Consider the following 57,069-nt stretch of genomic DNA (forward strand, 5'->3'; position numbering starts at 1 on the left):
GAGGCGTCTCAGTCGGCGCGGCCCGCAACGCCCCCTGGTATCGCACCCGGGGGATTACCCCGGGCAGGCCTAGGAGTTGACCTGCGCCGTCACCAGGCTCGAGAAGGTGGTCAGCCGGGTGTAGACACCCGGGTAACCGGCCTGGGCGCAACCCTCACCCCAGGAAGTGATCCCTGCCAGGACGCCCCCGATGAGCAGGGGACCGCCGCTGTCGCCCTGGCAGGTGTCCACGCCGCCGGAGGAGTATCCGGCGCACACCATCTCGCTCCGCACGTAGTCGGAGCCGTACGAGCTGCCGCAGCTGGAGTCGGACACGATCGGCACGGTCGCGGTGCGCAGCTGGTTGGAGGAGCTGCCACCGGAGGAGGTGGTGCCCCAGCCGAGGATCCGGGCGGAGGTGCCGGCCGCGTACACGCCGGTGTCGGAGGACGACACGTACTTCGCCGTGGTGTACGGCATCGCCGTCGACAGCGTCAGCACGGCCACGTCCTCGCCGTTGGTGGCGTCGGTGTAGCTCGGGTGGATCCATATCTTGCTGACTCTGCTGACCGTGCCGTCGGTGCCGTTGCGGTAGGTGCGCCCGCCGACGACCATCGTGTTGCTCGTGGTCCGGCCCACCATGCAGTGCGCGGCGGTGACGACCTTCCGGGGCGCGACCAGCGTGCCGCCGCAGAACTGGGACTGCGAGGCGTTGGTGATCTGCATGACGAACGGGTACGCGGACGCGGTGGTCGTCGTGCCGCCGACGATGGGCTGGGGAGCGGCGGTCGCGGCCGGGGCGCTGAACAGGGCGGTCGCGGCGGCGGCAGCGGTCGCCGCGGCGACGGCGGCGGCCTTCTTGGCACGGGTGAGCCCGAACATGAGTCTCCTCGGATGGCCGGTGGGGGGTCGCGCGGGTGGGGGGTGACGCACCGGGGGGCTCCGTCGACCCCCGGGTGCCCGGGCGAGCGGCACGCCCTCAAGCTAGAACCCGGCACACAGCCCTCCCAATGAGGGACTCCCCTAAGGGAGTTGGGCAGGGAAAACCCTCGATGGGCCGTCATAAACGCGCGTGCGGGAGGATGGCCGGAACACCGGCAGGGGCGAGTCGCGGGCAAAGGCCCGCGGCTCGTACGGCGGTTACTTCGGGTCCCGGCGGAACGTCGAGGTCGACCAGAGCCAGCCGAGCCCCGCGAGCCCCAGGCACCACAGGATGGCGAGCCACCCGTTGTGGCCGATCTCGCTGCCGAGCAGCAACCCGCGCAGCGTCTCGATGGCGGGCGTGAACGGCTGGTACTCGGCGATCGGCCGGAACCAGCCGGGCATGGCGTCGACCGGGGTGAACGCGCTGGACAGCAGCGGCAGCAGGATCAGCGGCATCGCGTTGTTGCTGGCGGCCTCGGCGTTCGGGCTGACCAGACCCATCCCCACCGCGATCCAGGTCAGCGCCAGGGCGAAGAGGACGAGCAGCCCGAACGCCGCCAGCCACTCAAGGGCGGTGGCGTCCGTGGACCGGAAGCCGATGGCCACGGCGACGGCGCCCACCAGGACCACGCTCACCACCGACTGGAGCACACTGCCGACGACGTGCCCGACGAGCACGGAGGGGCGGTGGATCGCCATCGTGCGGAAGCGGGCGATGATGCCCTCGTTCATGTCGTTGGACACGGACACCGCGGTGCCGATCACGGTGCTGCCGACGGTCATCAGCAGCAGGCCCGGGACGACGTACGCGATGTACGCGGAGCGGTCCGGCCGGCCGCCGCCGATACCCGCGCTCATCGCGTCGCCGAAGATGTAGACGAACAGCAACAGCAGCATGATCGGGGTGAGCAGCAGGTTCAGGGTGAGGGACGGATAGCGGCGCGCGTGCAGCAGGTTGCGGCGCAGCATCGTGACCGAGTCGCGCACGGCGAGGGAGAGCGGGGCCGGGCGGGCGGACGCCTGGGGGGTACTCATCGGACAGCCTCCTCGGGCTGGTTCGGCCGGCCGGTGGCGCCGGTCAGGGCGAAGAACACGTCGTCGAGGTCGGGGGTGTGCACGGTCAGTTCGTCCGCCTCGATGCCGGCCGAGGCCAACCGGTCGAGGAGGGCGCGCAGTTCACGCTGGCTGCCGCCGGACGGGATGCGCAGCGCCAGCGCCTCGTCGTCCCGGGCGACCTCGTTCAGGGCGGCGGCGGCCGTCCGGTAGGCCGCGGGGTCGGTGAAGCGGAGCCGGACGTGCCCGCCGGGGACGAGCCGCTTCAGCTCCTCCGCGCTGCCCTCGGCGGCGATCCTGCCGTCGTGGAGGACGGCGATACGGTCGGCGAGCTCGTCGGCCTCCTCCAGGTACTGGGTGGTGAGGAAGACGGTGACGCCGCCCGTGACCAGCTCACGGATGATCTGCCACATGGTGTGACGTGCCCGTGGGTCCAGACCCGTGGTCGGCTCGTCGAGGAAGATGACGCGCGGGCCGCCGACCAGGGTCATGGCGATGTCCAGACGGCGCTTCATGCCGCCGGAGTAGGTGGAGGCGGGCTTCTTCGCCGCCTCCACCAGGTCGAAACGCTCCAGCAGTTCGGCGGCCACCCGCCGCCCCTCGCGGCGCGAGAGGTGGTGCAGGTCGGCCATGAGGAGCATGTTCTCCTCGCCGGTGATCAGTCCGTCGACGGCCGAGAACTGGCCGGTGACGCCGATTGCGGCACGCACCGCCTGGGGGTCGGCGGCCAGGTCGTGGCCGCCGACGCGGATCTCGCCGGAGCCGGGTCCGGGGGAGATCAGGGTGGAGAGGATCTTCACGGTGGTGGTCTTCCCGGCGCCGTTCGGGCCGAGCAGGGAGAAGACCGTCCCCTCGGGGATCGCCAGGTCGACGCCGTCGAGCACGACCTTGTCGCCGTACGACTTGCGCAGCCCGTGTGCCGCGATGGCCAGGTTCGTCATGGTGGGTGCTCCTCGGGTGCCGCGGGGGTCAGATGCTGCGGGCGGTGATGTCGCCGTGGCCGGTCGTGGCGTGGATGGCCAGGCCGGCGGCGGCGCCGTCGGTGTTCTGCAGGGCGTTGTGGATCCGCCCGTAGCCGGTGCCGGCGTCCAGGGAGGCGGAGACTCCGGGGGCGGCGCCGACCGCGATGTCGCCGGACCCGGTGCGCAGTTCGACCGTGCCGCGCACGGCCTCGGTGATGTGGATGTCGCCCTGCTGGGTGCTGATCCGCGCGGGCCCGCCCAGGCGGCCGACCATGACGTCACCGGCGAGGACGCTGAGCCGGGCGCCGGCGGTCTCGTCGAGCTTGACCGGGCCCTGCGCGCCCTCCAGGGCGACGTCGCCGAGCCGTCCGACACCGCGGAACTCGGCGCAGGAGGAGGTGGCCTCGACGTGGGAGCCGGCGGGCAGCTGGACGGTGACCTCGACGGCGCCGGAGGGACCGAAGTACTGGTTCTTCGCCGGTGCGGCCTCGATGCGCAGCACACCGTCGGCGTACGCGACCGTGGTCTGCTCGGCCGCCTTCACGTCCCGGCTCCGGGTGGTGTCGGCGGGCAGCACCTGGACGGTGGTGTCGGCCCGGTCGGCGGCGATGAACAGCACGCGTCCGGCGGGGATGTCCACGACGGCGGCGATCGGGGCGGGGGTGGCGAACGTCTGCATGGGGATCTCCTGGCTGCTCTGACTGCTCGGTGTTTCCGACGATGGAAACGCTACGTTGCATTCATGAAGTCATCAATGCAGTTGTTGCGCCGGCTCAGTAACTTAGCAGCTCAGAGGCGATAAATCATTGCAATGGCTGTGCAGCGTAATGCAATGACCCTGCGCGCTTCGTTGCAATGACATGAGGGTGAACGCTAGGGTGCAGGCACCGGATCAGTGCGAAGGGAGACCGGGATGCCCGGAGGCAGGCTCACTCAGCAGGAACGCCAGCAGATCGCGCTCGGGCTGGCCGACGGGCTCGCCTACGCGGAGATCGCCCGGCGTCTGGACCGCCCCACCTCGACGGTCACCCGGGAGGTGATGCGCAACGGCGGCCCCACCGCCTACCGCGCCGACCTGGCCCACCGCGCCACCGAACGCCGCGCCCACCGGCGCAGGAAGGCCGCGGCCAGGGAGCAGCAGGTGCCCGCGCAGGCCCACGGACGCGACGCCGCGGCGGTGCGCGAGTACGAGGAGACGCTCACCACCGTCATGATGCAGTCCGGCATGCCCAAGATGATGGCCCGGGTCCTGGCCTGCCTCACCCTCACCGACGCGGGCTGCCTCACCGCCTCCGAACTCGCCCAGCGCCTCCAGGTCAGCCCGGCGTCCGTGTCCAAGGCGATCGCGTTCCTCGAGAGCCAGGGCCTGGTCCGCCGGGAACGCGACGAACGCCGCCGCGAGCGCTACCTCGTCGACGACGACGTCTGGTACCAGTCCATGATGGCCAGCGCACGGGCCCTGGTTCAGCTCGTCGGGATCACACGGCAGGGGGTCGGCATCCTCGGCCCCGGCACCCCCGCCGCCACCCGCCTGGAGAACGTCGCCCGCTTCCTCGACTTCGTCGCCGAGAGCACGGCCCGCGCCGCGGAACAGGCCCGCGACATCCTCCACACCAGACCCGCGACGGCCTCGGACGGCCACCCCGCGGCCGCGACGCCCTCAGACGGTACTGGCGCGTCCGGCCGGTCCGCTCACGGGGCGTGACGGCCCGCCGCCAGTCTGACGATGTCGACCCGGGAGCGGATGCCGAGCTTGCGGTAGACCCGGGTGAGTGTCGCCTCGACCGTCTTGACGCTGATGAACAGGCGTGCGGCGATCTCGCGGTTGGTGGCGCCCTCCATCACCAGCGCCGCCACCTGACGCTCCATCGAGGCCAGGCCCTCCAGGGCGTCCAGCGTGGGGGCGGGGGCGACGGCCGGCTCGGCCGGTCCGGCCGCGGCGGCCTCGTCGACCTGGCGCAGCCACGGCAGCGCCCGGCACCGCCGGAACAGCCGGGCCGCCTCGTCGTACGACGCCGGCCCCGGGCGCCGGGTGCGCAGCCGGGCCAGCGCGAAGGCGGCCCGGGCCTCCTCCAGGCCGTAGCCGAGCCCGGCCAGCCGGTCCTGAGCCGACGTCAGCTGGGCGAGGGCGGCCTCCTGCTGGCCGCGGGCCGCGCGCACCAGGGCCTCCGCGCGGTCCAGGACGGCCAGCACGCTCTCCCGGCCCAGCCGCAGCGCGTGCACCCGGGTGACGTCGATGACGTCCTGCGCCTCGCCCGGCTCGCCGATCCGCACCAGGGCCTCGGCGAGGTCGCCCTGCCAGCGGCCGCGCGCCGGGTCGGTGATGCCCAGGCCGAACTCCAGTTCCCGCACCCGGCGCAGGGAACGCACCGCGCCCGCCGCGTCGCCGGCCACCAGCTGGGCGTAGCCGAGCGCGGCCAGCGCCCGCGACAGGTACATCTGGTCGCCGTCCACCTCGGCGTGGTCCGCCGCCTCCCGGGCCAGGGCCAGGGCCCGGTCCACGTCCCCGGCCGAGGCCTCCGCGAGGGAGGTCAGCATCGCCGAGGCGCCCTCGCCGATCCCCGAGTCCCGTGCCAGCCGCAGGCTCTCGTGGGCCAGGTCCAGGGCCCGGCCGCAGTGCCCGAAGCGCAGCTCGGTGTCGGCGAGGCAGCGCAGGAAGTGCACCTCGCTCTCGACCATGCCGCGCCGCCGCGCCTCCCGCAGCAGCGTGGTGATGGTGGCCCGGGCCTCGGGCAGCCGGTCGCTCATCAGCAGCCACCGGAACCGGGCCGAGCCGGCGCCGTTGTGGTGGCAGGCCACGTACGGGTCCTGGGGTTCCTTCAGCGCCCGCTTGATGGTGGCGGGGGCGTCCGGGTGCCCCATCAGGGTCTCCACGGACGCCTGGAAGGACAGCGCCATCAGCTCCGTGCGCCGGTCCTCGCCCCGCGCGGCCAGCTCCGCGGCGTGCGCCGCCTCCTGCCGCGCCTCGGCGAAGTCGCCCTCCACCACCAGACCGCGCCAGGCCAGCTGGTAGTGGACGAGGGAGAGCAGCCGCGGGTCGTCGCCCGCGTCGGCCAGCGCCTGCGGGAAGACCGCGTCGACGTCGGCGAGGGCCTGCCCGGCCGCCTCGATGACCACCATCCAGGCCCGCACCCGCTCCGCGGGCACCGTGACCCGGGTCAGCACGTCCCGGGCGATGTCCCGCGCCAGGTCCACCTCACCGGCGGTGATGGCGTCCTCGGCGGCCGTCAGCCGCCGCTCGTCGGCGTCCGGGCTGTGGCCGGCCGGGGTGTGCCGGGCGGCGAGCAGCCCCAGGGAGGCGGCCACCGAGGGCGCCCCGCGGTCCCGGGCCAGCGCCGCCGCCTCCGCCAGCCGGTCCGCCACGTCCGGGTCGGTGCCGGTGGTCGCCAGGGCCAGGTGCCGGGCCCGCTCGATCGGGTCGGAGGCGGCCGTGGACAGCGCGGCGTGCGCGGCCCTGCGCTCCTGCGCCGGGGCCTCCGCGTACAGCGCGGCCGAGATCAGCGGATGCGCGAACCGTACGGCCGGCCCCTCCGGCTCGGTCGCCAGCAGCCCCAGGCCGGCGGCCTGGGCGGTCTCGGCCTCGGCGTTGTCCCGCCCGGCCGCGTGCAGCAGGGCCAGAGTGGGACGGGCACCCGCGCTGGCCACCAGCAGGGTGCGCCGGGCCTCGTCGGACAGCATCTCCAGGCGGCTGAGCACCAGGGCACGCAGCGAGGTCGGCACCGGCAACGGGTCGCCGGGCCGGGGCCGGGCGGGACTCTCGGCCAGGGCCCGGCCCAGTTCCAGGGCGAACAAGGGGTTGCCGCCGCTGGTGCGGTGGATGTCACGGACGGTGGAGCGGGACAGGCCGGCGTAGCCGCGGTGGTCGAGCAGGGCGGAGACCTGGGTGCGGGAGAGCGGGCCCAGCCGGACCGCGAGGGTGTCCGGCGGGCAGGCCCCCAGGTGGCGGTCGTACTCCTCGCCCTCGGTGCGCACCGCGTACAGCAGCTGCACCGGGATGTCGCCCAGCCGGCGGGCGGCGAAGCCGAGGAGTTCGGCGCTGGCCGAGTCCAGCCACTGCAGGTCGTCGGCGACGAGCAGGACCGGCCCGTCGGCGGCGAGCACGCGCAGCGCGGACAGCACCGCCAGGCGCAGCGCGAGCCCGTCGCGCTGCAGGGTGGACTCGCCGCGGCCGGTGAGCGCCGACTCCAGGGCGGTGCGCTGGGCGGGGGGCAGCTTGCCGGACACCTCGTCCAGGACCAGCCCGAACAGGTCGGCCAGCGCCAGGAACGGCAGATGCGATTCGGACTCGGTCGCCGAGCAGCGCAGCACGGTGCGTGCCGTACCGGCGTAATCCGCGGCCAGTGCCCGCAGCACAGTCGACTTTCCAATTCCGGCCGGACCGTGCAGGAGCACACTGCCGCCCCGGCCGAGCTGCTCACGGGCCGCCGTGAACAGTTCCTCGCGGCCGATGACCAGGTCGGAGCGGTTTCTGGCAGGCTCCTGGAAGTCCCGTCGCACGGTCACCGCTCCCTCCGTGTGTCGTGTCCTGGCCAATATTAGGCAACGACACATTGAAATTCGGACGGACGCTGTGGTGAGGGAAACAACAGCGAGGCGAAGAAGGGAGAATTACAAACCCCGCCTGAGTGAATGGAAGCACCTCACACCGACGCAGGCCACCCCACAATCGGGCGGAACCCCGCCCGGCGTCGACGCCACTCACCCGACGACACCGTTGTCAGCCACCCCGTGCCACGACGGCGCCCCCACGCAGCCCCTGGCAGCCGCCCACGCCGACGTCGCCCACCCCGCGCCGCGACGCAAGCCCCCGCGTGGCCGAGGACAGTCGTGCACGCCGCAGGGCGGTATCCGTCCCACGTCGCGGCGGCAGCCGCTCCGCGTGGCCGATGGCAGCCGCTCCGCGTCGCCGGCGGCGGCCGTCCCGCGTGGCCGATGGGCGGGCCGTCCCGCGCCGTGACGGCAGCCGCCCCGCGTCGCCGATGGCAGCACCCCAGGTCGCCAAGGGCTGATACCTCACGTCGCCGGGACAGCCACTCCGCGTCGTCGACGGCGGCCGTCCCGCGTGGCCGATGGCGAGCCGTTCCACGTCGCGGCGGCAGCCACCCCGAACCGATGGCAGCCACCCCACCTCGCCGGCGGCAGCCGCCAGCGATGTCTACGGCGGCCGCCCAGCGATGTCTACGGCAGCCACCCCGCCCGGCGTGCGGCGACCACGGCCTCCCCGCGGGTGCGGGCGCCCAGCTTGCGCATCGCCGAGCGCAGGTACGCCTTGACGGTCTCGGCCGTCACTCCCAGCCGCTCGGCGACGGCCGCGTTGGTGGCGCCCGTCGCCACGCACGCCAGGACGTCCACCTCCCGGGGCGCCAGCCGGGCCCCCGCCGCCGGCCGCGCGGTCAGCAGCGCGCAGGCTTCGAGCAGCTCGGCCCGCAGCGCCGGGTCGCCGATCCGCGGCGCCAGCGCCCGCAGCGCCGCGTGCGCCTGGCGCACCTGCTCGGCCGGGGCCGCGGCGCCGAGCGGCTCCGGCACCTGCCCCGCCCGTGCGGCGTCGAGCGTCTGGCGGGCCTCCTCCCGTAGCACCAGCGCCCGCTCCACCTCCCGGGCCGCCTCCACGGCGGCGTCCAGCGTGCGCCCGCCCAGCGGCTGGGCCGTGCGCAGGGCGCCGTACAGCACCCCCCGCACCCGGTGCCGTACCACCACCGGCACGGCCAGCACCGAGCGCAGCCCCTCCGCGGCCACCGGGGCGTCGTACTCGTGGCTGATCTGCCGCGACGCCGAGTAGTCCGTCACCACGCACGGCCGGGCCAGCGCCACCGCCTTGCCGCCCAGCCCGTTGCCGGAGGTCACCGCGAGCGAGCGCAGCGCGTGCGTGAGGGTGCCGTCCAGTTCACTGATCCGGATCTGCTGCCGCCCGGGCTCCAGCAGGCCGCCGAAGGCGACCGGGAGCCCCGTGGTACGCCTCAGCCGCGCCAGCGCGTTCCGTATCTCCACCGTGTCGGCCGTCACCTGATCGCCCTCTCCCGCGGCTCGCTGTGCGGCGACCACCCCCGTTCGGGGGTAGTGAGACCCGCATCACGGATTACACGATGTCCGGGAGCCGCCCGGCAATGGTCCGGTACCGAGGAGGACGCATGAGCACGGCCACGGAGCTGTTCCGCGGGGCACGGGACTTCCTGCTGGCGCACCGCGAGGACTACGCCACCGCCTACGCCGGCTTCACCTGGCCGCGGCCCGACCGCTTCAACTGGGCCCTCGACTGGTTCGACGCCATCGCCGAGGGCAACGCCCGGACCGCGCTGCACATCGTCGAGGAGGACGGCCGCGAGACCCGGCTGTCCTTCGCGGAGCTGTCCACCCGCTCCGACCAGTGCGCCACCTGGCTCAGGCGGCAGGGCGTGCGCGCCGAGGACCGGGTCCTGGTGATGCTCGGCAACCAGGAGGAGCTGTGGATCACGGCCCTGGCCGCGATGAAGCTGCGGGCCGTGGTCATCCCGGCGACCCCCCTGCTGAGCCCCGCCGACCTCCGCGACCGCGTCGAGCGCGGCCGGGTCCGGCACGTGATCGTGCGCGACGCCGACACCGGCAAGTTCGCCGAGGTCCCCGGCGACTACACCCGCGTCGCCGTCGGCGCCCCGGTCGAGGGCTGGCTGCCGTTCGCGGACATGTACGCGGGCGAAGCCCGCTTCACCCCCGACGGCCCCACCGGCGCCGACGACCCGCTGATGCTGTACTTCACCTCCGGCACCACCGCCCGCCCCAAGCTGGTCGAGCACACCCACACCTCGTACCCGATCGGGCATCTGGCCACCATGTACTGGATCGGCCTGAAGCCGGGCGACGTGCACCTGAACATCTCCTCGCCGGGCTGGGCCAAACACGCCTGGTCCAACCTGTTCGCCCCCTGGAACGCCGAGGCGACCGTCTTCATCCACAACTACACACGCTTCGACCCGGCCCGCCTGATGTCCGAGATGGAACGCGCCGGCGTCACCACCTTCTGCGCCCCGCCCACCGTGTGGCGCATGCTCATCCAGGCCGACCTGACCCAGCTGCGCACCCCGCCCCGCGAGGTCGTCGCCGCCGGGGAGCCGCTGAACCCCGAGGTGATCGAGCAGGTCCGCCGGGCCTGGGGCGTGACCATCCGGGACGGCTTCGGGCAGACCGAGACCGCCGTCCAGATCGCCAACAGCCCCGGCCAGCCGCTCAAGCCCGGCTCCATGGGCCGCCCCAGCCCCGGCTACCGCGTCGAACTCCTCGACCCCGTCTCGGGCGCGCCCGGCGCGGCGGAGGGCGAGATCGCGCTCGACCTCTCCGGGAACCGCCCGGTGGGCCTGATGACCGGCTACCACGGCGACCCGGACCGTACGGCGGAGGCGATGGCGGGCGGCTACTACCGCACCGGCGACATCGGCCGCCGGGACGAGGACGGATACGTCTTCTACGTCGGACGGGCCGACGACGTCTTCAAGGCCTCCGACTACAAGATCAGCCCGTTCGAGCTGGAGAGCGCCCTGCTGGAGCACGAGGCGGTGGCCGAGGCGGCCGTCGTCCCCGCCCCGGACGAGCTGCGCCTGGCCGTCCCGAAGGCGTACGTCGTGCTCGCCGAGGGCTGGGAGCCGGGTCCGGACACCGCGAAGGTGCTGTTCGAGCACTCCCGCCAGGTCCTCGCGCCCTACAAGCGCATCCGCCGCCTGGAGTTCTCCGCCCTGCCCAAGACCGTCTCCGGCAAGATCCGCCGCGTCGAGCTGCGCGAGGCCACGGCCGCCGGCTCGGACGCCGAGTACCGCGAGGAGGACTTCCGGTGAACGACCTGTCCTACACCCACGGCACCAGCGCGACGCCCCTGCTCGGCGACACGATCGGCGCCAACCTGGAGCGGGCGGTGGCCGCCTGGCCGGACCGCGAGGTGCTCGTGGACGTGCCGTCCGGGCGGCGCTGGACCTACGCCGCCTTCGCCGCCGACGTCGAGAAGCTGGCGCTGGCGCTGCTCGCCGCCGGGGTCGCCAAGGGCGACCGGGTGGGCATCTGGGCGGTCAACTGCCCCGAGTGGGTGCTGGTCCAGTACGCCACCGCCCGCATCGGCGCGATCATGGTCAACATCAACCCGGCCTACCGCACCCACGAGGTCGAGTACGTCCTCAACCAGGCCGGTGTCTCCCTGCTCTTCGCCTCCCTCGGCCACAAGAGCAGCGACTACCGGGCGATGGTCGGGGAAGTGCGGCCCAGGTGCCCGCAGTTGCGCGAGACGGTGTACTTCGGCGACCCCAGCTGGGACGCGCTGCTCGCCCGCGCGACCCCGGCCCGCGGGGAGGAGCTGTCCTGCGACGACCCGATCAACATCCAGTACACCTCGGGCACGACGGGCTTCCCCAAGGGGGCCACGCTCTCCCACCACAACATCCTCAACAACGGTTTCTTCGTGGGGGAGTTGCTCGGCTACTCGGAGCAGGACCGGGTGTGCGTCCCGGTGCCCTTCTACCACTGTTTCGGCATGGTCATGGGAAACCTGGCCGCCACGTCCCACGGCGCCTGCATCGTCATCCCCGCCCCCTCCTTCGACCCGGAGGCCACGCTGCGGGCGGTGCAGCAGGAGCGCTGTACGTCCCTGTACGGCGTGCCCACGATGTTCATCGCCGAGCTCAACCTGCCCGGCTTCGCCTCGTACGACCTCACCTCCCTGCGCACCGGCATCATGGCGGGCTCGCCCTGCCCGGTGGAGGTGATGAAGCGGGTGGTCGCCGAGATGCACATGGAGCAGGTCTCCATCTGCTACGGCATGACCGAGACGTCCCCGGTCTCCCTGCAGACGCGGATGGACGACGACCTGGAGCACCGCACCGGCACGGTCGGCCGGGTCCTGCCGCACCTCGAGGTGAAGGTCGTCGACCCGGCGACCGGGGTGACGCAACCGCGCGGCAGGGCGGGGGAGTTGTGCACCCGCGGCTACAGCGTGATGCTCGGCTACTGGAACGAGCCGGAGAAGACCGCCGAGGCGGTGGACCCGGGCCGCTGGATGCACACGGGCGACCTGGCGGTGATGCGGGAGGACGGGTACGTCGAGATCGTCGGCCGCATCAAGGACATGATCATCCGGGGCGGGGAGAACATCTATCCGCGCGAGATCGAGGAGTTCCTCTACGGCCACCCCAAGATCCGTGACGTCCAGGTCGTGGGCGTCCCGCACGAGCGGTACGGCGAGGAGGTCCTGGCCTGCGTCATCCCCCGCGACGCGGCCGACCCGCTCACCCTGGAGGAACTGCGCGCCTTCTGCCAGGGGCGGCTGGCGCACTACAAGATCCCGAGCAGGCTGCAGATCCTGGACTCCTTCCCGATGACGGTGTCGGGCAAGGTGCGGAAGGTGGAGCTGCGGGAGAGGTACGGCTGAGGCACCCGGCCGGGCAGCACCGCCAGGCAGGCCGGCGGTTCCAGGCAGTCGTTGGGGCACTCTCCCGCCCCGCATCATGGGGGGCACCGGGGGATCAGGCGTCGGTCGGACGCAGGGTGTCCGCCGGGGCGTTCGCGGGGCGGGGGGTGCCCGTGCGGTCCAGGACGAACAGCGGGACGGCCAGCAAGTCGGCGCGGGCGCGGGCCGCCGGGGTGTAACCGCCCAGGGAGAAGTACAGGCAGGCCGCGGATTCCGTCATGGCCGTCAGCCACAGGCACTCCACGTCCCGCAGGGCAGCAGGCCGTGCTGACGGGTCGACCTGGGCGAGCAGGCCGCGGGCGGCCAGGGCGATGCCGGACGGCGGGCGGCGGTCCGCGCGGCGGATGTCCCGGTGGCCGAGCCGGTGCAGGTACAGCGCGGCGGCCATGACGATGTCCAGCGCGGTACGGACCGGAGCCGGCCCGGCGGCCCCGCCCGGGACGAGGTCGCCGCCGGACGCGGTACGGGCGGCGGGGCCCGCCACGGGGATCCGCAGCACCGTCCCGCACGGGCAGCCCAGCTCCGGGTACGGCCACGCGCCGGCGCGGCCGCAGGCCGCGCACCGCACGGTGACCCAGTCGTCCTCCCAGACGCGGTGCGCGAGGGGCGTCGCGGGCGCGGCGGCGTCCAGCGACGGGGCGACGGGCGCTCCGCACGCACACGGATACGCCGGCGCCGCGTAGCGGTGCTCGCGACCGCAGGACGGGCAGTGCACCGGCACGCTCTCGGACATGGCCTCATCGTCCTCCAGCAGGACCCCGCTTGTCCCTGTCTTGACGGGCTTCGCCCGCCGCCCGCGGGACGCAAGGGGTGCGGATCCGGCGGTCCCGGGCCTTCGACATGGACTTCCAGGTGAATCTGGAGTCGACGGCCAACGACATAGGTGACGTGGAGTTCGAGGAACTCGACACCGAACCCGGCCACGCACCCGGGCGTGGTGCCACCCCGCGGGTGAGCCCGGACCTCGTCCCCCGTGCGAGATCCGGGCTCCGTCCGTGCCGGGGCCCAGGACCGGGCCGGGATATCCCCCGTCGGCCCGTCCCGGTCCTGCCCCCGCTCCCCCGTTCCCCCCGTGGCGGGGCCCGCAGCCCCCGTGCCGGCGGGTCCCGTGTGACGGAGAATGTGCCCTAAACCGGGGGCTGTTGAAGCCTCTCGGGCCTTGTTCAGAGGTTCATTTGAGGATTCCGTAGCCGCCGGTACGACCGGCGACGTACGTGGCGGCCTCCAGCCTCGTGATTCGCCCCCGCGCGAGTGCGCGGAGGCGGATCGGTCCGGGTGTGCCGGACGGGAGCACTTCACCTGCTCGGTTTCCCGGCCTCAGTCCGGTCGGCAGTGAGCGAGTGCGGCGCGAACCCGGCGGAGCCCCTCCACCCTCCAGTGATCCCGGTCGGGCATCCGGTCGTCCCGGCGCCAGCGCCAGGCCGAGAACAACGCCCAGTTCAGGGCTCGGCACCGGTGAAGCAGGTCGGGGTCGGCGCCCGGACAGTGCTGTGCCACGTCCTCGGGCGCATGGGCCAGGTCGAACTCGACCGGCCCGCGGCAGCACGTGGCGAGGTCCACGAACAGCGGTCCTCTCCTCGTGTTCAGGAGGTTGCCCGGATGCGGCTCGCCGTGCAGCAGCTGGGCGTCGGCCTTCTCGACGCTGACCGCGGTGGACAGGTCGCCGAGCGTGGCGCTGAGGAAGTCCCGGTCGGCGTCGGGCAGTTCGGGAGACCGCTCCCGGTCGTCCACCTCTTGGCGGGCGAGGGCGACCCGGTCGGTGACATGCGGTGCCGCCAGCTCGATCCGGCGCAGGGCGGCATGGTGCCGCAGAAGGGCGTCCGCGTAGTCGGCCGGCGCGAGCGGCGACCCCAGGGGTTCGTAGTAGGTCCACAGCGAGACGGCGAAGCCGTCACGCACATGAACCCGGGGCTCGACCCGGGGGTCGAGTTCGGCCACCGGAGCGCCGGCGCTCGTGAGCCGGCGAGCGACCTCCACCTCGAACTCGGCCCCCGCCAGGTGCTCCGCGGGCGCGACCCGGGCCAGAACCCCGCAGGGGAGTAGCCGGAGCGCGACGCGGTCCGAGTCGTGGATCACGGCCACCTCGTCGGCCTGGAGCCCCAGCTTTGAGGCGGTCGCCCGTCCTGCCTCCACGGCGCGGCGCAGTACCGAGGGCTCCATGCCGTTCCCCTTTCATCGGTGCGTGTTCCTGCACGTCCGGGGACCCTAGTGACGCCCCCGGACGGTCCGCGCCCCAATAACGAGGGGGCGAAGGCGCCCTCCGCATGCCCGCGGGACCGGGGCCGGTCCCGCGGCGGACCGGGCGGGCCCGGCATCGGTTAAGGTCGCCCCAGGCTGGACGCACGGTTCCCCTGCCGTGATGTGGTCGACCCGCGGTGCGTCTGGGTGAAAGTGCAGGTCACGACCTTGTATGGGGGCACACAGTGCGACTGAGAGTGGAGTTCACCACCGAGCCCTTCGACCTCGACCAGGCGCCCGCGCACGCGCTCGTGGCCCGCGAGGTCATCGAGGGCGCCGACCTGGACGCGGTGGACGTCGGCCCGTTCGGCAACACGGCGGAGGGCCGTGCCGAGGCGGTCCTCACCGCCGTGGACACGCTGCTGCGCAAGGCCCTCGATGCGGGAGCCACCCGGATCTCGCTCCAGCTCAACGTCCTTCAGGAGGGGGACCGGTGACCGGCCGCACCGGCGACGAGCCGTTCATCGCGGCCGTCAAGCCCTTGGTGGACGCGATCGGCGGCGAGATGCTCCCGCCGGACGAGGCCGGCCCCGACGACGTCGTGCTCTCCTGGGAGGGCGCGGACGTGGTCGCCGTACGCCTGCCGCAGCTCGCGGACTCCCTGGACCACCTCCTGGCCGCCCTGGAGCGCCAGCAGGGCAGACCCCTGTCCGAGCTGGACCGCAAGGCCAAGCAGGAGGTCGTACGGTCCCTGGAGGCGCGCGGCGCGTTCTCCGTACGGCACGGCGTCGAGACGGTGGCGAGCGCGCTCGGCGTCAGCCGGTTCACCGTCTACAACTACCTCAACCGCGAGAAGGGCAGCTGACCGGCGGGCGGCGCACCGCCCGAATTTTCAACAAAGTGTTGACGTGGTGTGGCGTGGAGGCGTTAGCTACTGCCACGCCCGTTCAGCACGACGGCCGCACGCGGCCACGGAGGCTCCCGTGACGTCCTCTTCCACGCCGCCGGGCTTGGCCCGTTTCAACGCCCTCGACGAGCACGCGGCCCTCGCCGCCCTCCACGAGGTGTGCACCGCCACGGCGTGGGCGCAGCGGCTGCTCGCCGCCCGCCCCTACGCCACCCCGGAAGACCTGTACGCCGCCGGCGACGCCGCCATGGCCGGGCTGACCGCCGAGGACCTCGCCGAGGCCATGGCCGGGCACCCGCCGATCGGCCGTCCCCGGCCCGGCGACCCCGCCTCGGCCCGGGAGCAGCGCGGCATGGCCGGCGCCTCCGAGGAGCTCAAGGCCGAGATGCTGGAACTGAACCTCGCCTACCAGGAGAGGTTCGGCCACGTCTTCCTCATCTGCGCCACCGGCAAGACCGGCGAGCAGATGCGCGACGCGCTCAGGGCCCGGATCGGCAACACGCCGGAGCAGGAGCGGGAGATCGTCCGCACCGAGCTGGGCAAGATCAACCGTATCCGCCTGGCCCGACTGCTCGAAGAGGGAACCCCATGAGCACCAGCACCACCGCGTCGGTGTCCACGCACATCCTGGACACCAGCGCAGGCCGCCCCGCCCGGGGCGTCGCCGTCCGCCTCGCCGCCCGCGCGGGCCGCGACACCGGCTGGCAGGCGCTCGGCGGCTCCGCCACCGACGCGGACGGGCGGTGCAAGGACCTCCCGGCCCTGCCCGAGGGGACCACCCACGTACGGCTCGACTTCGCGGTGGAGCCGTACTTCGCGACCCAGCAAGCCGATGCGCAGCAGGACGCCCCCGCGAACCGGGACAGCGGCACGGGCGTGTTCTTCCCGGAGGTCACGGTCACCTTCGCCGTGACGCCGGGCGAGCACTACCACGTACCGCTGCTGCTGAGCCCGTTCGGCTACTCCGTATACCGAGGGAGCTAGCCAGTCATGGCAGACAACGCCCGCCCGGCCCGCCCTGCGCTGCTGGGACAGAACCAGTACGGCAAGGCCGAGACCCGCGTCGTCAGGATCACGCGGGACGGCGCCACCCACCACATCAAGGACCTGAACGTGTCGGTGTCGCTCAGCGGCGACATGGACGAGGTCCACTACTCCGGCTCGAACGCCAACGTCCTGCCGACCGACACCACCAAGAACACGGTGTACGCGTTCGCCAAGGAGTACGGCATCGAGTCCGCCGAGCAGTTCGGCATCCGCCTCGCCCGCCACTTCGTCACCTCCCAGGAGCCGATCCACCGGGCCCGGATCCGCATCGAGGAGTACGCCTGGGAGCGCATCGAGCACACCGGCGAGGGCGCGCACTCGTTCGTCCGCAGGGGACAGGAGACCCGGCTCGCCCAGATCACGTACGACGGCTCGTCGTGGGAGGTCGTCTCGGGGCTGAAGGATCTCACCGTGATGAACTCGACCGACTCCGAGTTCTGGGGCTACGCCAAGGACAGGTACACGACGCTCAAGGAGGCCTACGACCGCGTCCTGGCCACCCGCGTGTCGGGGCGCTGGCGGTTCAACTGGACCGGTGACGAGCGGGAGATGCCCGACTGGGACACGTCGTACCGGGAGACGAAGCGGCACCTGCTGCAGGCCTTCGCCGAGACGTACTCCCTCTCGCTGCAGCAGACGCTGTACCAGATGGGCGCGCGGATCATCGACCACCGCGGCGAGATCGACGAGGTCCGTTTCTCGCTGCCGAACCAGCACCACTTCCTGGTCGACCTGGAGCCGTTCGGCCTGGAGAACGACACCGCCGACGCAGCCGTGTACTTCGCCGCCGACCGCCCCTACGGCCTGATCGAGGCCACCGTCCTGCGGGACGGGTGCGAGGCGAAGATCCCGGCGGACCTCACCAACCTCTGAAGGACGGACCATGGCAGCAGACCGGCGCATCGTCATCGAGAACGCCGCGATCGCGACCGTCGACAGGGACGACACCGAGTACGCCTCGGGGCACCTCGTCCTCGCCGGCCACCGCATCGAGTCGCTCGGCCCGGGCAAGGCCCCCGAGGGCCTGGAGAACGTCGTACGCCGTATCGACGCCACCGGGCACCTCGTGACCCCCGGCCTGATCAACACCCACCACCACTTCTACCAGTGGCTCACCCGGGGCCTGGCCACGGACCACAACCTGTTCGACTGGCTCGTCGCGCTGTACCCGGTGTGGGCGCGCATCGACGAGCCGATGGTGTACGCGGCGGCCCAGGGCTCGCTCGCGATGATGGCCCGCGGCGGCGTCACCACCGCCATGGACCACCACTACGTCTTCCCGCACGGCTGCGGCGACCTGTCCGGCACGATCATCCGCGCCGCCCGCGAGATGGGGGTGCGCTTCACCCTCGCCCGCGGCTCGATGGACCGCAGCGCCAAGGACGGCGGCCTGCCGCCGGACTTCGCCGTCGAGACCCTCGACGGGGCCCTGGCCGCCACGGAGGAGACCGTACGCCGGCACCACGACGCCTCCTTCGACGCGATGACCCAGGTCGCCGTCGCTCCCTGCTCGCCCTTCTCCGTCTCCACCGAACTGCTGCGGCAGGGCGCCGAGCTGGCCCGCCGCCTCGGGGTGCGCCTGCACACCCACGGCTCGGAGACCGTGGAGGAGGAGAAGTTCTGCCACGAGCTGTTCGGCAGGGGCCCCACCGACTACTTCGAGTCCACCGGCTGGCTCGGCGAGGACGTGTGGATGGCGCACTGCGTCCACATGAACGACTCCGACATCGCCGCCTTCGCCCGTACCGGGACCGGCGTCGCCCACTGCCCCTCCTCCAACGCCCGGCTGGCCGCCGGTATCGCCCGCGTCCCCGACCTGCTGCGGGCCGGTGTCCCGGTCGGCCTCGGCGTCGACGGCACCGCCTCCAACGAGTCCGGCGAACTCCACACCGAGCTGCGCAACGCCCTGCTCATCAACCGCCTCGGCGCCCACCGCGAGGCCGCCCTGAACGCCCGTCAGGCGCTGCGCCTGGGCACCTACGGCGGCGCCCAGGTGCTCGGCCGCGCCGCCGAGACCGGCTCGCTGGAGCCGGGCAAGCTCGCCGATGTGGTGCTGTGGCGGATGGACACCCTCGCCCACTCCTCCATCGCCGACCCGGTGACCGCGCTGGTCCTCGGCGCGGCGGCCCCGGTCACCGCCTCCTTCGTCAACGGACGGCAGATCGTCGAGAACGGCCGTCTGCTCACCGCCGACGAGGACGCCATCGCCCGCTCCGCGCGCGCCGAGGCACAGCGGCTGGCACGCATCGCGGCGCAGGACTGACACCCCGGTCACGGCCGCCCCGAGAACCCGCACGCGCCCCTGGCGACCGCCCGCTTAAGCTACTGCGGGTCAACTCGCCGTTGACCAGGGGAACAAGGGGGAGCAGCGGGCCGATGCACAGTGCGACCGAGGTATTCCAGCCATTGCAAGCGGACGACCCACCCGTGGTGGCCGGATACCGCCTCGCCGCCCGGCTCGGTGCGGGCGGCATGGGCCGGGTCTACCTGTCGCACACGCGGGGCGGCCGGCCGGTGGCGATCAAGGTGATCCGGCCCGAACTGGCCGACGACCCGGCGTTCCGGCGTCGGTTCCGCCGCGAGGTGGAGGCGGCCCGGCGCGTGCGGGGCGCGTACACCGCCGAGCTCATCGACGCCGACGCGGACGGCACACCGCCCTGGTCGGCCACCCTGTACGTGCCCGGGCCCTCCCTGACGGAGGCGGTCGCCCGGCGCGGACCGCTGCCGGTCCCGGCGGTGCTGTGGCTGATGGCCGGGGTGGCCGAGGCGCTCCAGGCCATCCACGACGCGGGCATCGTGCACCGGGACCTGAAGCCGTCGAACGTCCTGCTGGCCGCCGACGGACCCCGGGTGATCGACTTCGGCATCTCGACGGCCGCCGACTTCACCTCGTACACCGCCACGGGCTCCGCCGTCGGCACGCCCCACTTCATGGCTCCCGAACAGGCGTCCGCGGGCGAGGTGACGGCGGCGACCGACCTGTTCGCCCTCGGCCAGACCGCGGCGTTCGCGGCACTGGGCGAGCCGCTGTACGGCAACGGCTCGGCGGTCGGCGTGCTGTACCGGATCGTGCACTGCGCCCCCGACCTGGCCCGGCTGCCCGAGCCGCTGCGCCCGCTGCTGGCGCGGTGCCTGGCCGCCGATCCGGCGCAGCGCGCCACGGCGGCGGAGGTCGTCGCCTGGTGCCGGCAGCGGCTGGGCGCGGACGCCGACGCGGGCGGGGGACCGGCCGTGTGGCGGGAGATCACCGGGCCGGAGGTGACGGTCCCGGCGCCGGTGCCCGAGCCGACCGCGGTGCACACCCCGGTGATCGCACCGCCGCGGCCGACGGTCGCGGACACACGGCCGAGGCGTGGCCGGCGTACCGCGCTGATCACGGCCGCGGCCGTGGCGGCGGGCGCGCTGGTGCTGACCGGCCTGGCGTGGACGGTCACGGACGCGGCGGACCGGTTCCACGACTGGGTGGCGGGCGGGCCGTCGACGCCCGGCCCGAAGCCGTCCCCCTCCGCAGGTTCTTCGAAGAGGTCCGCCTCGGGGGCCGGTGGCGGGACACCGGAGGCGTCCGGGCCTTCGGCGACCGCCTCCGAGTCGCCGCGAGCCATTCCCCACCCGCTCGTCTGGCTGGACACGAAGAACTCGGTGAGCTTCGACGACCCCGAGGTGAGCCGCAAGGACCGCAAGGGGGACATCCGCCTGGTGTGCGGGCAGACGTGCGCACTGGAGAGCGACACCAGCGAGTTCGTTCTGCTGCCCACCGAGCCAGGGGCCACCCTCGAGTCGTGCCGCATCGCCCTGACCGATCCCGAGGGCCGGCGCCTGCCGCTGGCCGCGGCCGCCAGCGGCAGCGAGATCTGCGTCAAGCACTCCTCCGGGGACATCGGACTGCTCGTGATCCAGACCGAGTCGACCGCGCTGCCGCGCATCGCCTTCGTCACCGCGAAGATGACGATCTGGCGGGCGGCGCACGCCGCTTCGGGCTGACACCCCGGGCACACCGCCCCTCCCGGCGCGTCGACGGCAGGTGCCCAGGGGGCTGCCCGGGGTCAGCCCCTCCGCTCCCGCAGCACCACCCCCGCCAGCACCAGCGCCCCGGCCGCGATCCCGGTGGCCACCCGGAACGCCAGCTGGTAGCCCTCGGCCGTGGCCGCGACCACCTCCGTGCCCCGGGCGAGCAGGCCGTCCGTACGGCTCGACGCCAGCGTGGACAGCACCGCCAGCCCCAGCGAACCACCCACCACCTGCGTGGTGTTGAACACCCCGGACGCCAGGCCCGCGTCCTCCTCCCGCGCCCCCGCCATGGCCAGCCCGGTCAGCGCGGGCATGGCCGCGGCGAAGCCCGCCGAGAGCAGCAGCAGCGGCGGCAGTACGTCGGCGGCGTACGAGCCGTCGGCCGGGGCCCGGCCCAGCAACGCCATGCCGGCCGTGATCAGCACCAGCCCCGCCAGCAGCACCCGGTACGCCCCGAAGCGGCCGACGACCCGGGCCGACAGGCTCAGCATCAGCACCCCGATGGCGACCGGGGCCGGCAGGAAGGCCGTGCCCGTGGCCAGTTCGCCGTAGCCGAGGACGCGCTGGAGGTACAGCGCGCCGATGAACTGGAACCCGTACATCGTCGCGATCATCAGGATCTGCACGGCGTTCGCGCCGGTCAGCAGCCGGGAACGGAACAGGCGCAGCCGCAGCAGCGGACGCGCGGCCCGGGCCTGCCGGAACGTGAAGGCCGCGAAGAGGGCCGGCGCCAGGAGCGCGAGGAGCCAGGTGGCCGTCAGGTCCCGGTCGCCCGCGCCGACGATGACGTACACCGAGAGCATCAGCGCTCCGGTGACCAGCGCCGCCCCGGGGAAGTCCGCGCCCCGGCCGAGACCGGCCCCGGCCTCCGGGGCGAGCACCCGCACGGCCGCCAGCCACGCCGCCACCCCGATCGGCAGGTTGATCAGGAAGATCCAGTGCCAGCCGGCCGCCTGCGTCAGCGCCCCGCCCAGAAACGTGCCGAGCGCCCCGCCCGCCGCGCCGACCGCGCTGAACACCGCGATGGCCCGGGCCCGTTCACGCGGCTCCGGGAAGAGCGCCACCAGCATGCCGAGCACCACCGCGGAGGCCATCGCCCCGCCCACGCCCTGCAGGGCACGGGCGGCGATCAGCACGCCCTGGCTGGTCGCCACCCCGCACAGCACCGACGCCACGGTGAACACCACGAGGCCCGCCGTGAACATCCGCTTGCGGCCGACCAGGTCACCGAGGCGGCCGGCCAGCAACAGCAGCCCGCCGAACGGGATGAGGTACGCGTTGACGACCCAGGCCAGCCCGGGCCCGCTGAAGCCGAGGTCGGCCTGGATCGCGGGCATGGCGACCGTGACGATGTTGCCGTCGAGGATGGTCATCAGCGCCCCCGCGCACAGCACGGCCAGCGAGGCCCAGCGGGAGGAGGTACGGGGCGGTGCTGCCTGCGCCGGTGACTCGGTCAGGGTCGACATGGGGGTTCTGCCTCCGCGATGCTCTGAGTTCTCCGACGTGCACCAGGGGCACGTCTTGTAACGGGGAACATCGTCGGAGACCATGAGGGAGGGCGTAAGGAGGCAGTTCGATGTCCCAGAGGAACACCGGTGTTACCCCGCAGGTCGTGAACGCGCACGCGTGCCCGGTCCGGGAAGTTCTTGACAGGGTCGCCGGGAAGTGGAGCGTGCAGATCCTCGTCGCCGCCGCCCACGGCCCCATCCGCTTCACCGAACTGGAACGTGGCATCGAGGGCATCAGCCGCCGCATGCTGACCCTCACCCTGCGCAACCTGGAGCGCGACGGGCTCGTGACCCGGACCGTCCACCCGACGGTACCGCCGAAGGTCGAGTACGCGCTCACCCCGGTCGCCCGGGACCTGCACGAGACCCTGCAACGGCTGACGGACTGGGCCGAGCGCAACCGCGTCTACATCGCCGAGTCGCGCGCCGCCTACGACGCCGAGCACGAGCCGCTCCTCACGGACACGTAACTTCCCTACGCAGTCGGGGAGATGGGGGACCTACTTCGTCGTCGACGAGGGCCGCATCCTGGAGTTCGACAAGGCTCGATCCTCAAGCGCCCGGGATGGCGGCCCAGCCTGCCCTCCCACCGCCGGGACGCCTTCACCGCCCGGCAGGCACCCGCCCCTCACCAGGCACCCACGGCCCCTGAGGGGCCGTACCGCTCACAACCCGAACAGCGACGGGTCGGACGCCAGCGTCCGGAAGTGTTCCTGCGGCTTGTCCACCAGCCTGCGCGCCTTCAGGTCCAGCAGTCCGCCCACCGCCGTGATCTCCGCCGCGACCGTGCCGTCCGTCTTGCGGATCGTCTGGTGGATCCGGAAGGTCTTGCCCTCCCCCCACTCGAAGCCGCACGTCACCTCGACCTCGTCACCGGCCAGCAGCTCCCGCAGGTAGCGGATGGTGGTCTCCAGGGCGACCGGGCCCACACCCGTGGCGACGAGGCCGGCCTGACTGATGCCCGCGGCCTGCAGCAGGGACCAGCGGGCGTGCTCGGCGTAGTTCAGGTAGACCGCCTGGTTGAGATGGCCCTGGACGTCCGTCTCGTACCCGCGGACGGTCACCGGAACGGAAAACGGCTCGCTCACGGCTGCCCCTTCTCCTCGTGGACGTGCTGACCGACTGATCTTGGCATGCCCCTCACGCCCTGCGCGGGGACGCCAGCAGATACCGCACCCGGGTCCGCGGCTCGGTGTGCTCCCCGGCCTGCCATCCGGCCCGCTCCAGCGTGGCACCGCAGGCCCGCAGCGCCGTGCCGTCCGCCGCGTACACGGCGACGGCCTCCGGCTGCGCGGTCGCCCGCACCCGGTAGCCGTCCCCCTCCGGTCCCGCCGGACGGTGGCCGTCCGCCTCCAGGGCCAGAGCGGCGGCCTGCACCAGATGCGTACGCTCCCAGCCGCACGGCCGCTCGGTGGACCCGTCGGGGTTGGTCATGCGGCGCAGCTCCAGCAACCCCTGCCAGGCACTGTGCACCTCCCGCCGCCGGGCCGGCCCGCCATCCGCCGCCTCCTCGCCCCCGACCCGGGCGGCGAACACGCCGGCGTCCGCGGGCGCCTGCTCGGCGGGCTCGTGGTGCTGCTCCACGCCTTGCCGCACCCGATGCCCCTCCGGGGTCAGGAAGCAGTCGTGCGGCGGCCGCGGATGCCGGAAGGCCAGCCCCCGCTTGACCAGCGCGGTGAGCTGCGCCTCGGTACCCTTCAGCCGCCCGGTCACGGGATCCGCGGCGTCGATGACACGCCGCTGCGCGGCGGTGGGCGGACGGGTCACGGCGTGTTCCTTCCCGGGCTCACGGGCACCCTGGGCAATCCGGCGGCACCCACTGCCACGCTACGACCCGGCTCTGACATCGGGCGCGGCGGACGGCCTCAGCGCATCTCACGGGCCCGGCGCGAGACGGCCTCCCCCCGTGCCTGGTCCCCGGAGGCAAGGAGCAGCTCGCCGAGGTGCTGCAGACAGTCGGCGGCCAGGGTGCGCAGCATCGGCTGTGTGACGGTGTACGGCAGCAGGGCGTCGGCCACCCCGCCCGCCCAGCCGGCGAGATCCAGCGCGAGGGCGTCCTCGCCCCTGTCGTGACAGCTCCGGGACATCGCGAGCAGCGCCCGGGCCCAGGGCGTGCCGGCGTCGGCGAAGCTGTACCGCATGTCGGTCACCTGTGCCTCGGACCCGGCGGCGAACAGGTAATGGGCGTGCAGCCCGAGCTGCACAGCGGGGACGGGGCGGGCCGGCAGCAGGTCCACGGCCAGGTTGGCGAGGCCGCCGGCCATCCGCAGGACGTCCTCGCTGCCGCAGCGGCCGGACGGCGTGACGGTGAGGGCCGGCCCCTGAGGTGCGCGCAGAAGGCCCCGCACGTCAGCGGGGACATGAGCGTGACCGAGCTCGTCGGCGGCCTCAGCCAAAGCCGTCTCCAGGGTGCGCACCGCCGGGTCGTCACCGGTGTCCCGGTGGTCCCAGTCTGCCTCCGTCTGCACGGTGGTCGCCGCGTCCACGGCCTGTGCCTCGGCCAGGAACGCCTCGCTTTCGTTCGCCCGCCCCGCGAGCTCGAGAATGAGCCCCAGGCGCGTCAACGCCTGCGCCAGAGAGGCTTCGGCGTCTCCCGCGCCCAGCTCCACGAAGGCGCGGGCCGTCTGCACGCAGATGTCGGCGGCCTGCACCGCGACGTCGAGCCGGCCCTGCCGGGCGTGAATCAGCGCGGCGGTGCTCGCCGCGTCCCGCAGATATCCGGCGTACACCGGTGCTGTCGGGCCGGCATTGATCTGCGGCGCCAGCCGCAGGAAGATGCGGACCGCGGCGTCGGCGGAGGCACAGGCCAGATCGGCGTCGCCCCCCTCGAGCAACGCCTGCGCGTTCAGCGCCAGCACCCGGGCGAAGTCCGGCTCGTACCGTTCACCGCCCGGCTGCAGGCTCAGCGCGTGGTACTCGTACACGCCGGCCTCCAGGTCGATCACCGCCGAGGCGATGTAGCCGCGCGAGTACTGCGCCACACCGCGACGCACCCGGACGTCCGTCAGCAAAGGCCCGGTGTCCACGTCCCGCAGCTGCCCGTCGAGCGCCGTGTACAACGTCTCGCACTCGTCCAGCGCCGCGATCGCTTCACGCGGCTGCCCTGTCGCGGTGAGCGAGCCGGCCATCCCGTACAGCACAGCCGCCAGTTGCCGGCGATACAGCGGCTCATCGGGCTCTTCGGCGACCAGCTCCCGCACCAGCGCCGCCGCCCGCTGCTGCGACGCCAGGGCCTCCGCGGGCCGGCCCAGAGCGCTCAGCGCCTGCCCGGCGTCGAACAGTTCACGGATCTCGCCGATGCGCCGGTCTCCCCGCCTCAGTCGCATCCGTCCCCCCTTGTCGGCGATCGCCTGCGGTGCGATGCCGGTCAGCGTACGCCCAGCCGACCCTGACAGGGAGTGCTCGAGCGTCCAGCGGCGCCGGCTCCGTACCGCGGGCGAATCCCCTCCGGGAAGGGGGCTGTGCCGTCACTGCCGGTACCCGCTCAGGAACCGCCCGATCCGCCCGATCGCCGCCTCCAGGTCGTCGGCGTACGGCAGCGTCAGGATCCGGAAGTGGTCGGGGGAGGGCCAGTTGAAGCCCGTCCCCTGTACGACCTGGATCTTCTCCCTCAGCAGCAGGTCCAGGACGAACTTCTCGTCGTCGTGGATCCTGTGGACCTTGGGGTCGAGGCGCGGGAAGGCGTACAGGGCGCCCTTCGGCTTCACGCACGACACCCCCGGGATCTCGTTGAGCTTCTCCCACGCCACGTCCCGCTGCTCGCGCAGCCGCCCGCCCGGCGCGGTCAGCTCGCGGATGGACTGCCGGCCGCCGAGCGCGGCCTGGATGGCGTACTGGGCGGGCGCGTTGGCGCACAGCCGCATGGACGCCAGCATGGTCAGGCCCTCCAGGTAGTCCTTGGCGTGCTGCTTGGGGCCGGTGACCACCAGCCAGCCGGAGCGGAAGCCGGCCACCCGGTACGTCTTGGACAGGCCGCAGAAGGTGAGGACCACCAGGTCGGGGGCGAGGGCGGCGGCCGAGTGGTGGACGGCGTCGTCGTAGAGGATCTGGTCGTAGATCTCGTCGGCGAAGACCATCAGGCCGTGGCGGCGGGCGAGGTCGAGGATGCCCTCGACGATCTCCTTGGGGTAGACCGCGCCGGTGGGGTTGTTGGGGTTGATGATGACCACGGCCTTCGTGCGGTCCGTGATCTTCGAGGCCATGTCGTCCAGGTCCGGGTACCACTCGGCCTGCTCGTCGCACAGGTAGTGGACCGCCGTGCCGCCCGCGAGGGTCGTCACCGCCGTCCAGAGGGGGAAGTCCGGCGCCGGGACGAGGATCTCGTCACCGTCCTCCACCAGGGCCTGTACGGCCATGGAGACCAGCTCGGAGACGCCGTTGCCGAGGAACACGTCGTCGACGTCGACGTCCAGGCCCAGCGTCTGGTAGCGCTGGGCGACGGCCCGGCGGGCGGAGAGGATGCCGCGCGAGTCGGTGTAGCCGTGCGCCTGCGGCAGCATCCGGATCATGTCCTGGAGGATCTCCTCCGGCGCCTCGAACCCGAACAGCGCGGGATTGCCGGTGTTCAGCCGCAGCACGCTGTGGCCCGCCTCCTCCAGGGCGTTGGCGTGCTCTATCACCGGGCCGCGGATCTCGTAACAGACCTCGCTGAGCTTGCTCGACTGCCGGAACTCCATGCGCCGCCACCTCTTCGGTATCTGCTGTTGCTTGGTTTTACCAAGTAGCAGCTTGGAAAGTCCAACAACGTGTCTAGACTGCGTCGCATGTCACCCCGCACCCGCCGTAGTTACGACCAGTACTGCTCCGCCGCCCGCGCGCTCGACGTCGTCGGCGACCGCTGGACCCTCCTGATCGTCCGGGAGCTCCTGGCCGGTCCGCGCCGCTACACCGACCTGCACGCCGACCTGCCGGGCGTCAGCACGGACGTGCTCGCCTCGCGGCTGAAGGACATGGAACGGGACGGGCTGGCCACCCGGCGCAGGCTGCCGCCCCCCGGCGCGGCCACCGTCTACGAACTCACCGGGCGCGGACGTCGGTTGCTGCCCGTGCTGCAGGCGCTGGGGGAGTGGGGGCAGGCCGAACTCGGTGAGCGGCGGCCCACGGACGCGGTCCGGGCCCACTGGTTCGCCCTGCCCCTGCTGCGCGCGCTGGAGGGCCAGGGCCTGGTCGAAGTACGCCTGGAGGAGGGCGACTTCCACCTGCACGTCGGCGCGGAGCAGGGGCCCGTCTACGGCGACGGACCCGCCCCCGGCGAGCCCGACGCCCGGCTGGCGCTGGACACCGGCACGTGCACGGCGATCGGCCGCGGGGAACTGACCCTGGCCGAGGCGGTGCGGCAGGGGCGCGTGGAGGTCACCGGGGAGGGGACCCTCGCCAAGGCGCTGCGCGAGGACTGACGAGCCGTCCGCCCGGGCCGGCGAGACCCGCCGCGCCGTGCGAAGGGGGCCGACACTGGCGAGGCTCGCCGTGCCGTGCGGACGGGGGCCAGGTCGGCGAGGGGCGCAGTGCGAAGGGGGCCGGAGCGGCGAGATCCACCGCACCGTGGGAAGGGGACCCGGGCCGCTGACACCCGACGTGAGTGCGAACCGGGCGCGGAGCTGCGAGGCTGGCCGTGCCGTGCGGACGGGGCCGGGTCGGCGAGGGTCGCCGTGAGAAGGGGCCCGGAGCAGTGACGCCCGCCGCGCCGTGCGAAAGCGGCGCGGACCGGCGAGGCCCGCCGCTCAGTGCGACGGGCCTCGCCCAAGAGGGGCAGTCCCCCGGCAGAACCCGACGTGGGTACGGGCCCGGAGCAGCGAGGTCCGCCGCACCGTGCGGTCGGGCCTCGCCGAACAGGCGTCAGACCCCCGGCGCGACGGGCCCCGCCGAAGAGTGGGCCCCCGGCACGACGGACCTAGCCCAAGCGGCGTCAGGCCCCCGGCGGGACCCGTGTCGGTCGTCCCGTGCCGCGGGTCAGGGCGTACCCGGCGATGCCCGCCAGGGCCGCCAGCACGCCGCCGATCCCGGTCCACACCCACCGGTCGGACCACCAGCCCGACGCCCAGCCGTCCTCCGGGTCGCTCTCCGCCAGCGCCGCCGAAGTCCCCTGCTGCTGCCCGGACTTGGCCCCGGCGCCCGGCACCAGCGGCTGGGCCAGCGAGCCGTCCACCGCCGCCGCTCCGCCGATGTCCTTGGAGTCGGCCCTGACCTCCGTGTCGACCGGCAGACCCAGGTCGGAGGCCGGCAGCCGCACGACGGTCAGACGGACGTAGTACGTGCCCGGCAGCGGGTCGTTCGCCCACGGCTCGGACCAGGCCCGCACCGTGCGCAGCACGCAGGCCAGCTCCACGGAGGCCGCACCGGCGGCCGCCGTGCGGGTCTGCGCCCCGTACTGGCAGGCCTGGCGGCGGCGCAGACCGTCGTACACGTCCAGCTGCCAGGTCTGGGCGGCGTGCTGCTCGGGCAGCTTGACCGTCGCCCGGACCGTGGGCCGCTGCCCGGTGTCCGCGGGGAACGACCAGTACAGGTAGTCGCCCGCGGAGGCGTGCGCCGTGGCCCGCTGCCCCTGCTCCATCTGCGCCGCCGTACGGAACGACGTGCCCGCCCGCGTCGGCGCCGCGCTGTCCTCGGAGGCGCTCGGCGACGGCGAGGAGTCGGCGGCCGCGGGTCCCGCGGCCAGCCCGAGCGTCAGCAGCGCGGCGCCCAGCACCCTGGTGATCCGCATCAGTTGGTCCTCCAGACCGTAACCCGCCAGCGCGACAGCCAGCCCCAGACGACACCGGCGAGGAAACCGGCCAGGATCAGCGCGCCGAGCAGCCACCAGCCGCGCCCCAGACCGAAGGAGGCCACGTCGCTCGCCTGCGACGGGCCGTCCACCACGTCCACCGCCAGCTCCAGCGGCAGCCCGGGCGTGGTCTTCACCCCCGAGGCCGCCGAGAAGGAGTTCGTCACCGCCAGGCACACGGCCTCGGCGGGGGCGTCCTCCTCGTCGCTCTCGGCCTTCGGATACCTCAGGCCCGTGGCGATGACGTCCGTACGGCCGTTGCCCGCCGCCTCGCCGCGGACGATCTCCCGGCCGTGCACCGTCACGGCCCGCAGCAGCACCCCGTAGTCCGGGTGCACCGCCCGGTCGGCCGCCACGCTCACCGACGCGCGCAGCTCCTGGCCGGGCCGCACGTCCACGCGGTACCAGCGCTGCTGCCCGAACTCCTCGCGGTCCGTGTACAGGCCCGACTTGAGCTCCGGCGCCCGGGTGCAGTCGGCGGCGCCCTCGACCGCCGCCGGCGTCACCACCGGATCGGCCGCCCGGTCCACCAACTCGTTGACGCGGTCGGTGAGTTCGTCCTGGTGCTCCACCGAGGTGTAGGTGCCGCCGGTGGCCTCGGCGATGCAGCTGAGCTGCCGGCTCAGCTTGGCGTTCGGCACCAGGCCCAGGGTGTCGATGGTCAGGCCGATGCCCTTGGCCGCGATCTCGCGGGCCACCTCACAGGGGTCCAGCGGCCGGCAGGTGTCCTCGCCGTCGCTGATCAGCACGATCCGCTTGGAGCCGGTGCCGCCGTCGAGGTCGTCGGCGGCCTTCAGCAGGGCGGGACCGATCGGCGTCCAGCCGGTCGGGGTGAGCGTGGCCACGGCCGTCTTGGCCTCGGTGCGGTTCAGCGGGCCGACCGGGTAGAGCTGCGCGGTGTCCTTGCAGCCCTCCTTGCGGTCGTCACCCCGGTAGTTGGCGCCGAGCGTGCGGATGCCGAGCCGGACCTCCTCGGGGGTCGCGTCGAGCACCTCGTTGAAGGCCTGCTTCGCCGCCGCCATGCGCGACTGCCCGTCGATGTCCCGGGCCCGCATCGAGCCGCTGACGTCGAGGACCAGGTCCACCTTGGGGGCGTCCTGGCCGGTGGGTTCACCGGCGGACGCCCCGGCCGGGAAGGCGAGCCCGGCCGCCAACGCGGCGAGCAGGGCACCGGCCCCGGCCGCCAGCCGTGTTCTTGTGATCATCGGCGGATCTTATGGAGCGGCGGGGCCGTGCTCCAAAACGGAGGGTCAATTGGGGCTCTCGTGCAGCGGGTTGGGCAGCTCGGTCCACAGGTCCCCGCCCGCCGGCGACATCCGCATCAGCGTCAGCGCCTTCGCGGGCAGCGGATCGTCCCGGAGCGCCGTCAGGTCGGAGGTGCGCAGCAGGTCCCGTACGGCCGTCCGCAGCGCCTGGCCCAGTGCCGCCCGCGACCCGGCCGTCCCGGCCAGCGCGCCCGCCACCAGCGAGCCGAACAGCTTGCGGCGCAGGGCGCGTTCGTCGTCCGTGACCATACGGGCGGGCAGCTCGGGGACCGGGATGCCGTGCCGGGCCAGGCGGGCCGGGCTGACCCGGATGTCGGCCAGGTCCCGGTAGACCAGCCGCATCGGCTCGCCCGCCGCCGACAGCACCACCAGCAGGTTCTGGCCGTGCGCTTCGAGGGCCACGCCCAGCTCCAGCAGACGCAGCCCGGCCGTGAGGGCCAGGCGGGCGAAGGCGGCGAGCCAGGCGGGGGAGCGCGGCAGGGCGGTCGTCGCCAGGGCCGCCACCGGCACGACGCGTTCCCCGGCCGCCGCGTACACCTGCGGCGACTCGCGCAGGACAGCCGCCAGGTCCGCGGTGCCCGCCGCGGCCGCGCCCAGCGTGCGGGTGACGTGCAGCAGCCCCTCGGAGCGGTCCGCCAGCACCTGCCCGAAGCCGGACAGCACCGCGGAGGCGGCGACCGACGGCAGGGAGATGTCCCGCACCGAGGACGTCAGCCGGGCGCTCAGGGCCGTCTTCACGTGCGGCCCGCCGGGCAGGGCCAGCGTCCGCAGGGACATCAGCGGATGCGCCGCCAGGCGCTCCTCGCAGGTCCGTTTCAGCACGTGCGCCGCCTGCCAGGGATGCACCGGCACCACCACCCGCCGCCCGTCCCGGAGCCAGTCCGGCCACACCCCCGTGACCAGGCAGGCCTGCGCCGGGACCGGCACCAGCCCCAGCTCCACGACCGGCCCGTGCTCGGGCCCGTACGCCAGCTGCTCGGCCACCGAGAACCCGGGCCGGGACCGGCAGGTCGGATGGAACGGATGCCCGTCCACCACCCGCTGCTCCCACTCCCAGTCGCACCCCGGCCACGGTCGCGGGCCGCCCCTCTGCCCGGCCCGCGACAGCGCCAGCGACGCCACGCTGTGCCCGAGCTCGGCGGCGAAGCCCGCGGCGTGCGGTACCGCCAGGTCCGTCATCAGCCGCGCCGGATCGTCGTACGCCACCTCCCCGAGCCGTACGACGGTGACGTACGGGTCGGTCGCGTACGGGTCCGGGCGCGGCCCGCTCAGGCGGCGGCCGTCGGACAGCCGCAGCACCAGCCCGTCGCGGACCGGCTCCCGGCCGGCCAGCCAGGGCAGCGGCTCATGCGCCAGCCCGCGCCACAGGCGGGTCAGCACGGCCGCACGGGCGCCGGGCAGCGCGGCCGCGTACCCCGGCACGAGGCCGGGACGGACCGCGGCCAGCTCGTCGGCGAGCTCGGCCTCGGCGGTGGGGGGACGGTGCACGGGCTGGCTCCTCGGGTACGCATAGGTCGGCACGGGGGACGGGACGGCGTCACGGACGGGGGAGGGACGACGACCGACATACTGATCATCCCCGCCCGGACAGAACCGTAGGGAACAAGTGGAACGCGTGGACCTCATGCCCCCGCCCGCCGGCGACGACGCCGCCTCCCGCGAGGCCGTCGCCGCGCGGGCCGACGCCTACGCGGCCGCGCCGCTGCTGAACTGCCTGCTGCGCGAGGTCGCGCGGCCGGTGCCCGGCCGGGGCGACGGCGGCCACCGGGTGTACCGGCTGCCCGGCGCGGACCGCCTGCTGCGGGTCCGCGGTGGCCGGCGGCCCGCCGAGCCCGAGCTGTACGCGGCCGGCGGCTGGCACCGCCTCGGCCACACCGAGCTGGTGAAGCTGGTCGCCGACGAGCTGCGCCGGCACACCGGCGTGGCCAACGACGAACTGCCCGCCGAGATGAGCGACAGCCGGGACGCGGTGGCCGCCCTGCTGACCGCCCGGGCCGGCGCCACGCCACCGCGGGACCCGTACCTGCGCTCCGAGCAGTCCCTGCTCACCGGCCACCCCCACCACCCCGCCCCCAAGGCGCGCGGCGGCGGCCCGGCCGCCGGCTGGCTGCCGTACGCGCCCGAGGCGCACGCCCGCTTCCCGCTGGCGCTGCTCGGCCTGCGCGAGGACACCGTCGCCGAGGAGGGCGACACCTCGGCCCTCGACGCCCTCGGCACGGCCCCGCCCGGCTACCGGCTGCTGCCCGCCCACCCCTGGCAGCTGGACCTGGCCGCCCGGGAGCTGGCGGGGGCGTTCGCCGACGGGCGGCTCCTGCGGCTGGGCACGACCACGTGGGAGGCCTGGCCCACGGCCGCGATCCGCACCCTGTACGCCCCCGCGCACGACCTGTTCCTGAAGTTCAGCCTGGACGTGCGCATCACCAACGACATCCGCCGGCTGTGGCGCCACGACCTGCTCCGGCTCCGGCGCACCGACACGGCGGTGGCGCGGGCCTTCGACGGCGGCCCGGGGGCCTGGCTGAGCGACCGCGGCTACCGCACCGCCGACTTCGCCTTCGAGGCCCTCGCCGTCCTGGTCCGCGACGGCTTCACCGGCCACCTGCGGCCCGGCGCGACGCCCCTGCTGGCCGCGGGCCTGGTGGAGGGCTTCGCCGGCAACCCGCTCGACACCGCCGCCGACCCGGCGGCCTGGTGGGAGGCGTACCTGGCCCAGGTGGTCCCGCCGGCGCTGCGGGCCTTCGCCGAGCACGGCGTCGTCCTGGAGGCCCACCTGCAGAACACCCTGGTCGCCGTCGACGCGTACGGCACCCCCGTGCAGGCGCTGTTCCGGGACGCCGAGGGCGTCAAGCTGCTGCCGGAGGTCACCCGCGAGGCCGGCTGGGAGCGGCTGGTGTACTGCCTGGTCGTCAACCACCTCACCGAACTCGCCGCAGCCCTCGCCGAACGCCACCGGGGCCTCGACCCCTGGCCCGCCGTACGCCGCGAACTGTCCCGCCACGGCCTGCCGGAGGCCGCCGCCCTCCTCACCGCGCCCACCCTGCCCGGCAAGACCAACCTCCTGCTGCGCTGGACGGGCGCGGACGGCGCCGCCGCACGCTACCTGCCGCTGCCCAACCCCCTGGCCACCGCACAGAGATGATCAGCTCGCCGCGCGTCTTCCGTACCCTGGCCGGTGTGCTGCGCGATGTGACCACAGCGTCCTTCACGGGCGTGCCAGGTGCGCGAGATCTGCGACCGGCACGAGCACGTGAAGGCCGTCGGGGAGCCTGAACCTGGTGCAACCCTCCGATGGCCGGGCGGGTGTCAGGTGGGTTTGCCGGTGAGGTCCGCCAGGAGCGCGGTGATGACGCGGTCCGTGGCGGCGGTCATGTCGACGGAGTCGGGGGAGAGGAGCCACTGGACCTGGAGGCCGTCCATGACGGCGATGATCGCGGTGGCCGCCTCTTCGAGGTTGAGGTCGGGGCGTGTCTCGCCGAGTTCGGCGGCTTCGGCGAGGGCTTCGGTGACCATGGCGCGCAGGCCGGCGTAGCGGTCGCGGAAGTAGTCCTGGGCGGGGTGGCCTTCTGTGACGCTCTCCGCCGACAGGACGGCGTACAGACGGACGATGCCTTCGCGTTCGGTGTTGCGGCGGACGGTGTCGACGAGGTGGCGCAGGAAGGCGAAGCCCCGGGGGCGCTCGGTGCCGAGCTGTTCGATGTCCGTTTCGTCCCGCAGGGCGAGGACGCTGGTGAGCAGCTGGGGCTTGGAGCGGAAGTAGTGCAGGACGCCGGCCTGAGTGACTCCGGCGCGGTCGGCGATCTCCTGGAGGGAGGCGTTGTTGTAGCCGCGGGCGGCGAAGGTGTCCATGGCGATCTGCAGGATCTCCTGCCGTCGCCGCTGGGCTTTGAGGCTCTTCCCTGCGCGGGGCTGCCGCTCCCCGTTCGGCGTGCTCTCGCTCATCGTGCGGAGTCTACGGGGCTGTCGATCAGTGGTCACCCTCCGATCAAACCTGAGAAAGAACTTACGCACAAGCACTTACCAAGTACTTAGTAAGTGTGCTTTCCTGCTCCCGTTCCGCCCGCTGCGTGCCGCACCGCGGCCTGGAAGGACGAGCATGAGCCGCCCTGCCCTCCCCGATGACACCGAGCTCCGCGACCGCATCCGCGGCCTGGACCTGGACTCGAAGATCCGCCTGCTGACCGGCGCGGACCTGTGGAGACTCCCGGCCGAGCCCCGCCTCGGGCTGTCCGCGGTGACGATGTCCGACGGCCCGCAAGGCGTGCGGGGGACCGGCGACGCCCCCGACGAGACCGGCCTGCTGGCCCCCGCGCCGAGCGCGCTTGCCGCAGCATGGGACACCGGCCTCGCCGAGCGGCTGGGGGAGCTGTTCGCCACCGAGGCCCGCCGCAAGGGCGTCGACGTGGTGCTGGCGCCGGTGGTCAACCTCCAGCGCACCCCCGTCGCCGGGCGGCACTTCGAGTACTTCTCCGAGGACCCGCTGCTCACCGGCACCCTGGCCGCCGCCGTCGTACGCGGCCTGCAGAGCAGGGGAGTGGGCGCCTGCCTGAAGCACTTCGTCGCCAACGACTCCGAGACCGACCGCACCCGCTACCGCGCCCGGCTGGACGAGCGGACGCTGCGGGAGGTCTACCTGGCCCCCTTCGAGCAGGTCCTCGCCGAGGCCGAGCCGTGGAGTGTGATGGCCGCCTACTCGGGCCTGGACGACGGGACCGAGTCGGCGCCGATGACCGAGAACGCGCGGCTGCTGCGCGAGGTACTGAAGGGGGAGTGGGGTTTTGCCGGGCCCGTCGTCAGTGACTGGGCCGCGACCCGGTCCACCGTGGCCTCGGCGGTCGGTGGCCTGGATGTGGTGATGCCCGGTCCCGATGGCCCGTGGGGTGACGCCCTCGCGGCGGCCGTGCGCGCGGGCGAGGTGGACGAACAGGTCATCGACGACAAGGTGCTACGGCTGCTGCGCCTGGCCCGCCGCGTCGGCGCGCTCGACGAGCCGGAGTCGGCCACCGTCTCGTCCGAGCCCGCTCCGGAGGAGTACCGGTTGCTGCGCGAGGTCGCCGCCCGCGGCACCGTGCTGCTCCGCAACCAAGAAGACTTGCTGCCGCTTACGCCGACCGGCATCCGCAGCGTCGCCCTGATCGGCCCCAACGCCGTCGCGCCGTACCTCCAGGGCGGGGGCAGCGCCTTCGTCCCGGCCGTGCGCACCGTGTCGTACGAGGAAGGGCTGCGCGCCGCGCTCCCCGAGGACGTCCGGCTGACCGTGCACCGGGGCGGCGACGCCCGCCTGCGCCTGCCGTACGCCTCCGCCGAACGGCTCACCGACCCCGACACCGGCGTGACGGGCATGCGCGCCGACCACGTGGACGCCGACGGCAACCGCATCGGCGGCGAGACCCGCGCCACCGGCGACTGGACCACGTACGACGGCTTCGCCCCGCAGGCCCGCCGGGTGCTGCTGCGGACGGAGCTGACCCTCACCGAACCGGGGACGCACCGCCTGGAGTTCGGCTGCGCGGGGCGCTTCAGCGTGAGCGTCGACGGCGAACAGGTCCTGGCCGGGGACGACGACCGGGGCGTGGAGTTGGTGCTGGAGTCCAGCCACAACCACCCGCCGCAGCGGGGGATCGACATCGAGGCCGGCCCGCAAGGGCGCAGGCTCGCCCTCGCCCTCGACCTGACCGTCGTCGACGCGGGTGGCTACGGCCGCTTCGTCACCGCCCAGGTCCGGCATGCCCCGCCGGGGACCACCCCGTACGAGGAGATCGCCGAAGCCGTCGCCGCGGCCCAGGCCGCCGATGTGGCCGTCGTCGTCGTGGGCACCAACGAGGAGGTCGAGTCCGAGGGCTGGGACCGCACCGGCCTCGACCTGCCCGGCCACCAGAACGACCTCGTCCGCAAGGTGATCGCCGCCAACCCGCGCACCATCGTGGTCGTCAACGCCGGCGCCCCGGTGCTGCTGCCCTGGGCCGACGAGGCCCCCGCCCTGCTCTGGTCATGGCTGCCGGGCCAGGAGGCCGGGCACGCCCTGGCCGACGTGCTGCTGGGCCGTACCGAGCCGTCGGGCCGCCTGCCCTGGACCCTGCCCGCACGTGCCGAGGACGTCCCCGTCCCCGACGCGCGCCCCCGCGACGGCATCGTGGACTACACCGAGGGCGTCCATGTCGGCCACCGGGCCTGGGACCGGGACGGGCTCGTCCCCGCCTTCCCGTTCGGCCACGGCCTCGGCTGGACCCGATGGACGTACGAGTCCGTGACCCTCTCCCCGGCTCCCGTCTCCGCCGATCTGCCCTGCCCCGCGGGCGGAGACGGGCTCGACCTGACCGTGGAACTGACCAACACCGGCCCCCGGGCAGGCCGTGAGGTCGTCCAGGTCTACCTGGAGCCCCCGCTGGACGGCACCGACCGGCCGGTGCGCCTGCTCGCCGGGTTCGCCACGGTCCAGGCGGCGCCGGGCGCCCGCGTCGCCGCCGAGGTGCGGGTGCCCGCCCGCGTCTTCCGGATCTGGGACAGCGAGGCGAGCGCGTGGCGTACGCCGCCCGGCCGCTACCGCCTGCACGTCGGACGCTCCAGCCGTGATCCGCATCTCACCGCAGAGGTGACCGTCGACGACGGCCGCCTGCACCCCGCGGTCTGAGCCCTCCTGGCTCGCCCGTCCCTTTTGCCCCACCCCCCCCGCGCCTCGTCCAGTACGACAGCAAGGAGCCGCAACCATGCCCCTCACCCGTTCGAGCAGAACCCTCCAGATGGCCTGCGCCACCGTCGCGGCGGCCCTGCTGGCCACCGGCTGCGGCCGGAGCGACGACTCCTCGGCCTCCGGCAACGCCCCCGCGAAGATCAGCAGCGGCAAGGCCAAGGGCAAGATCGTCATGTGGTCCATGGGCGACAAGGCCGACAAGGACCTGCAGAGCCTGGCGAAGAAGTTCGAGCAGCAGAACCCGGACGTCACCGTCCAGATCACCGCGGTGCCGTGGGACGCCGCCCACGAGAAGCTGACCACCGCGATCGCGGGCGGCAACACCCCCGACATGTCCCTGATCGGCTCCACCTGGATGGCGGAGATGGCCTCCATGAACGGCTTCCAGGCCACCCCGGCGTCGTTCGAGGAGTCCGCGTTCTTCCCCGGCCAGTGGGACACCACCAAGTACAAGGACACCTCCTACGGCGTCCCGTTCATCGCCGACACCTCGGTGATCTACTACCGCACCGATGTCACCACCAAGGCCGGCCTCAAGGGCGCCCCGGCCGACGACTGGGACGGCTACCTGAAGGACCTCAAGTCCATCCAGGCCACCGCGGGCAAGCAGAACCCCAAGCTGCGCAACGCCACCCAGGTGCAGGTCGGCTTCAACTCCTGGCTGTTCTGGCTGCCGATGGTCTGGCAGCAGGGCGGTGACATCTACGACGCCGACGCGAAGAAGTTCACGTTCGACACGCCCGAAGTCACCAAGGCCCTCGAGTACTTCAGCGGCTTCTTCAAGGACAAGCTGTCGCCGAACGACAAGACCGACTCCCGCCAGAACCTCCAGAACGGGCTGATCGGCACCGTGCAGCAGGGCCCCAGCACCGGCGGCGACCTCCACAAGAACGCGCCCGAGCTGGACAGCAAGTGGCAGACCATGCCGCTGCCGAAGGGCACGCAGGTGGCCGGCCTGGCCGGCGGCAGTGACCTGGCGGTGTTCAAGAACGCCAAGAACGCGGACGCGGCCTGGAAGTTCGTGCAGTTCCTCACCGAGCCGAAGAACCTGGCCGAGTACGCGGACGCCTCCGGCAACCTGCCCGCCGCCGTCCAGTCCTGGTCGGAGGGCCACCTCGCCGGCAACCCGAAGATGGCCGCCTTCGAGACCCAGCTGAAGGTCACCAAGGCCCCGCCCGCGATCACCACCTGGCAGCAGATCGCCGACGCCATCGACTCCGAGCTGGAGAAGCTCGCCTACGGCAAGGCCACCGTCGCCGAGGTCCAGAAGACCCTGCAGTCCAGGGCCACCAGCATCGGCACCGGCCGCTGAAGCGCCGCCGCCCGCATCCCTCGTACGGACGGATGACCACCATGCCCACGGACGGATGACCACATGTCCACGAACACCATCACCGGGCAGGGCACCGAGGGGCACGACACCGCCGACAAGCAGCCGGCGGTGCTGCGCCGCGCCTCCTCGCCGCGGCGCAGCACCGCCCGGGGCCGCCAGGCCCGCGCCGCGTGGATCCTCGCCGCCCCGTTCCTCGCCCTGTTCCTCGCCTTCATGCTGCTGCCGGTCGTCTGGTCGACCCTGATGAGCCTGACCGACACCAAGAGCGCCGACCTGCGCACCCCGCTGAACGTGTCGTTCGTCGGCCTCGACAACTACGTACGGCTCTTCGAGGACCCGCAGTTCTTCACCGCCCTGCGCAACACGGCCGTGTTCGTCCTGGCGGCCCTGCCCCTGACCCTGGCCGCCGGGCTCGCCGCCGCGGTCGCCCTGGACAGCGGTATCCGCCGTTTCCGGGCGGTCTTCCGGGTCGGCTTCTACCTGCCGGTGATCACCAGCATCGTGGCCGTCGCCGTGGTGTGGAAGACGCTCCTCGAACCCCACGCCGGCCTGGTGAACACCGTCCTCGCCTGGTTCGGAATCGACGGCCCGGCCTGGCTGGCCGACACCCGGTTCGCCCTGCCCGTCATGATCCTGATGGCGGTGTGGCGCAACCTCGGCACGGTCATGATCATCATGCTGGCGGGTCTGCAGTCCGTGCCTCACTCTCTGATGGAGGCCGCCGAACTCGACGGCGCCGGCGCGTGGCAGCGGTTCTGGCGGGTCACCTTCCCGCTTCTGCGACCGGCCCTGCTCCTCACCGCCGTCACCACCGGCATCGGCTACCTGCAGTTCTTCGACGAGCCGTTCGTCATGACCGACGGCGGACCGCTGGACTCCACCCTGTCGGCCACGCTGTACGCCTACAAGCAGTTCGGCAACGGCAACTACGACATCGCCTCGGCCGCCGGCTATGTCGTCTTCGTTCTCATCATCGCGCTGACCGTGCTGCAGTTCCGCATGCTGCGCGACAAGGACTGATGCCCCATGACCACGACCCCGATCGATCCCGCTCCACAGAAGTCCATACGCCGTCGCCGCATCCGCCAGGAGTGGGGCCGCCCCTGGCTGTACCTGCCGCTCACCGGCCTGTTGCTGCTGATGGTCACGCCGTTCCTGTGGATGCTGTCCGGGGCGTTCAAGCCTGAGGCGGACATCCGCAAGATCCCGCCCGACCTGATCCCCACCCGCCCCACGCTCACGAACTTCCAGGAGCTGTTCGGCAGCCTGGACTTCACGAGGATGTTCGCCAACTCCGTGATCGTGGCCCTGGCCGTCACCGCCGGGAACCTGATCTTCTGCTCGATGCTCGGCTACGCCCTGGCCAAGCTCGAATTCCGCGGACAGCGGGCCGTGTTCACCGTGGTCATCGCGACCCTCATGGTCCCGGGCCTGGTCACCTTCGTACCGCTGTACGTCCTGGTGGCCAACATGCAACTCACCGGCTCTCTGCTCGGGCTGATCCTGCCGTTCCTCGCCACACCCTTCGGTGTGTTCCTGATGCGGCAGTTCATCTCCACCCTGCCCGACGAGCTGATCGACGCCGCCCGCGTCGACGGCTGCCGCGAACTGGCCATCTTCTGGAAGATCATCCTGCCGCTGACCAAGCCCGCTCTCGCCACCCTGGGGATCATCACCTTCCTCGGCTCGTGGAACAACTTCCTGTGGCCGCTGGTCGTGGCCCAGAACGAGAGCCAGTACACCCTCCCCGTCGGTCTCGCCCTGGCCAGCAGCGGACAGGACTTCACCCGCTTCGGCATCCTGCTCGCCGGCGCCGTCGTCGTCCTGCTCCCGGTGACCGTCGTCTTCCTGCTCTTCCAGCGCCACTTCGTCGCCGGCATCGCCACCACCGGCCTGAAGTGACCCCAGCTCCGGCGCCCTTACCCGCCCCCCACGCGCCGGTTCCGCACCACCCACGTCCCGCACGCGCGCCGCCGTGCACGGCCGTCATGCCCGCAAGGAGCCGCACCATGAGAACCACCACCCGGCAATGGCGCCGGACCTCCCTGGCAGCCGCCGCGACCCTGCTCGCCACGCTCCCCGTCCTTCCGGCAGCCACACCGGCCTCGGCCGATGCCGCGCCTGGCAGAGCGTCGGTTTGGCTCACCAATCCGTCCACCAAGACCTATCTGTCCCGGCAGTCGCCGGTGACCTGGAAGACCGGCCCGGCACCCTCGGGCACTGAGAGTTCGACCATCGCGGTGGACACCACCCGCACGTACCAGCCGATGACCGGCTTCGGGGCCTCGTTCACCGACTCCTCCGCCTGGCTGGTCGGCACCAAGCTCAGCACCGCACAGCGGAACGCGCTGATGCGCGACCTGTTCAGCCGCCGCGACGGCATCGGCCTGAGCTTCCTGCGTCAGCCGATGGCCGCCACCGACTTCACCGTGGATGGCAACTACTCCTACGACGACATGCCCGCCGGCCAGACCGACCCGGCCCTGGCGAACTTCACGATCGACCATGACCGGTCGTACACCATCCCCCTGCTGAAGCAGGCCCGCCAGATCAATCCGCAGCTGACCCTCATGGCCACCCCGTGGAGCCCGCCGGGATGGATGAAGACCAGCGACTCGATGAACGGCGGCCGGCTCAAGGCGGACGCCTACCAGCCGCTCGCCGACTACTTCGCGAAGTTCCTCAAGGAGTACGCGGCAGCCGGCGTCCCCGTGCGCTACATCACCCCGCAGAACGAGCCGCTGCACGAACCGTCGACCTACCCGGGCATGTACCTGCCCGCCGACCAGGCCAAGACCTTCGTCACCGACCACCTCGCCCCGACGCTGCGCAAGCAGGGCCTGTCCACCGACATCCTGGGATACGACCACAACTGGGACGTCCCCAGCTACCCCGAATCCTTCTACGCCGACCCGGCAACCGCCCGGAACGTCACCGGCACCGCCTGGCACTGCTACGGCGGCGACGTCTCGGCACAGACCGTCGTCCACAACGACTACCCCAACAAGCCCGCCTTCCAGAGCGAGTGCTCCGGCGGAAACTGGGAGGGCGACGAGAAGGGCGCCTTCGCCGGTGTGATGGACAACATCATCAACGGTCCACGGAACTGGGCCCAAAGCATCATCCGCTGGAACATCGCCCTGGACCCCAGCAGCGGCCCCACCAACAACGGATGCCAGGGCTGCCGCCCCATCGTTGTCGTCTCCCCGAAGACCGACGGCACCTGGACCTACACACCGACGGCCGACTACTGGGGACTGGCACACGCCAGCACGTTCGTCCAGCCCGGCGCCCGCCGGGTCGCCTCCAACACCCTGGGCAAGGGCAGCATCGAGGACGTCGCCTTCACCAACCCCGACGGCTCCACCGCGCTGGTCACCTACAACTCCGGAAGCACGGCACGCACCTTCACCGTGGTCTGGGGCGACCGCCACTTCACCTACACCCTGGCCGCCGGAGCAGCGGCGACCTTCACCTGGACCGGCACTCAGCACGGCAGCAGCGACCCAGCCGCCATCGGCTCCGTCGATATCCCCTTCCGCAACCCCGACGGCAGCCAGGCCCTGATCACCTACGACAGCAGCCTGCTCGCCCAGCAGCCCCAGGTCCGCATCGGCGACCAGTGGCTCGGCTACACCCTGCCCACCGGCGCCTCCCTCACCCCGCCCACCGGCGAGACGGCGCTGCCCCGCGACGGCTGGCAGGCAACGGCCTCGGCCAGCAGCTCGGACGACCCGCCCTCCCAGGCCATCGACGGCGACGCGGCCACCCGCTGGAGCTCCGGCCACGGCATGCAACCGGGCGACTGGTTCCAACTCGACCTCGGCTCCGCACGGACCTTCGACCAGATCGTCCTGGACTCCACCGCCTCGTCCGGCGACTTCGCCCGCCAGTACGAGGTGTACACCTCCGACGACGGCACCACGTGGGGCCGGCCCGTCGCGACCGGCCCCGGCAGCACCGTGACCCGGATCCTGCTGCCCACGACCACCGCCCGCTACATCCGCGTGGTCAACAAGGCCGGCTCCGGCAGCTGGTGGTCCATCCACGACGTCTCCGTCCTCGCTCCCGACGGCAAGACCACAAAGGACACGGGCACGAGTACCGGCCTTCAGCGCAAGAACGCGACCCTGCCCGACGGCACCCGGCTGCAGGTGGCGTACAACTCCGGTGGCAGAGCTGCCACGTTCGACGTGCCGTGGGGTGGCACGACGTACAGCTACCGACTGCCCGCCGGCGCCGCCGCGATCCTCACCACCCGGCCTGCCTGAGTGCACGCCTGCGGCAACCGCCTGGATGTCGCCCACACAGCGAGGGCCCGCGCAGAGAGGATCTGCCGGGCCCTCGCCTCGATGACTCGGGCACTCCTCCCCGGCTGTCACGCTTGGTTACTATGCTCACTTCATGCCGGAGGCCGGGAGCAAGGGGCGGACCGCCATTGACGGACTGCTGGGAGGCAGAGAGACGAGCATGCCAGCTGGTAGCTGGTCGGTGAATGTAAGGCAAATGACCACTGGAGCCTTGGAAGATGCTGAGAGAGGTCAGTGCGACCAGCTACATCGAACCCCTCCGCTCCGGCGGCTCCGTGCCCGCGGTCGTGGAGGCCGACGACCTGGGCACCTACGTCGTGAAGTTCACCGGCTCCGCACAGGGCCGCAAGGCGCTGGTCGCCGAGGTGATCGTCGGTGAGCTGGCCCGCGCCCTCGGTCTGCGCTTCCCCGAGCTGGTCCTCGTGCACTTCGACCCGGCCATCGCCGCCCAGGAGCCCCACCAGGAGGTCCGCGACCTGCACCTGTCCAGCGCGGGCGTCAACCTCGGCATGGACTACCTGCCGGGCGCCCGGGACTTCACCCCGGAGGTGGCCGAGTCCTTCCCCCTGGATCCGCTGGAGGCCGGCCGGATCGTCTGGCTCGACGCCTTCACGGCGAACGTCGACCGCACCGTCCACAGCTCCAACCTCATGGTGTGGCCCACGCTCGGCGTCGCGCCCCCGCGCCTGTGGCTCATCGACCACGGCGCCGCCCTGGTCTTCCACCACCGCTGGGACGGCGCCGACCCCGCGAAGGCCTACGACCTGCGCCACCACGCCCTCGGCCACTACGGCCCCGATGTGCGCGCCGCCGACGCCGAGCTGGCGCCGAAGGTGACCGAGGAGGTACTGCGCGAGGTCGTCGCCGCGGTGCCGGACGCCTGGCTGACCGGCTTCGGCACGGCCGACGAGGTCCGCGAGGCGTACGTCGGCCACCTCCACGCGCGCGTACGGGCGTCCGGGGCCTGGCTGCCCACCGGCTTCCCCAGCCGGGAGGAGCTGGCCGCCGAGAACGCCCGCCGCGCGGCGAGAAACCAGCGAGGCCGCCCGGCCTGGCTCAAGCAGGTTCCCGACCTGCACGGCAGGCCGGCGGTGGAACAGGACGGGTCGGTGCACCTGGCATGAGCGACACCCGGCGCGTGGAGATCGAGTACTGCACCCGGTGCCGGTGGCTGCCGAGGGCCGCCTGGCTGGCCCAGGAGCTGCTGACGACGTTCGAGGCAGAGCTGACCGAACTGGCCCTCAAACCCGGCACCGGCGGCGTCTTCGTCGTCCGCGTGAACGACGAGGTGGTGTGGGACCGCCGCGACCAGGGCTTCCCGGAGCCGACGGCCGTGAAGCGGGCCGTACGCGACCGAGTGGCCCCGGGAAAGTCCCTGGGCCACTCGGAGCAGTGATCCCTGCGGCTGTCAGCCCCTGAGCTGCTCGTAGGCGGGCAGCGTGAGGAAGTCGGCGTAGTCCTCGTCGAGGGCCACCTTCAGCAGCAGGTCGTGGGCCTGCTGCCAGGTGCCCGCCGCGAAGGCCTCCTCGCCGATCTCGGCCCGGATCGCGGCGAGTTCCTCGGCGGCGACCTTGCGGGCCAGGTCGGCGGTGACCTTCTGGCCGTTGTCGAGGACGACACCGGCGTTGATCCACTGCCAGATCTGGGAGCGGGAGATCTCGGCGGTGGCCGCGTCCTCCATCAGGTTGAAGATGGCGACCGCGCCGAGGCCGCGCAGCCAGGCCTCGATGTAGCGGATGCCGACCTGCACGGCGTTGACCAGGCCCGCGTACGTCGGCTTGGCGTCCAGGGAGTCGATGGCGATCAGGTCGGCCGCCTTGACGTCGACGTCCTCGCGCAGGCGGTCCTTCTGGTTCGGCTTGTCGCCGAGCACCCGGTCGAAGGACTCCATGGCGATCGGCACCAGGTCGGGGTGGGCGACCCAGGAACCGTCGAAACCGTCGCCGGCCTCGCGGTCCTTGTCGGCGCGGACCTTCTCGAAGGCGACCTTGTTGACCTCCGGGTCCTTGCGGGACGGGATGAAGGCCGCCATGCCGCCGATCGCGTGCGCGCCGCGCTTGTGGCAGGTGCGGACGAGGAGTTCGGTGTACGCGCGCATGAACGGAGCCGTCATCGTGACCGCGTTGCGGTCCGGCAGGACGAACTTGGCGCCGCCGTCACGGAAGTTCTTGACGATGGAGAACAGGTAGTCCCAGCGGCCCGCGTTCAGGCCGGAGGCGTGGTCGCGCAGCTCGTAGAGGATCTCCTCCATCTCGTACGCCGCCGTGATCGTCTCGATCAGGACGGTGGCGCGGACGGTGCCCTGGGGAATGCCGACGTAGTCCTGCGCGAAGACGAACACGTCGTTCCACAGGCGGGCCTCCAGATGCGACTCGGTCTTCGGGAGGTAGAAGTACGGGCCCTTGCCGAGGGCGAGCAGGCGCTGGGCGTTGTGGAAGAAGTACAGGCCGAAGTCGACGAGCGCGCCGGGCACCGGGGTGCCGTGCTCGTCGACGAGGTGCCGTTCGTTCAGGTGCCAGCCGCGCGGGCGCATCACGACCGTCGCCAGCTCCTCGTCCGGACGCAGGGCGTACGACTTGCCCGTGCGCTCGTCCGTGAAGTCGATGTTCCGGGTGTAGGCGTCGATCAGGTTGAGCTGGCCGAGGACCACGTTCTCCCAGGTGGGCGCCGAGGCGTCCTCGAAGTCGGCGAGCCACACCCGGGCGCCCGAGTTCAGGGCGTTGATGGTCATCTTGCGGTCGGTGGGGCCGGTGATCTCCACCCGGCGGTCCTCCAGCGCGGGCGGCGCCGGGGCCACTTTCCAGGACTCGTCCGCGCGGATGGCGGCCGTCTCGGGGAGGAAGTCGAGCGTGGAGGTGCGGGCGATCTCGGCGCGGCGCTCCGCGCGGCGGGCGAGGAGCTCGTCGCGGCGGGCTGTGAACCGCCGGTGCAGCTCGGCCACGAAGGCGAGTGCCGCGTCGGTGAGGACCTCCTCCTGCCGGGGCAGGGGCTCGGCGTCGACGATGGCCAGCGGGGACGGCGCTGGTGCGGACATGACCTGTCACTTCCTTCAGCGAGCTACGGAGCCGATGGCCTGACACAGGTGCCGACCAGGCCGCTACTGGAACGTGGATACTAATTTCCTCATGGTGGAAGTTCAATGGTTCGCAGATCCTCGGATGTTCACTCCAGGTGCGTGAGGTCGGCCTCGGTGTCGATGTCGTACGGCCGCGCCACGTCCCCGCACTCGACCAGCCGGACCTTGTCCAGGTGCTCCTTGAGATAGGCGCGTGCCCCCTGGTCCCCGGTCGCGGTCGCGGCGACGCCCGCCCAGTGCGCGGCGCCGAACAGGACCGGATGGCCGCGTACGCCGCCGTACGCGGCGGAGGCCAGCGACTCCTGGAGCGGCTCCCCGGAGGGGCATGCGGCGAGCACGCGGGACACGGCCTCGGGGCCGATGCCCGGCTGGTCGACGAGCGAGACCAGCGCGGCCCGGGCGTCGGTGCGGGCGAGCGAGGCGAGCCCCGCCCGCAGCGAGGAGCCCATGCCGTCGGCCCAGTCGGGGTTGTCCACGACGACGCATCCCGCCAGATCGGCCCGGGCCCGTACCTCCGCGGCCCGGGCGCCCAGCACCACGTGCACGCGCGTGCAGCCGCCCTCGCGCAGGACCCGTACCGCGTGCTCCACGAGCAGCCGTCCCCGGTGCTCCAGCAGTGCCTTGGGCCGCCCGCCGAGCCGCCGTCCGCCTCCGGCGGCGAGCAGCAGGCCGGCCACGGCGCATCTCTCGCGTGTCGTCATGGGTCCTGCATACCGCAGGGTCCGGGTGAGGCCGGTTCGGGAGGATGCGTTGGGCTGCGATGTCACGCTGCGGAGCAACTCGATGACGCAATGGACTGGCGCGGGGCGGCCGCGTTGGCGTTAACTGTCGCCCTACCGACAGTCCGTGGCGCCGGCCGGCGCCACGGGCGGGGGAAAGAGGTCGGGGCCGAACGCGCACGACGGCGTGCGGAGGGGGAGGACTGTGTTGCGGAGCGTGGAGCAGAAGCGGCAGGGGCCCGTGACCAGCGGTGGCGAGGATCCACGAGTGACGGAGCTGCGCTCCGCCGTGTCCCGGCTCCGCCGCGAACTGGCCGCCCATCCCGGGCGGTTCGCGGACCGGAGCATCGCCGAGGAGGAACTGGCGGCGCTGGACGCCATGGCGGCCGGCGGCGCCCCCGAGATCATGCGCCTGCGCCGTTCGCTGCTGCTGGTCGCCGGCGCGATCGGCTCGGTGAGCGCGCTGGCCCCTGGGGTGTCGCGGGTACGCGACGCGGTGAACCTGTTCGGCGAGCCGCCGCGGGGATGAACGCGGATCCGCCTCCGCGGGGTGGGGGCGGGGTCGCGTCGGGGCGTCCGTCCTCGGACTGCCGGGCGGGGGTGCCTGGACCGGGTGTGTCAGGGGGCGTCGGGCGTGACCGACGGCGGGCGTGTTCGGCCGTGCTGCGGCGATCCTCGACACGTCCCCGTCCGCGCGGCGGGCGGGTGCGGGCGTGTGGGGCAGAAGGGCCCGAGGGGCCCGGGCGTCCGTGGCCCGGGAAACGGTCAGTGCGTGGTGCTGCCGCCCGGGTTGGCGAGTGTCTCGGAGAGTTCCGCCGCCACCTGCTGCAGCACCGGCACGATCCTCTCCGTCGCCGCCTCCGTGACCCGGCCCGCCGGCCCGGAGATGGAGATGGCCGCCGCCGTGGGGGAGCCGGGCACTGACACCGCGAGGCACCGCACCCCTATCTCCTGCTCGTTGTCGTCGATGGCGTACCCCTGCCGGCGCACCTCCTGAAGCGCCGCAAGGAAGCCCTCCGGGGTGGTGATCGTCTTGTCCGTCGCGGCGGGCATGCCCGTACGGGCGAGCAGGGCGCGCACCTCCTCGGGCGGGAAGCCGGCGAGCAGGGCCTTGCCCACGCCCGTGGAGTGCGGCAGCACCCGACGGCCGACCTCGGTGAACATGCGCATCGAGTGCTTGGACGGCACCTGCGCCACGTACACGATCTCGTCCCCGTCCAGCAGTGCCATGTTCGCCGTCTCGCCGGTCTCCTCGACCAGGCGGGCCAGATACGGCCGGGCCCAGGTGCCCAGCAGCCGCGAGGCGGACTCGCCGAGCCTGATCAGGCGCGGGCCGAGCGCGTACCGGCGGTTGGGCTGCTGGCGTACGTATCCGCAGGCCACGAGGGTGCGCATGAGGCGGTGAATGGTCGGCAGGGGCAGCCCGCTGGTCGCGGACAGTTCGCTGAGGCCGACCTCGCCGCCCGCGTCCGCCATCCGCTCGAGCAGGTCGAAGGCGCGCTCCAGGGACTGGACGCCGCCGTTGGCGGAAGACCGGGCGGAGCCGGTGGGGCGGGCGCTGGACGTCGGCACGGCGCGTTCCTCTCAGGTAACGTTTCGCTTCCCGAGATGTTAATTCCGCTTTGTGGAAAAGTCCAGCGGTAGTGTGCTCATGTGCCTGGTAGCAGTGTGCCCTTGACGGGGCGAGAAGGGGAGTGAAGACTCCTTCAACAGAACGTTGAAGAAAGGGGTTCGCGTGCCCGACGCCGAACTGGTGCTGCGCTCGACGCGAGTCATCACTCCCGAGGGGACACGCGCGGCGTCCGTCGCGGTCGCCGGCGGCAGGATCACGGCCGTACTGCCCTACGACGCGCCCCTGCCCGCGGCAGCCCGCCTGGAGGACGTCGGCGACCACGTGGTGCTGCCCGGCCTCGTCGACACCCACGTGCACGTCAACGACCCCGGCCGCACCGAGTGGGAGGGCTTCTGGACCGCCACGCGCGCCGCGGCGGCCGGCGGCATCACGACCCTGGTGGACATGCCGCTCAACTCGCTCCCACCGACGACGACGGTCGGCCACCTCCGCGTCAAGCAGGCGGCCGCCGCCGACCAGGCGCACATCGACGTCGGCTTCTGGGGCGGCGCCCTGCCCGACAACGTCAAGGACCTGCGCCCGCTGCACGAGGCCGGGGTGTTCGGCTTCAAGGCGTTCCTGTCGCCCTCGGGCGTGGCGGAGTTCCCGCACCTCGACCAGGAGCAGCTCGCCCGCTCCATGGCGGAGATCGCCGCGTTCGACGGGCTGCTGATCGTGCACGCCGAGGACCCGCACCACCTGGCCGCCGCCCCGCAGCACGGCGGCCCCAAGTACGCCGACTTCCTCGCCTCCCGCCCCCGCGACGCCGAGCACACCGCCATCGCGCACCTCATCGCGCAGGCCAGGCGCCTCCACGCGCGTGTGCACGTGCTGCACCTGTCCTCGGCCGACGCCCTGCCGCTGATCGCCGAGGCCCGGGCCGAGGGCGTACGCCTCACCGTCGAGACCTGCCCCCACTACCTGACCCTCACCGCCGAGGAGGTCCCGGACGGCGCCAGCGAGTTCAAGTGCTGCCCGCCCATCCGGGAGGCCGCCAACCGGGACCTGCTCTGGCAGGCCCTGGCGGACGGCACCATCGACTGCGTCGTCACCGACCACTCCCCGTCCACGGCCGACCTCAAGACGAACGACTTCGCCACCGCCTGGGGCGGCATCTCCGGCCTCCAGCTGAGCCTGCCGGCGGTGTGGACCGAGGCCCGCAGACGCGGCCACGGTCTGGAGGACGTGGTCCGCTGGATGTCCGCGCGCACGGCCGGTCTGGTGGGCCTGCGCCGGAAGGGCGCCATCGAGGCGGGCCGCGACGCCGACTTCGCCGTCCTCGCCCCGGACGAGACCTTCACCGTGGACCCGGCCGCGCTGCAGCACCGCAACCGCGTCACGGCGTACGCGGGGCGCACCCTGTACGGCGTGATCAAGTCGACCTGGCTGCGCGGCCGGCGCATCGTCGCGGACGGCGAGTTCACCGAGCCGACGGGGCGGCTCCTCACCCGAGCCTCCTGACTCCAGCCCCAGCCGACCCCGAGAGGAACACCTGATCACCGTGACGGCGATTGAGCGCTTCACCGGCGACGCGCACCCCTACGGAGGCGGTGATCCGTACGCGGACTACCGCACCGCCGACTTCCCCTTCACCCAGTACGCCAACCTCGCCGACCGGCAGCTCGGCGCCGGTGTCATCGCCGCCAACGACGAGTTCTTCGCCCAGCGCGAGAACCTGCTGGTGCCCGGGCGCGCCGCGTTCGACCCCGAGCACTTCGGGCACAAGGGCAAGGTCATGGACGGCTGGGAGACCCGCCGCCGCCGGGGCGTCTCGGCCCAGCACCCCTGGCCGGCGGCGCAGGACCACGACTGGGCCCTGATCCGTCTCGGCGCGCCGGGCGTCGTCCGGGGCATCGTCGTCGACACCGCCCACTTCCGCGGCAACTATCCGCAGGCGGTGTCCGTCGAGGCCACGTCGGTGCCGGGCTCGCCCTCGCCCGAGGAACTCCTCGGGCACGGCGTGAAGTGGACGACCCTGGTCCCGCGCACCCCGGTCGGCGGCCACGCGGCCAACGGCTTCGAGGTCGCCGTCGAACAGCGCTTCACCCACCTGCGCCTCAACCAGCACCCCGACGGCGGCATCGCGCGCCTGCGCGTGTACGGGGAGGTCGTCCCCGACCCGGCGTGGCTCGACGCCCTGGGCACCTTCGACGTCGTCGCCCTGGAGAACGGCGGCCGGGTCGAGGACGCGTCCAACCGCTTCTACTCACCGGCCACGCACACCATCCAGCCCGGCCGCTCCCGCCGGATGGACGACGGCTGGGAGACGCGCCGCCGCCGCGACCAGGGCCACGACTGGATCCGCTACCGGCTGGTGGCCCGTGCCGAGATCCGTGCCCTGGAGATCGACACGGCCTGCCTGAAGGGCAACGCGGCGGGCTGGGCGTCGGTGTCCGTCCAGGACGCCGACGCGGAAGGGGCCGGCGACTGGCGCGAGATCCTGCCCCGCACTCGCCTCCAGCCCGACACCAACCACCGCTTCGTCCTGCCGTCCCCGGCCGTCGGCACGCACGCGCGCGTGGACATCTACCCCGACGGCGGCATCTCCCGTCTCCGCCTGTTCGGCTCCCTCACCCAGGAGGGCAGGGCCCGCCTGACCGCCCGCCACCAGGAACTGGGCGGCTGAACGCCTTCCGCCTCACTGAGTGGATCCGGGAGCCGGGGCGCACGTCCCGCCGGGGCGTCTGCCGGTCCGGTCCCGTGGGTCTGTCCAGCCCCCGCACGGCCCCGTCGGCAGCCCGTCCGTGGGTACCGGCGGGGCGGCGGGCGAGGGCGGACCGCGTCCGGGTGCCTCGGGTCTCAGCCGCGGTGACCGCTCCTTCCGGGCGTCACGCCGCGTGCCCGCCGTCCACCGAGAACTCCGCGCCGGTGACGTACGCGGCCCCCGCCAGGTGGACGACCGTGGACGCCACCTCCTGGGGTGTCCCGAAGCGGCCCAGCGCGGTCATCGCCGCCTGGCCGGCCGCGTACGGGCCGTCCGCCGGGTTCATGTCGGTGTCGGTCGGGCCGGGGTGGACGATGTTCGCCGTGATGCCGCGCGGGCCGAGCTCCCTCGCCAGGGCCTTGGTCAGTCCGATCAGGGCCGCCTTGCTCATGGCGTACAGCGTCCCGCCGGGGCCGGGCACCCGCTGCGTCATGCAGGTGCCGATGGTGATGATGCGGCCCCCGCCGCCCATCCGGGCGGCCGCCGCCCGGGAGGTCAGGTAGACCCCGCGTACGTTCACCGCGAGGACCCGGTCCACGTCGGCGGCCGACAGGGTTTCCAGCGGGCCCAGTACGCCCACGCCCGCGTTGTTCACCAGCACGTCCAGTCCGCCCAGCGCCAGGGCCGCACGGTCCACCGCCCCGGCCGCCTCCTCAGCGTCGGCCAGGTCCGCGCGCAGGGCCACCGCCCGGCGTCCCAGCGCCTCCACCGCCCGGACCACGTCCTCGGCGGCCTCCTTGGCGCTGACGTACGTGAGGGCGACATCGGCGCCCTCCCCGGCCAGGCGCAGCGCCGTCGCCGCTCCGATGCCCCGGCTGCCGCCGGTCACGAGGGCCGTCCTGCCGTCGAGAGTTCCTTGAGAAGTCATGCGTCCATCTCAGCCGCCGGAGCGTGCCGGGGCTGGCGGCGAACGGACATCGAGCTGGAACACCGAGAGGGGAGCGAGCGGGGCGCGGGCGGGGAGCGGGCGGAACTTCGGGCCCGCCCTGACGCGTTCCTCCCGTGTGACACTTCAGCAAGAGATCGTCGGCAACGCCATGCAGATGGCGGTCGTCAACCTGCGGCCCGGTCAGACGGTGTACTGCGAGGCCGGGAAGTTCCTGTTCAAGACGGCGAACGTGACCATGGAGACCCGTCTGACCGGCCCGTCGGACAGCGGCGGTCAGCAGCAGGGCGGCTCGGGCGGCGGCATGGGAGGCCTGCTCAGGCAGGCGATGGGCACCGCCATGCAGGTCGGCCAGCGGGTCCTGGCGGGCGAGTCGATCGCGTTCCAGTACTTCAGCGCCCAGGGCGGCGAGGGCACGGTCGGCTTCGCCGGTGTCCTGCCCGGGGAGATGCGGGCGCTGGAACTGGACGGCACCCGCGCGTGGTTCGCGGAGAAGGACGCCTTCGTGGCCGCCGAGTCCACCGTCGACTTCGGCATCGCCTTCCAGGGCGGCCGCACCGGCATGAGCGGCGGCGAGGGCTTCATCCTGGAGAAGTTCACCGGACACGGCACGGTGATCATCGCCGGCGCCGGCAACTTCATCGACCTCGACCCCGCCGACTTCGGTGGCCGTATCGAGGTCGACACCGGCTGTGTCGTCGCCTTCGAGGAGGGCATCCAGTACGGCGTCCAGCGCGTGGGCGGCCTCAACCGCCAGGGCCTGATGAACGCCGTCTTCGGCGGCGAGGGACTGTCCCTGGCCACCCTGGAGGGCAGCGGCCGCGTCATCCTGCAGTCCCTCACCATCGAGAGCCTCGCCAACGCCCTGAAGAAGGCCCAGGGCGGTGACAAGCAGGGCCCGACGGGTGGACTGTTCTCCACCCACGCGGGATAGGGCGTCTCAGCGGGACGCGCGGCTTTCCGCTGCGGCGAGCAGGGCGCAACCCAGGACGAGCAGCGCCACGCTCGCGTAGACCTCGTAGCCGTCGAGGACGTCCAGCCGCTGCACGAACCCCCAGTCCCAGTCGGTGAACTCGTGCACCAGACCCGCCACACCCTGCACCAGGGCGATGAACCCCAGAATCTCCAGTAACTGCTTCATGGGACGCAGCCTCGCCCCGCAGCCACCGCCCGCACATCGGCCGCGGGGCGAGACCCGTACGACGGAAGGCGGAGGCCTCGGCGCCGCGCGGCGCCGAAAGTCTGCGCCAGCGCGACTTTGGTCGGCGATCGCCGACGCGGTGCGAGGGGACGGGCCGGCGCTGCGTAGATTTGCCGACCGTGAGTGGTGACAAGGCGGCGCAGAGCTCCTCGGTGTTCACGGGACGCAGATGGTTCTTCCCCTCCGCCCTTCTCCACGAGCTGGAGCCCGACCCGGACCGGGCCGGGCGGCGGCCCCGCCGCACCGCCCGTGACTGGCTCGTCGACTTCTGCTGCTTCCTGGTGGCCGCCCTCGTGGGCCTGCTCGCCGCCGACGCGCTCCCCGCCAACCCCCACCTGCCGCACGCGCTGGTCCTCGCCGACCAGGGGATCGGCGCCCTGGCCTGCGCCGCGGTCTGGGTGCGCCGCCGGTGGCCGCTCGGCCTGGCCGTGGCGATGATCCCGGTCAGTCTCGTCTCGGACACCGCGGGCGGCGTCGTCCTGATCTCGCTGTTCACGCTCGCCGTGCACCGCCCCTTCCGGTACGTGGCCTGGGTGGCCGCGGGACAACTGGTGCTGGTGCCGGTCTACTACTGGCTGCGCCCCGACCCGGATGTGCCGTTCCCGGCGGCGGTCGCGTTCGGGGTCCTGCTCAGCGTCGCGCTGGTCGGCTGGGGCATGTTCGTACGGTCCAAGCGGCAGTTGCTGCTCAGTCTGCGCGACCGTGCCCGGCGCGCCGAGACGGAGGCGCGGCTGCGGGCCGAGCAGGCGCAGCGGCTGGCCCGCGAGGCCATCGCCCGGGAGATGCACGACGTCCTGGCGCACCGGCTGACGCTGCTCAGCGTGCACGCGGGCGCCCTGGAGTTCCGGCCGGACGCGCCCCGCGAGGAGATCGCCCGGGCGGCCGGCGTCATCCGGGAGAGCGCGCACGAGGCCCTCCAGGACCTGCGGGAGATCATCGGCGTGCTGCGGGCCGGGGAGTCCGAGGACACCGGCCGGCCGCAGCCCACGCTGGCCGGCCTGGACACGCTGGTCGCCGAGTCCCGCGAGGCCGGCATGAAGGTCGCCCTCGACAACCGTGTGACCGACCCGTCCGGTGTGCCCGCCTCCGTCGGCCGCACCACCTACCGCATCGTCCAGGAGGCCCTCACCAACGCCCGCAAGCACGCCCCCGGCACGGAGGTCACGGTCACCGTCACCGGAGCCCCGGGCGACGGTCTCTCCGTCACCGTGCGCAACCCGCCCCCCGAGGGCGCGGTACCGCCGGTGCCCGGCTCCGGGCAGGGCCTGATCGGCCTGACGGAGCGGGCGACACTGGCCGGGGGCACGCTGCAGTACGGGCCTGCCGAGGACGGCGGATTCGAGGTCCGGGCCCGGTTGCCGTGGGGGTGAGAGGCGGCCGCCGCCTCACGGCCTGACGCCGTGCGGGGCGCTCGCGGGCGTTCGCGTACCACCCCCATGTCCTCCTGCCAGGTGAGCAGTTGACTTGAGCGCGGCGATGGCTGATGTTGGTGCAGCCTTCGGCACCGCGCGTAACGGAAGGACGACACAGTGAGTTTCGGGGGACCCGCGAATCCGTACCAGCCGCCGTGGCCGCCGCCCGGGGGGAGCGGCGGACCTCCCCCGCCCCAGCCGGGGCCCGGGCCGTACTGGCCGCCGCAGCCCGGTCCCGGACCGTACGTGCCGCCGCAGCCCGGTCCAGGGCCGTACTGGCCGCCGCAGCCCGGCGCAGGTCCGTACGGACCGCCCCACCCCTACGGCCCACCGCACCCCAACCCGTACGTGCCCTACGGCCCCTACGGCCCCTACGTCCCGCCGCAGCCGCCGCCCTCGACGTGGCGGCGGATGCGCGACGACGAGTGGCCCACCCTGGGAGAGGTGCTGCGCGGCGGACGGCGGGGCGTCGGAGGCTGCCTCGGCGCGCTGCTGATCATCCCGTGCTTCTGGCCGCTGTTCCTGCCGCTCGTGGTGATGTATCCGATGCTGCGCTCGGCACGCAACCGGGCCCGGAGGGTGTTCCCCTCGCACGGGCGGCGCCCCGTCCACGACCCCCGGGTGCTGCGGGTGCAGACGGCGCGGGCCTGGGCGGCCACCGTCATGTCCGTGCTCATCCTGGTCGTGTACGGCAAACCGGAGGACATGGTCGAGGCGCGTGAGGACTACCTGACCCGCCTGGCCATCGCGCCCTGGCTGCTGCTCCTGACCGCGCCCGTGGTGGTGGCGGTCGTCATGCGCTGCGCCTCGCCCGCCGCACGCCGGACCATGTGGCCGCGCCTGCGTGCGGCCGGCCGCTCGGCGCTGGTGTACGTGGGTGCCTTCACGGTGGCGGCGCTGCTCCTGCTGGCGCTCCAGCCCCTGACCGAGCGGGCGGAGGGCGCCGCCGGCTCCCGCCAGCTCCTCATCGGCCTCGCCCTGTTCGCGCTGCTGGGCGTCATCTTCTGGGTGGGGTACTTCCTGTGGTTCGCCACCGGGCCCGCCGTCCGGGGTGCCTTCAACACCGCCGAGGTGCACCCGGCGCTGCCCGCCCTGCTGGCCGGGGTGCTGGTGTGGGAGTTCACCGCCATCAGCCTGGCCACCGGCGGGCTGCCGCCCGGCCCGCCCGCCGTGCGGATCGCCGCCCTGCTGGGCGGCCCGCTGTCGGTGACGGCGGTGGCCTGGTGGGAGATCCACCGGCTGCGCACCTTCCACGGGGTGCGGCTGCGCGCGTAGACCCGACCTTCCGGGGTGTGGCAGGCCGTGATTACGTAACCTCCATGACTGCGATCAGACTCCTCCTCGTCGACGACGACCCTCTGGTGCGGGCCGGGCTGTCCTTCATGATGGGCGGCGCCGACGACATCGAGATCGTCGGCGAGGCGGGGGACGGCGCCGCGGTCGAGGAGCTGGTCGAACGGACCCGCCCGGACGTCGTCCTGATGGACATCCGGATGCCGGCGGTCGACGGCCTCACCGCCACGGAGCGGCTGCGCGGCCGTGCGGACGCCCCGCAGGTCGTGGTGCTCACCACCTTCCACGCCGACGAACAGGTGCTGCGGGCGCTGCGCGCCGGCGCCGCCGGGTTCGTCCTGAAGGACACCCCGCCCACCGAGATCGTCGAGGCGGTACGGCGGGTCGCGGCCGGGGACCCCGTCCTGTCGCCCACCGTCACCCGCCAGTTGATGCGGCACGCGGCGGGCACCGCCGCGGACGCGCGGCGCACGCAGGCGCGTGAGCGGATCGCCGCGCTCAACGACCGCGAACGCGAGGTCGCCGTCGCGGTCGGCCGGGGCCGGTCCAACGCGGAGATCGCCACGGACCTGTACATGAGCGTGGCCACCGTCAAGACCCACGTCTCCCGCATCCTGGCCAAGCTCGGCCTCAACAACCGCGTACAGATCGCGCTGCTGGCATACGACGCCGGACTCCTGGAGGAGGACGACGCCCAGTAGGGACCTGTCCCACCGGCCTGTCACGCCAGTGCCCGGGCCGCCCCGCCCGCGATTTCGGCCAGCCGTACCGGCCGCCGTTCCCGCCGGGACAGCTCGCACGCCTCGGCGACCCGCAGCGCCTGCAGTGCCTCCCGTCCGTCGCACGGGTTGGGCCGCTCCCCGCGGACCACCTCCACGAACGCGTTCAGCTCCGCCTCGTACGCCGGGGCGAAGCGCTCCAGGAAGCCCGTCCACGGCTTGTCCGCGGCCGGCGGCCCGGTCGGCTCCGTGGAGGCGATCGGCGTACGGTCGTCCAGCCCGACGACGATCTGGTCCAGCTCCCCGGCCAGCTCCATGCGCACGTCGTACCCCGCGCCGTTCAGCCGCGTCGCGGTCACCGTGGCCAGCGTGCCGTCGTCCAGGGTCAGCAGCGCCGCGCCCGTGTCCACGTCACCGGCCGCGCGGAACATCGCCGGCCCGGCGTCGGACCCGGCGGCGTACACCTCCACCACCTCACGGCCCGTGACCCAGCGCAGGATGTCGAAGTCGTGGATCAGCGCGTCCCGGAACAGCCCGCCGGAGACCGGCAGCCACGCGGCCTCCGGGGGCGTCTGGTCGCTGGTCACCGCCCGCACGGTGTGCAGCCGGCCGAGCCGCCCGGCCCGTACGGCCTGGCGCGCGCCGGTGTAGCCGGCGTCGAACCGCCGCTGGAACCCCATCTGCAGGACGGTCCCGGCCGCCTCCACCTCACCGATGGCCTGTAAGGTCCCCGCCAGATCCAGCGCGATGGGCTTCTCGCAGAACACCGGCAGCCCCGAGCGCGCGGCCCGGCCGATCAGTTCGGCGTGGGCGGACGTCGCCGTCGTGATCACCACGGCGTCCACTCCCCACCGGAAGATCTCGTCCACACCCGGCGCCGCCGTCTCGCCCAGCCGGTGCGCCAGTTCCTGCGCCCGTGAGGCGTCGGCGTCGGTGAGGATCAGGGAGCCGACGTCCCGGTGCCGGCTGAGCGTGTTCGCATGAATGGTGCCGATGCGGCCCGTACCGATGACCCCGATGCGCATGAAAACAAACTGCGGCCCCAACCCGCCCCTGTCAATCTGCATGTCCGGACAATGTGACTACACAACTTCCCGTCAACAA

At 73.0% G+C, this 57,069-nt stretch carries 50 protein-coding genes; 27 read left to right on the forward strand and 23 right to left on the reverse strand.

The window, feature by feature from the left end:
- Positions 1 to 69: 69 nt before the first annotated feature.
- The 4 genes from AB0K80_RS28895 to AB0K80_RS28910 all read right to left on the reverse strand — a co-directional run bounded on the left by AB0K80_RS28895 (position 70) and on the right by AB0K80_RS28910 (position 3,597).
- On the reverse strand, positions 70 to 861 hold the full coding sequence (locus AB0K80_RS28895) for a serine protease (protein WP_365674646.1): 792 nt from the start codon (positions 859 to 861) through the stop codon (positions 70 to 72).
- Positions 862 to 1,119: 258 nt separating this feature from the next.
- Complete coding sequence (locus AB0K80_RS28900; RefSeq protein ID WP_365674648.1) at positions 1,120 to 1,938, reverse strand: ABC transporter permease; 819 nt, start codon at positions 1,936 to 1,938, stop codon at positions 1,120 to 1,122.
- Positions 1,935 to 2,897 (reverse strand): ATP-binding cassette domain-containing protein, encoded by a 963-nt coding sequence (locus tag AB0K80_RS28905; protein ID WP_365674650.1) that lies wholly within the window; start codon positions 2,895 to 2,897, stop codon positions 1,935 to 1,937. The genes AB0K80_RS28900 and AB0K80_RS28905 overlap by 4 nt, the downstream gene beginning before the upstream one ends.
- Before the next feature lie 28 nt (positions 2,898 to 2,925).
- Positions 2,926 to 3,597: a DUF4097 family beta strand repeat-containing protein gene (locus tag AB0K80_RS28910; protein WP_365674652.1), complete on the reverse strand. Its 672-nt coding sequence runs from the start codon at positions 3,595 to 3,597 to the stop codon at positions 2,926 to 2,928.
- 234 nt (positions 3,598 to 3,831) lie between these two features.
- Here AB0K80_RS28910 and AB0K80_RS28915 point away from each other — a divergent pair, with 234 nt between their 5' ends.
- On the forward strand, positions 3,832 to 4,623 hold the full coding sequence (locus AB0K80_RS28915) for a helix-turn-helix domain-containing protein (RefSeq protein ID WP_365674653.1): 792 nt from the start codon (positions 3,832 to 3,834) through the stop codon (positions 4,621 to 4,623).
- On the opposite strand, the gene AB0K80_RS28920 is transcribed toward AB0K80_RS28915, so the two are convergent.
- Both AB0K80_RS28920 and AB0K80_RS28925 read right to left on the reverse strand, forming a co-directional pair.
- Positions 4,611 to 7,421: an AAA family ATPase gene (locus tag AB0K80_RS28920; protein WP_365674655.1), complete on the reverse strand. Its 2,811-nt coding sequence runs from the start codon at positions 7,419 to 7,421 to the stop codon at positions 4,611 to 4,613. The genes AB0K80_RS28915 and AB0K80_RS28920 overlap by 13 nt on opposite strands.
- Positions 7,422 to 8,096: 675 nt before the next feature.
- The gene (locus AB0K80_RS28925) at positions 8,097 to 8,921 is read right to left on the reverse strand and encodes a LuxR C-terminal-related transcriptional regulator (protein WP_365674656.1); all 825 of its coding nucleotides are present in this window, start codon (positions 8,919 to 8,921) and stop codon (positions 8,097 to 8,099) included.
- 125 nt (positions 8,922 to 9,046) lie between these two features.
- Between AB0K80_RS28925 and AB0K80_RS28930 the strand changes: the two genes are divergently transcribed.
- Together AB0K80_RS28930 and AB0K80_RS28935 are read left to right on the forward strand one after the other, a co-directional pair.
- The gene (locus AB0K80_RS28930; protein WP_365674657.1) at positions 9,047 to 10,720 is read left to right on the forward strand and encodes an AMP-binding protein; all 1,674 of its coding nucleotides are present in this window, start codon (positions 9,047 to 9,049) and stop codon (positions 10,718 to 10,720) included.
- Positions 10,717 to 12,300 (forward strand): AMP-binding protein, encoded by a 1,584-nt coding sequence (locus tag AB0K80_RS28935; RefSeq protein ID WP_365674659.1) that lies wholly within the window; start codon positions 10,717 to 10,719, stop codon positions 12,298 to 12,300. The genes AB0K80_RS28930 and AB0K80_RS28935 overlap by 4 nt, the downstream gene beginning before the upstream one ends.
- 94 nt (positions 12,301 to 12,394) lie before the next feature.
- Here AB0K80_RS28935 and AB0K80_RS28940 read toward each other — a convergent pair whose 3' ends face one another.
- Together AB0K80_RS28940 and AB0K80_RS28945 are read right to left on the reverse strand one after the other, a co-directional pair.
- Complete coding sequence (locus AB0K80_RS28940) at positions 12,395 to 13,072, reverse strand: hypothetical protein (RefSeq protein ID WP_365674661.1); 678 nt, start codon at positions 13,070 to 13,072, stop codon at positions 12,395 to 12,397.
- Positions 13,073 to 13,656: 584 nt separating this feature from the next.
- A complete protein-coding gene (locus AB0K80_RS28945) occupies positions 13,657 to 14,499 on the reverse strand; it encodes an aminoglycoside phosphotransferase family protein (protein WP_365674663.1) in 843 nt (280 codons plus the stop codon).
- Positions 14,500 to 14,762: 263 nt separating this feature from the next.
- Here AB0K80_RS28945 and AB0K80_RS28950 point away from each other — a divergent pair, with 263 nt between their 5' ends.
- The 7 genes from AB0K80_RS28950 (at position 14,763) to AB0K80_RS28980 (ending at position 20,452) form a co-directional block, all read left to right on the forward strand.
- Positions 14,763 to 15,014 carry a hypothetical protein gene (locus AB0K80_RS28950; RefSeq protein WP_365674665.1) on the forward strand — a complete coding sequence of 84 codons (252 nt, stop codon included), beginning with the start codon at positions 14,763 to 14,765 and terminating at the stop codon, positions 15,012 to 15,014.
- A complete protein-coding gene (locus AB0K80_RS28955; protein WP_365674666.1) occupies positions 15,011 to 15,382 on the forward strand; it encodes a helix-turn-helix domain-containing protein in 372 nt (123 codons plus the stop codon). Before AB0K80_RS28950 ends, AB0K80_RS28955 begins: the two co-directional genes overlap by 4 nt.
- Before the next feature lie 118 nt (positions 15,383 to 15,500).
- On the forward strand, positions 15,501 to 16,016 hold the full coding sequence (gene uraD / locus AB0K80_RS28960) for a 2-oxo-4-hydroxy-4-carboxy-5-ureidoimidazoline decarboxylase (protein WP_365674668.1): 516 nt from the start codon (positions 15,501 to 15,503) through the stop codon (positions 16,014 to 16,016).
- Positions 16,013 to 16,408 carry a hydroxyisourate hydrolase gene (uraH, locus tag AB0K80_RS28965; RefSeq protein ID WP_365674670.1) on the forward strand — a complete coding sequence of 132 codons (396 nt, stop codon included), beginning with the start codon at positions 16,013 to 16,015 and terminating at the stop codon, positions 16,406 to 16,408. Before uraD ends, uraH begins: the two co-directional genes overlap by 4 nt.
- A gap of 6 nt (positions 16,409 to 16,414) precedes the next feature.
- The gene (pucL, locus tag AB0K80_RS28970) at positions 16,415 to 17,344 is read left to right on the forward strand and encodes a factor-independent urate hydroxylase (RefSeq protein WP_365674672.1); all 930 of its coding nucleotides are present in this window, start codon (positions 16,415 to 16,417) and stop codon (positions 17,342 to 17,344) included.
- A gap of 10 nt (positions 17,345 to 17,354) precedes the next feature.
- Entirely contained in the window at positions 17,355 to 18,734 is a 1,380-nt protein-coding gene (locus tag AB0K80_RS28975) for an 8-oxoguanine deaminase (RefSeq protein ID WP_365674673.1), read from the forward strand.
- Positions 18,735 to 18,847: 113 nt separating this feature from the next.
- The gene (locus tag AB0K80_RS28980; RefSeq protein ID WP_365674675.1) at positions 18,848 to 20,452 is read left to right on the forward strand and encodes a protein kinase; all 1,605 of its coding nucleotides are present in this window, start codon (positions 18,848 to 18,850) and stop codon (positions 20,450 to 20,452) included.
- 62 nt (positions 20,453 to 20,514) lie between these two features.
- Here AB0K80_RS28980 and AB0K80_RS28985 read toward each other — a convergent pair whose 3' ends face one another.
- A complete protein-coding gene (locus AB0K80_RS28985; RefSeq protein WP_365674677.1) occupies positions 20,515 to 21,945 on the reverse strand; it encodes an MFS transporter in 1,431 nt (476 codons plus the stop codon).
- 110 nt (positions 21,946 to 22,055) lie between these two features.
- Here AB0K80_RS28985 and AB0K80_RS28990 point away from each other — a divergent pair, with 110 nt between their 5' ends.
- The gene (locus tag AB0K80_RS28990) at positions 22,056 to 22,457 is read left to right on the forward strand and encodes a helix-turn-helix domain-containing protein (RefSeq protein WP_365674679.1); all 402 of its coding nucleotides are present in this window, start codon (positions 22,056 to 22,058) and stop codon (positions 22,455 to 22,457) included.
- A 195-nt stretch (positions 22,458 to 22,652) separates the two neighbouring features.
- On the opposite strand, the gene AB0K80_RS28995 is transcribed toward AB0K80_RS28990, so the two are convergent.
- From AB0K80_RS28995 to AB0K80_RS29010, 4 genes are all read right to left on the reverse strand, one after another.
- Positions 22,653 to 23,075: an acyl-CoA thioesterase gene (locus AB0K80_RS28995; RefSeq protein ID WP_365674681.1), complete on the reverse strand. Its 423-nt coding sequence runs from the start codon at positions 23,073 to 23,075 to the stop codon at positions 22,653 to 22,655.
- Between the two features lie 52 nt (positions 23,076 to 23,127).
- A complete protein-coding gene (locus AB0K80_RS29000) occupies positions 23,128 to 23,754 on the reverse strand; it encodes a hypothetical protein (RefSeq protein WP_365674683.1) in 627 nt (208 codons plus the stop codon).
- A 98-nt stretch (positions 23,755 to 23,852) separates the two neighbouring features.
- Entirely contained in the window at positions 23,853 to 25,313 is a 1,461-nt protein-coding gene (locus AB0K80_RS29005) for a hypothetical protein (protein ID WP_365674685.1), read from the reverse strand.
- 141 nt (positions 25,314 to 25,454) lie between these two features.
- Positions 25,455 to 26,663, reverse strand: coding sequence for a pyridoxal phosphate-dependent aminotransferase (locus AB0K80_RS29010; protein WP_365674687.1), 1,209 nt, complete (start codon positions 26,661 to 26,663; stop codon positions 25,455 to 25,457).
- Positions 26,664 to 26,750: 87 nt separating this feature from the next.
- On the opposite strand from AB0K80_RS29010, the gene AB0K80_RS29015 reads away from it, so the two are divergent.
- Positions 26,751 to 27,383 (forward strand): winged helix-turn-helix transcriptional regulator, encoded by a 633-nt coding sequence (locus tag AB0K80_RS29015; RefSeq protein WP_365674689.1) that lies wholly within the window; start codon positions 26,751 to 26,753, stop codon positions 27,381 to 27,383.
- A 509-nt stretch (positions 27,384 to 27,892) separates the two neighbouring features.
- Here the strand turns inward: AB0K80_RS29015 and AB0K80_RS29020 are convergent.
- Genes AB0K80_RS29020 through AB0K80_RS29030 form a run of 3 tightly spaced genes read right to left on the reverse strand, consistent with a single transcriptional unit; the run spans position 27,893 to position 31,500 of the window.
- Positions 27,893 to 28,687, reverse strand: coding sequence for a hypothetical protein (locus AB0K80_RS29020; RefSeq protein WP_365674691.1), 795 nt, complete (start codon positions 28,685 to 28,687; stop codon positions 27,893 to 27,895).
- The gene (locus AB0K80_RS29025; protein WP_365674692.1) at positions 28,687 to 29,952 is read right to left on the reverse strand and encodes a VWA domain-containing protein; all 1,266 of its coding nucleotides are present in this window, start codon (positions 29,950 to 29,952) and stop codon (positions 28,687 to 28,689) included. Before AB0K80_RS29025 ends, AB0K80_RS29020 begins: the two co-directional genes overlap by 1 nt.
- A gap of 45 nt (positions 29,953 to 29,997) precedes the next feature.
- Entirely contained in the window at positions 29,998 to 31,500 is a 1,503-nt protein-coding gene (locus AB0K80_RS29030) for an IucA/IucC family protein (RefSeq protein ID WP_365674694.1), read from the reverse strand.
- Between the two features lie 118 nt (positions 31,501 to 31,618).
- On the opposite strand from AB0K80_RS29030, the gene AB0K80_RS29035 reads away from it, so the two are divergent.
- Positions 31,619 to 33,151, forward strand: a complete 1,533-nt coding sequence (locus tag AB0K80_RS29035; RefSeq protein WP_365674696.1) for an IucA/IucC family protein — start codon at positions 31,619 to 31,621, stop codon at positions 33,149 to 33,151.
- Between the two features lie 164 nt (positions 33,152 to 33,315).
- On the opposite strand, the gene AB0K80_RS29040 is transcribed toward AB0K80_RS29035, so the two are convergent.
- A complete protein-coding gene (locus tag AB0K80_RS29040) occupies positions 33,316 to 33,951 on the reverse strand; it encodes a TetR family transcriptional regulator (protein WP_365674698.1) in 636 nt (211 codons plus the stop codon).
- A gap of 154 nt (positions 33,952 to 34,105) precedes the next feature.
- Between AB0K80_RS29040 and AB0K80_RS29045 the strand changes: the two genes are divergently transcribed.
- From AB0K80_RS29045 to AB0K80_RS29075, 7 genes are all read left to right on the forward strand, one after another.
- Entirely contained in the window at positions 34,106 to 36,640 is a 2,535-nt protein-coding gene (locus AB0K80_RS29045; protein WP_365674700.1) for a glycoside hydrolase family 3 C-terminal domain-containing protein, read from the forward strand.
- Between the two features lie 76 nt (positions 36,641 to 36,716).
- Positions 36,717 to 38,012, forward strand: a complete 1,296-nt coding sequence (locus AB0K80_RS29050) for an extracellular solute-binding protein (protein ID WP_365674702.1) — start codon at positions 36,717 to 36,719, stop codon at positions 38,010 to 38,012.
- 63 nt (positions 38,013 to 38,075) lie between these two features.
- Positions 38,076 to 39,053 (forward strand): sugar ABC transporter permease, encoded by a 978-nt coding sequence (locus tag AB0K80_RS29055; RefSeq protein ID WP_365674704.1) that lies wholly within the window; start codon positions 38,076 to 38,078, stop codon positions 39,051 to 39,053.
- A 6-nt stretch (positions 39,054 to 39,059) separates the two neighbouring features.
- Complete coding sequence (locus AB0K80_RS29060; protein WP_365674706.1) at positions 39,060 to 39,935, forward strand: carbohydrate ABC transporter permease; 876 nt, start codon at positions 39,060 to 39,062, stop codon at positions 39,933 to 39,935.
- Between the two features lie 107 nt (positions 39,936 to 40,042).
- Positions 40,043 to 42,304, forward strand: coding sequence for a discoidin domain-containing protein (locus AB0K80_RS29065; protein ID WP_365674708.1), 2,262 nt, complete (start codon positions 40,043 to 40,045; stop codon positions 42,302 to 42,304).
- 257 nt (positions 42,305 to 42,561) lie between these two features.
- The gene (locus AB0K80_RS29070; protein WP_365674710.1) at positions 42,562 to 43,467 is read left to right on the forward strand and encodes a HipA family kinase; all 906 of its coding nucleotides are present in this window, start codon (positions 42,562 to 42,564) and stop codon (positions 43,465 to 43,467) included.
- Entirely contained in the window at positions 43,464 to 43,739 is a 276-nt protein-coding gene (locus AB0K80_RS29075; RefSeq protein ID WP_365674712.1) for an Rdx family protein, read from the forward strand. Before AB0K80_RS29070 ends, AB0K80_RS29075 begins: the two co-directional genes overlap by 4 nt.
- 12 nt (positions 43,740 to 43,751) lie before the next feature.
- On the opposite strand, the gene aceB is transcribed toward AB0K80_RS29075, so the two are convergent.
- Positions 43,752 to 45,377 (reverse strand): malate synthase A, encoded by a 1,626-nt coding sequence (gene aceB, locus AB0K80_RS29080; RefSeq protein WP_365674714.1) that lies wholly within the window; start codon positions 45,375 to 45,377, stop codon positions 43,752 to 43,754.
- A 128-nt stretch (positions 45,378 to 45,505) separates the two neighbouring features.
- Complete coding sequence (locus AB0K80_RS29085; protein WP_365674716.1) at positions 45,506 to 46,120, reverse strand: nucleotidyltransferase family protein; 615 nt, start codon at positions 46,118 to 46,120, stop codon at positions 45,506 to 45,508.
- A gap of 223 nt (positions 46,121 to 46,343) precedes the next feature.
- On the opposite strand from AB0K80_RS29085, the gene AB0K80_RS29090 reads away from it, so the two are divergent.
- Positions 46,344 to 46,667 (forward strand): DUF5955 family protein, encoded by a 324-nt coding sequence (locus AB0K80_RS29090; RefSeq protein WP_365674718.1) that lies wholly within the window; start codon positions 46,344 to 46,346, stop codon positions 46,665 to 46,667.
- Positions 46,668 to 46,903: 236 nt separating this feature from the next.
- Here the strand turns inward: AB0K80_RS29090 and AB0K80_RS29095 are convergent, their stop codons facing one another.
- Complete coding sequence (locus AB0K80_RS29095; RefSeq protein ID WP_365674720.1) at positions 46,904 to 47,710, reverse strand: IclR family transcriptional regulator; 807 nt, start codon at positions 47,708 to 47,710, stop codon at positions 46,904 to 46,906.
- Positions 47,711 to 47,873: 163 nt separating this feature from the next.
- On the opposite strand from AB0K80_RS29095, the gene allB reads away from it, so the two are divergent.
- Positions 47,874 to 49,211, forward strand: coding sequence for an allantoinase AllB (gene allB, locus AB0K80_RS29100; RefSeq protein ID WP_365674722.1), 1,338 nt, complete (start codon positions 47,874 to 47,876; stop codon positions 49,209 to 49,211).
- 40 nt (positions 49,212 to 49,251) lie between these two features.
- The gene (gene alc / locus AB0K80_RS29105; RefSeq protein ID WP_365674723.1) at positions 49,252 to 50,376 is read left to right on the forward strand and encodes an allantoicase; all 1,125 of its coding nucleotides are present in this window, start codon (positions 49,252 to 49,254) and stop codon (positions 50,374 to 50,376) included.
- A gap of 202 nt (positions 50,377 to 50,578) precedes the next feature.
- On the opposite strand, the gene AB0K80_RS29110 is transcribed toward alc, so the two are convergent.
- Positions 50,579 to 51,322 (reverse strand): SDR family oxidoreductase, encoded by a 744-nt coding sequence (locus AB0K80_RS29110; RefSeq protein WP_365674725.1) that lies wholly within the window; start codon positions 51,320 to 51,322, stop codon positions 50,579 to 50,581.
- A 136-nt stretch (positions 51,323 to 51,458) separates the two neighbouring features.
- Between AB0K80_RS29110 and AB0K80_RS29115 the strand changes: the two genes are divergently transcribed.
- Complete coding sequence (locus AB0K80_RS29115) at positions 51,459 to 52,274, forward strand: AIM24 family protein (protein WP_365674727.1); 816 nt, start codon at positions 51,459 to 51,461, stop codon at positions 52,272 to 52,274.
- Between the two features lie 6 nt (positions 52,275 to 52,280).
- Here AB0K80_RS29115 and AB0K80_RS29120 read toward each other — a convergent pair whose 3' ends face one another.
- Positions 52,281 to 52,481 (reverse strand): hypothetical protein, encoded by a 201-nt coding sequence (locus AB0K80_RS29120; protein ID WP_365674729.1) that lies wholly within the window; start codon positions 52,479 to 52,481, stop codon positions 52,281 to 52,283.
- Between the two features lie 179 nt (positions 52,482 to 52,660).
- On the opposite strand from AB0K80_RS29120, the gene AB0K80_RS29125 reads away from it, so the two are divergent.
- The 3 genes from AB0K80_RS29125 to AB0K80_RS29135 all read left to right on the forward strand — a co-directional run bounded on the left by AB0K80_RS29125 (position 52,661) and on the right by AB0K80_RS29135 (position 55,947).
- The gene (locus AB0K80_RS29125; RefSeq protein ID WP_365674731.1) at positions 52,661 to 53,911 is read left to right on the forward strand and encodes a histidine kinase; all 1,251 of its coding nucleotides are present in this window, start codon (positions 52,661 to 52,663) and stop codon (positions 53,909 to 53,911) included.
- Between the two features lie 390 nt (positions 53,912 to 54,301).
- A complete protein-coding gene (locus AB0K80_RS29130; protein WP_365674733.1) occupies positions 54,302 to 55,228 on the forward strand; it encodes a hypothetical protein in 927 nt (308 codons plus the stop codon).
- Positions 55,229 to 55,272: 44 nt separating this feature from the next.
- Positions 55,273 to 55,947 carry a response regulator transcription factor gene (locus tag AB0K80_RS29135; RefSeq protein WP_365674734.1) on the forward strand — a complete coding sequence of 225 codons (675 nt, stop codon included), beginning with the start codon at positions 55,273 to 55,275 and terminating at the stop codon, positions 55,945 to 55,947.
- Positions 55,948 to 55,967: 20 nt separating this feature from the next.
- Here the strand turns inward: AB0K80_RS29135 and AB0K80_RS29140 are convergent, their stop codons facing one another.
- Positions 55,968 to 56,990 (reverse strand): Gfo/Idh/MocA family oxidoreductase, encoded by a 1,023-nt coding sequence (locus AB0K80_RS29140; protein WP_365674736.1) that lies wholly within the window; start codon positions 56,988 to 56,990, stop codon positions 55,968 to 55,970.
- Positions 56,991 to 57,069: the final 79 nt, after the last annotated feature.

It is taken from the genome of Streptomyces sp. NPDC052682 (genome assembly GCF_040678435.1).
Taxonomy (GTDB): Bacteria; Actinomycetota; Actinomycetes; order Streptomycetales; family Streptomycetaceae; genus Streptomyces.

Coding starts and splice junctions, on each gene's coding strand:
- AB0K80_RS28990 (WP_365674679.1), top strand. CDS start 22,056: ATGTCCCAGAGGAACACCGGTGTTACCCCGCAGGTCGTGAACGCGCAC.
- AB0K80_RS28900 (WP_365674648.1), bottom strand. CDS start 1,938: ATGAGTACCCCCCAGGCGTCCGCCCGCCCGGCCCCGCTCTCCCTCGCC.
- AB0K80_RS28905 (WP_365674650.1), bottom strand. CDS start 2,897: ATGACGAACCTGGCCATCGCGGCACACGGGCTGCGCAAGTCGTACGGC.
- AB0K80_RS28945 (WP_365674663.1), bottom strand. CDS start 14,499: ATGGAGCCCTCGGTACTGCGCCGCGCCGTGGAGGCAGGACGGGCGACC.
- AB0K80_RS29065 (WP_365674708.1), top strand. CDS start 40,043: ATGAGAACCACCACCCGGCAATGGCGCCGGACCTCCCTGGCAGCCGCC.
- AB0K80_RS28975 (WP_365674673.1), top strand. CDS start 17,355: ATGGCAGCAGACCGGCGCATCGTCATCGAGAACGCCGCGATCGCGACC.
- pucL (WP_365674672.1), top strand. CDS start 16,415: ATGGCAGACAACGCCCGCCCGGCCCGCCCTGCGCTGCTGGGACAGAAC.
- AB0K80_RS29005 (WP_365674685.1), bottom strand. CDS start 25,313: ATGCGACTGAGGCGGGGAGACCGGCGCATCGGCGAGATCCGTGAACTG.
- AB0K80_RS29140 (WP_365674736.1), bottom strand. CDS start 56,990: ATGCGCATCGGGGTCATCGGTACGGGCCGCATCGGCACCATTCATGCG.
- uraH (WP_365674670.1), top strand. CDS start 16,013: ATGAGCACCAGCACCACCGCGTCGGTGTCCACGCACATCCTGGACACC.
- AB0K80_RS29050 (WP_365674702.1), top strand. CDS start 36,717: ATGCCCCTCACCCGTTCGAGCAGAACCCTCCAGATGGCCTGCGCCACC.
- AB0K80_RS29010 (WP_365674687.1), bottom strand. CDS start 26,663: ATGGAGTTCCGGCAGTCGAGCAAGCTCAGCGAGGTCTGTTACGAGATC.
- aceB (WP_365674714.1), bottom strand. CDS start 45,377: ATGTCCGCACCAGCGCCGTCCCCGCTGGCCATCGTCGACGCCGAGCCC.
- AB0K80_RS29060 (WP_365674706.1), top strand. CDS start 39,060: ATGACCACGACCCCGATCGATCCCGCTCCACAGAAGTCCATACGCCGT.
- AB0K80_RS29085 (WP_365674716.1), bottom strand. CDS start 46,120: ATGACGACACGCGAGAGATGCGCCGTGGCCGGCCTGCTGCTCGCCGCC.
- AB0K80_RS29025 (WP_365674692.1), bottom strand. CDS start 29,952: ATGATCACAAGAACACGGCTGGCGGCCGGGGCCGGTGCCCTGCTCGCC.
- AB0K80_RS29040 (WP_365674698.1), bottom strand. CDS start 33,951: ATGAGCGAGAGCACGCCGAACGGGGAGCGGCAGCCCCGCGCAGGGAAG.
- AB0K80_RS28930 (WP_365674657.1), top strand. CDS start 9,047: ATGAGCACGGCCACGGAGCTGTTCCGCGGGGCACGGGACTTCCTGCTG.
- AB0K80_RS28985 (WP_365674677.1), bottom strand. CDS start 21,945: ATGTCGACCCTGACCGAGTCACCGGCGCAGGCAGCACCGCCCCGTACC.
- AB0K80_RS29135 (WP_365674734.1), top strand. CDS start 55,273: ATGACTGCGATCAGACTCCTCCTCGTCGACGACGACCCTCTGGTGCGG.
- AB0K80_RS28940 (WP_365674661.1), bottom strand. CDS start 13,072: ATGTCCGAGAGCGTGCCGGTGCACTGCCCGTCCTGCGGTCGCGAGCAC.
- AB0K80_RS28910 (WP_365674652.1), bottom strand. CDS start 3,597: ATGCAGACGTTCGCCACCCCCGCCCCGATCGCCGCCGTCGTGGACATC.
- AB0K80_RS29055 (WP_365674704.1), top strand. CDS start 38,076: ATGTCCACGAACACCATCACCGGGCAGGGCACCGAGGGGCACGACACC.
- AB0K80_RS29015 (WP_365674689.1), top strand. CDS start 26,751: ATGTCACCCCGCACCCGCCGTAGTTACGACCAGTACTGCTCCGCCGCC.
- AB0K80_RS29120 (WP_365674729.1), bottom strand. CDS start 52,481: ATGAAGCAGTTACTGGAGATTCTGGGGTTCATCGCCCTGGTGCAGGGT.
- AB0K80_RS29045 (WP_365674700.1), top strand. CDS start 34,106: ATGAGCCGCCCTGCCCTCCCCGATGACACCGAGCTCCGCGACCGCATC.
- AB0K80_RS29110 (WP_365674725.1), bottom strand. CDS start 51,322: ATGACTTCTCAAGGAACTCTCGACGGCAGGACGGCCCTCGTGACCGGC.
- AB0K80_RS29020 (WP_365674691.1), bottom strand. CDS start 28,687: ATGCGGATCACCAGGGTGCTGGGCGCCGCGCTGCTGACGCTCGGGCTG.
- AB0K80_RS28895 (WP_365674646.1), bottom strand. CDS start 861: ATGTTCGGGCTCACCCGTGCCAAGAAGGCCGCCGCCGTCGCCGCGGCG.
- AB0K80_RS29075 (WP_365674712.1), top strand. CDS start 43,464: ATGAGCGACACCCGGCGCGTGGAGATCGAGTACTGCACCCGGTGCCGG.
- AB0K80_RS28915 (WP_365674653.1), top strand. CDS start 3,832: ATGCCCGGAGGCAGGCTCACTCAGCAGGAACGCCAGCAGATCGCGCTC.
- AB0K80_RS28980 (WP_365674675.1), top strand. CDS start 18,848: ATGCACAGTGCGACCGAGGTATTCCAGCCATTGCAAGCGGACGACCCA.
- AB0K80_RS29070 (WP_365674710.1), top strand. CDS start 42,562: ATGCTGAGAGAGGTCAGTGCGACCAGCTACATCGAACCCCTCCGCTCC.